Annotated in this window: 47 protein-coding genes; 21 read left to right on the top strand and 26 right to left on the bottom strand. The window is 61.1% G+C overall.

The features are described from left to right. Positions 1-107: 107 nt before the first annotated feature. Complete coding sequence (locus AB7E65_RS01080; RefSeq protein WP_428745108.1) at positions 108-947, top strand: radical SAM protein; 840 nt, start codon at positions 108-110, stop codon at positions 945-947. Positions 948-1,006: 59 nt separating this feature from the next. After that, positions 1,007-1,507: a methylated-DNA--[protein]-cysteine S-methyltransferase gene (locus tag AB7E65_RS01075; RefSeq protein WP_320360564.1), complete on the top strand. Its 501-nt coding sequence runs from the start codon at positions 1,007-1,009 to the stop codon at positions 1,505-1,507. Here the strand turns inward: AB7E65_RS01075 and AB7E65_RS01070 are convergent. From AB7E65_RS01070 to AB7E65_RS01030, 9 genes are all read right to left on the bottom strand, one after another. Further along, positions 1,494-4,565 carry an efflux RND transporter permease subunit gene (locus AB7E65_RS01070; RefSeq protein WP_428745107.1) on the bottom strand — a complete coding sequence of 1,024 codons (3,072 nt, stop codon included), beginning with the start codon at positions 4,563-4,565 and terminating at the stop codon, positions 1,494-1,496. The two genes, AB7E65_RS01075 and AB7E65_RS01070, sit on opposite strands and share 14 nt — an antisense overlap. Further along, positions 4,562-5,665: an efflux RND transporter periplasmic adaptor subunit gene (locus AB7E65_RS01065; RefSeq protein WP_428745106.1), complete on the bottom strand. Its 1,104-nt coding sequence runs from the start codon at positions 5,663-5,665 to the stop codon at positions 4,562-4,564. The genes AB7E65_RS01070 and AB7E65_RS01065 overlap by 4 nt, the downstream gene beginning before the upstream one ends. A 4-nt stretch (positions 5,666-5,669) precedes the next feature. Further along, positions 5,670-8,099, bottom strand: a complete 2,430-nt coding sequence (locus tag AB7E65_RS01060; protein WP_428745105.1) for a TolC family protein — start codon at positions 8,097-8,099, stop codon at positions 5,670-5,672. Positions 8,100-8,145: 46 nt separating this feature from the next. After that, on the bottom strand, positions 8,146-8,565 hold the full coding sequence (locus AB7E65_RS01055; protein WP_072286707.1) for a MarR family winged helix-turn-helix transcriptional regulator: 420 nt from the start codon (positions 8,563-8,565) through the stop codon (positions 8,146-8,148). 135 nt (positions 8,566-8,700) lie between these two features. Continuing rightward, entirely contained in the window at positions 8,701-9,627 is a 927-nt protein-coding gene (locus tag AB7E65_RS01050; RefSeq protein ID WP_072286708.1) for a PLP-dependent cysteine synthase family protein, read from the bottom strand. Positions 9,628-9,769: 142 nt separating this feature from the next. Then, positions 9,770-11,611: a UbiD family decarboxylase gene (locus AB7E65_RS01045; RefSeq protein ID WP_428745104.1), complete on the bottom strand. Its 1,842-nt coding sequence runs from the start codon at positions 11,609-11,611 to the stop codon at positions 9,770-9,772. A 79-nt stretch (positions 11,612-11,690) separates the two neighbouring features. Beyond that, positions 11,691-12,656, bottom strand: a complete 966-nt coding sequence (locus AB7E65_RS01040; RefSeq protein WP_428745103.1) for an SHOCT domain-containing protein — start codon at positions 12,654-12,656, stop codon at positions 11,691-11,693. A 217-nt stretch (positions 12,657-12,873) separates the two neighbouring features. Then, positions 12,874-13,881 carry a hypothetical protein gene (locus tag AB7E65_RS01035; protein ID WP_428745102.1) on the bottom strand — a complete coding sequence of 336 codons (1,008 nt, stop codon included), beginning with the start codon at positions 13,879-13,881 and terminating at the stop codon, positions 12,874-12,876. Between the two features lie 488 nt (positions 13,882-14,369). Then, positions 14,370-15,596 carry a porin gene (locus AB7E65_RS01030; RefSeq protein WP_072286712.1) on the bottom strand — a complete coding sequence of 409 codons (1,227 nt, stop codon included), beginning with the start codon at positions 15,594-15,596 and terminating at the stop codon, positions 14,370-14,372. A gap of 754 nt (positions 15,597-16,350) precedes the next feature. Between AB7E65_RS01030 and AB7E65_RS01025 the strand changes: the two genes are divergently transcribed. Further along, the gene (locus AB7E65_RS01025; RefSeq protein ID WP_327191971.1) at positions 16,351-16,668 is read left to right on the top strand and encodes a dodecin; all 318 of its coding nucleotides are present in this window, start codon (positions 16,351-16,353) and stop codon (positions 16,666-16,668) included. A gap of 122 nt (positions 16,669-16,790) precedes the next feature. On the opposite strand, the gene AB7E65_RS01020 is transcribed toward AB7E65_RS01025, so the two are convergent. Both AB7E65_RS01020 and AB7E65_RS01015 read right to left on the bottom strand, forming a co-directional pair. Next, entirely contained in the window at positions 16,791-17,549 is a 759-nt protein-coding gene (locus tag AB7E65_RS01020) for a tRNA threonylcarbamoyladenosine dehydratase (RefSeq protein ID WP_072286713.1), read from the bottom strand. Positions 17,550-17,582: 33 nt separating this feature from the next. Continuing rightward, a complete protein-coding gene (locus AB7E65_RS01015; protein ID WP_428745101.1) occupies positions 17,583-18,371 on the bottom strand; it encodes a TatD family hydrolase in 789 nt (262 codons plus the stop codon). Positions 18,372-18,420: 49 nt separating this feature from the next. Here AB7E65_RS01015 and AB7E65_RS01010 point away from each other — a divergent pair, with 49 nt between their 5' ends. The 4 genes from AB7E65_RS01010 (at position 18,421) to AB7E65_RS00995 (ending at position 20,610) form a co-directional block, all read left to right on the top strand. Further along, on the top strand, positions 18,421-18,753 hold the full coding sequence (locus AB7E65_RS01010; protein ID WP_072286714.1) for a TRAP transporter large permease subunit: 333 nt from the start codon (positions 18,421-18,423) through the stop codon (positions 18,751-18,753). A 12-nt stretch (positions 18,754-18,765) separates the two neighbouring features. Then, positions 18,766-18,867: a universal stress protein gene (locus AB7E65_RS01005; RefSeq protein ID WP_268807478.1), complete on the top strand. Its 102-nt coding sequence runs from the start codon at positions 18,766-18,768 to the stop codon at positions 18,865-18,867. A 114-nt stretch (positions 18,868-18,981) separates the two neighbouring features. Next, a complete protein-coding gene (locus AB7E65_RS01000; RefSeq protein ID WP_072286716.1) occupies positions 18,982-19,575 on the top strand; it encodes a phospholipid scramblase-related protein in 594 nt (197 codons plus the stop codon). 33 nt (positions 19,576-19,608) lie between these two features. Beyond that, complete coding sequence (locus tag AB7E65_RS00995; protein WP_072286717.1) at positions 19,609-20,610, top strand: hypothetical protein; 1,002 nt, start codon at positions 19,609-19,611, stop codon at positions 20,608-20,610. A gap of 18 nt (positions 20,611-20,628) precedes the next feature. Here AB7E65_RS00995 and AB7E65_RS00990 read toward each other — a convergent pair whose 3' ends face one another. The 4 genes from AB7E65_RS00990 to AB7E65_RS00975 form a co-directional block, all read right to left on the bottom strand. After that, positions 20,629-21,477, bottom strand: coding sequence for a metal ABC transporter permease (locus AB7E65_RS00990; RefSeq protein WP_072286718.1), 849 nt, complete (start codon positions 21,475-21,477; stop codon positions 20,629-20,631). A 10-nt stretch (positions 21,478-21,487) separates the two neighbouring features. Continuing rightward, positions 21,488-22,231 carry a metal ABC transporter ATP-binding protein gene (locus AB7E65_RS00985; RefSeq protein WP_072286719.1) on the bottom strand — a complete coding sequence of 248 codons (744 nt, stop codon included), beginning with the start codon at positions 22,229-22,231 and terminating at the stop codon, positions 21,488-21,490. Next, positions 22,224-23,120, bottom strand: coding sequence for a metal ABC transporter solute-binding protein, Zn/Mn family (locus AB7E65_RS00980; RefSeq protein ID WP_428745100.1), 897 nt, complete (start codon positions 23,118-23,120; stop codon positions 22,224-22,226). Before AB7E65_RS00980 ends, AB7E65_RS00985 begins: the two co-directional genes overlap by 8 nt. A gap of 105 nt (positions 23,121-23,225) precedes the next feature. After that, positions 23,226-23,852: a MarC family protein gene (locus tag AB7E65_RS00975; protein ID WP_072286721.1), complete on the bottom strand. Its 627-nt coding sequence runs from the start codon at positions 23,850-23,852 to the stop codon at positions 23,226-23,228. Between the two features lie 395 nt (positions 23,853-24,247). On the opposite strand from AB7E65_RS00975, the gene AB7E65_RS00970 reads away from it, so the two are divergent. The 5 genes from AB7E65_RS00970 (at position 24,248) to AB7E65_RS00950 (ending at position 28,431) form a co-directional block, all read left to right on the top strand. Further along, positions 24,248-24,712 (top strand): YiiD C-terminal domain-containing protein, encoded by a 465-nt coding sequence (locus AB7E65_RS00970; RefSeq protein ID WP_083558611.1) that lies wholly within the window; start codon positions 24,248-24,250, stop codon positions 24,710-24,712. A gap of 110 nt (positions 24,713-24,822) precedes the next feature. Continuing rightward, positions 24,823-25,407 (top strand): MarC family protein, encoded by a 585-nt coding sequence (locus AB7E65_RS00965; protein ID WP_072286722.1) that lies wholly within the window; start codon positions 24,823-24,825, stop codon positions 25,405-25,407. A 22-nt stretch (positions 25,408-25,429) separates the two neighbouring features. After that, positions 25,430-26,092: an L-fuculose-phosphate aldolase gene (locus AB7E65_RS00960; protein WP_072286723.1), complete on the top strand. Its 663-nt coding sequence runs from the start codon at positions 25,430-25,432 to the stop codon at positions 26,090-26,092. Next, complete coding sequence (locus tag AB7E65_RS00955; protein ID WP_428745099.1) at positions 26,085-27,224, top strand: MalY/PatB family protein; 1,140 nt, start codon at positions 26,085-26,087, stop codon at positions 27,222-27,224. The genes AB7E65_RS00960 and AB7E65_RS00955 overlap by 8 nt, the downstream gene beginning before the upstream one ends. 88 nt (positions 27,225-27,312) lie before the next feature. Beyond that, positions 27,313-28,431 (top strand): hypothetical protein, encoded by a 1,119-nt coding sequence (locus AB7E65_RS00950; RefSeq protein ID WP_428745098.1) that lies wholly within the window; start codon positions 27,313-27,315, stop codon positions 28,429-28,431. 80 nt (positions 28,432-28,511) lie between these two features. Here the strand turns inward: AB7E65_RS00950 and AB7E65_RS00945 are convergent, their stop codons facing one another. From AB7E65_RS00945 to AB7E65_RS00930, 4 genes are all read right to left on the bottom strand, one after another. Continuing rightward, positions 28,512-29,795, bottom strand: a complete 1,284-nt coding sequence (locus AB7E65_RS00945) for a M23 family metallopeptidase (RefSeq protein ID WP_428745097.1) — start codon at positions 29,793-29,795, stop codon at positions 28,512-28,514. 107 nt (positions 29,796-29,902) lie between these two features. Further along, positions 29,903-30,298, bottom strand: coding sequence for a hypothetical protein (locus AB7E65_RS00940; protein ID WP_428745096.1), 396 nt, complete (start codon positions 30,296-30,298; stop codon positions 29,903-29,905). A 24-nt stretch (positions 30,299-30,322) separates the two neighbouring features. Further along, a complete protein-coding gene (locus AB7E65_RS00935) occupies positions 30,323-30,715 on the bottom strand; it encodes a phage holin family protein (RefSeq protein ID WP_072286727.1) in 393 nt (130 codons plus the stop codon). 187 nt (positions 30,716-30,902) lie between these two features. Beyond that, positions 30,903-32,939, bottom strand: coding sequence for an ATP-dependent helicase (locus AB7E65_RS00930; protein WP_072288081.1), 2,037 nt, complete (start codon positions 32,937-32,939; stop codon positions 30,903-30,905). 255 nt (positions 32,940-33,194) lie between these two features. Between AB7E65_RS00930 and AB7E65_RS00925 the strand changes: the two genes are divergently transcribed. Beyond that, complete coding sequence (locus tag AB7E65_RS00925) at positions 33,195-33,320, top strand: hypothetical protein (RefSeq protein WP_268807479.1); 126 nt, start codon at positions 33,195-33,197, stop codon at positions 33,318-33,320. 89 nt (positions 33,321-33,409) lie between these two features. Here the strand turns inward: AB7E65_RS00925 and AB7E65_RS00920 are convergent, their stop codons facing one another. After that, positions 33,410-34,330, bottom strand: a complete 921-nt coding sequence (locus tag AB7E65_RS00920; protein WP_072286728.1) for a TIGR01212 family radical SAM protein — start codon at positions 34,328-34,330, stop codon at positions 33,410-33,412. Positions 34,331-34,516: 186 nt separating this feature from the next. Here AB7E65_RS00920 and AB7E65_RS00915 point away from each other — a divergent pair, with 186 nt between their 5' ends. From AB7E65_RS00915 to glgA, 6 genes are all read left to right on the top strand, one after another. After that, positions 34,517-34,906 (top strand): response regulator, encoded by a 390-nt coding sequence (locus AB7E65_RS00915; protein ID WP_072286729.1) that lies wholly within the window; start codon positions 34,517-34,519, stop codon positions 34,904-34,906. Further along, positions 34,903-37,422: a sugar phosphate nucleotidyltransferase gene (locus AB7E65_RS00910; RefSeq protein ID WP_428745095.1), complete on the top strand. Its 2,520-nt coding sequence runs from the start codon at positions 34,903-34,905 to the stop codon at positions 37,420-37,422. Before AB7E65_RS00915 ends, AB7E65_RS00910 begins: the two co-directional genes overlap by 4 nt. Positions 37,423-37,453: 31 nt before the next feature. Further along, complete coding sequence (locus AB7E65_RS00905) at positions 37,454-39,544, top strand: glycoside hydrolase family 57 protein (RefSeq protein ID WP_072288082.1); 2,091 nt, start codon at positions 37,454-37,456, stop codon at positions 39,542-39,544. A 48-nt stretch (positions 39,545-39,592) separates the two neighbouring features. Next, positions 39,593-40,621: a galactose-1-phosphate uridylyltransferase gene (locus AB7E65_RS00900; RefSeq protein WP_072286731.1), complete on the top strand. Its 1,029-nt coding sequence runs from the start codon at positions 39,593-39,595 to the stop codon at positions 40,619-40,621. Positions 40,622-40,692: 71 nt separating this feature from the next. Further along, positions 40,693-44,004, top strand: coding sequence for an alpha-amylase family glycosyl hydrolase (locus AB7E65_RS00895; protein WP_428745094.1), 3,312 nt, complete (start codon positions 40,693-40,695; stop codon positions 44,002-44,004). A gap of 65 nt (positions 44,005-44,069) precedes the next feature. Then, positions 44,070-45,524: a glycogen synthase GlgA gene (gene glgA / locus AB7E65_RS00890; protein ID WP_072286732.1), complete on the top strand. Its 1,455-nt coding sequence runs from the start codon at positions 44,070-44,072 to the stop codon at positions 45,522-45,524. A 41-nt stretch (positions 45,525-45,565) separates the two neighbouring features. Here the strand turns inward: glgA and AB7E65_RS00885 are convergent, their stop codons facing one another. The 6 genes from AB7E65_RS00885 to AB7E65_RS00860 form a co-directional block, all read right to left on the bottom strand. After that, positions 45,566-45,856, bottom strand: coding sequence for an HNH endonuclease (locus AB7E65_RS00885; RefSeq protein WP_072288084.1), 291 nt, complete (start codon positions 45,854-45,856; stop codon positions 45,566-45,568). Between the two features lie 74 nt (positions 45,857-45,930). After that, positions 45,931-46,722, bottom strand: a complete 792-nt coding sequence (gene pgeF, locus AB7E65_RS00880) for a peptidoglycan editing factor PgeF (RefSeq protein ID WP_072286733.1) — start codon at positions 46,720-46,722, stop codon at positions 45,931-45,933. A 72-nt stretch (positions 46,723-46,794) separates the two neighbouring features. Next, positions 46,795-47,775: an RluA family pseudouridine synthase gene (locus AB7E65_RS00875; protein WP_320360555.1), complete on the bottom strand. Its 981-nt coding sequence runs from the start codon at positions 47,773-47,775 to the stop codon at positions 46,795-46,797. Next, positions 47,776-48,045, bottom strand: coding sequence for a hypothetical protein (locus tag AB7E65_RS00870; protein WP_072286735.1), 270 nt, complete (start codon positions 48,043-48,045; stop codon positions 47,776-47,778). It lies immediately after the preceding gene. 12 nt (positions 48,046-48,057) lie between these two features. Next, positions 48,058-49,575 (bottom strand): DegQ family serine endoprotease, encoded by a 1,518-nt coding sequence (locus AB7E65_RS00865; RefSeq protein WP_083558617.1) that lies wholly within the window; start codon positions 49,573-49,575, stop codon positions 48,058-48,060. Positions 49,576-49,636: 61 nt separating this feature from the next. Continuing rightward, complete coding sequence (locus AB7E65_RS00860; protein ID WP_072286736.1) at positions 49,637-50,380, bottom strand: HAD family hydrolase; 744 nt, start codon at positions 50,378-50,380, stop codon at positions 49,637-49,639. A gap of 200 nt (positions 50,381-50,580) precedes the next feature. Here AB7E65_RS00860 and AB7E65_RS00855 point away from each other — a divergent pair, with 200 nt between their 5' ends. After that, positions 50,581-51,174: a helix-turn-helix domain-containing protein gene (locus tag AB7E65_RS00855; RefSeq protein ID WP_428745093.1), complete on the top strand. Its 594-nt coding sequence runs from the start codon at positions 50,581-50,583 to the stop codon at positions 51,172-51,174. Between the two features lie 93 nt (positions 51,175-51,267). Continuing rightward, positions 51,268-51,924 (top strand): isoprenoid biosynthesis glyoxalase ElbB, encoded by a 657-nt coding sequence (gene elbB, locus AB7E65_RS00850; RefSeq protein WP_428745092.1) that lies wholly within the window; start codon positions 51,268-51,270, stop codon positions 51,922-51,924. Positions 51,925-52,129 lie beyond the last annotated feature (205 nt).

The raw sequence follows: 52,129 nt of genomic DNA, 5'->3' as shown, positions 1-52,129 counted from the left end.
AAGATAGCAGATTGGATCAATTGAACCTGCTCAAATAGCCAGCCGCCTTTAGGCGGCCCAAGGTTTGAGCCAACCGCTTTGAGCGGTTCACCCATAAAGCCCCCGGTTTGACCGGGGGATACTTACAGTCGGTATTTCTGCAGGATGCCGACGGTCTGATCGCCGGCCCGGTGCAGCTGCGGGCGATCCTCGATCATCTGCGCAAAACCTTCCCCTGGCCCTTTCGCGTTACCGCTTACGCGCGCTCCAAAACGGTATTACGTTATCGCCCGGAAGACCTTTTAGCCCTGCGCCAGGCAGGCTTGTCGCGCCTGCACATCGGCCTGGAGTCGGGCTGTGACACCGTGCTGCGGCAGGTATGCAAAGGCGCCAGCCGTGCTGAGCATATCATGGCCGGCCGGCGGGTCCGGCAGGCTGGCATCGAGCTGTCCGCCTATGTCATGCCGGGTCTGGGAGGCAGAAACCTGTCGGAACGCCATGCCCGGGATTCCGCAAGCGCCCTGTGTGCCATCGATCCGGAATTTATCCGTCTGCGCACCCTGGCCATCCCCGGCGGCGTGCCCCTGGCGCAGGAATGGCTTAGCGGCCGCTTTGAACTGTGTGACAGCCGGGAGCTGGCTCGGGAATTGCTGTTGTTTCTGCAGTCGCTCGATGCGGCCCACGGCGAACTGGTCAGCGACCATGCGCTGAACCTGTTCGAAGATCTGTCGGGCCGGTTGCCCAAGGATCTGCCACGGCTGCGGAGCATGGTTGAGGCGTTTCTTGTCCTGCCCGACGAGCGGCGTTGCCTGTATCTTGTCGGCCGCCGCGGCGGCGTGCTGCGTGGCCTGGCGGATCTGCAGGATCCCGGCAGGCAGGCGGCGGCCGCGGCGATCTGCCGGAAACTGGGCGCCACGCCGGACAATGTCGAGGAGATCTGCAGGCTGTTGATGCAGCGTTTGATCTGAATCGTCGCCTGGCCAGGAAGCAGCCGGCGAACTTGTCGTCAAGGAAAGGGTGTCGACTTATGACTCATACCTGTACCATCGATACGCCGTTGGGACCCATGCTGGCGGCTGCCAAAGGCGGCAAGCTAGCGGTGCTGAATTTTCTCGGCCAGAAACACTTTGCAGCCGGCATGAATGATTGGTTGAAGCAGCCCGATGATCCCGTGCTGGTTGCTCTGCGGGCATGGCTCCAGGGCTATTTTTCCGGAGCGGCAACTGTCCCCGATGTTCCCCTCGATCCCGGAGGAACGCCCTTTCAGAAGACGGTATGGAGCATTTTGTTGCGAATACCCCGAGGAGCTACCACCAGTTACGGCGAAATCGCACGGGAAGTTGCCGAAAAAACCGGGATAGCCGCAATGTCGGCACAGGCAGTGGGTGGCGCGGTGGGACGCAATCCGATAGCTATCCTGATTCCCTGTCACCGGGTACTCGGCGCCGACGGCAGCCTCACCGGCTATGCGGGAGGGCTGGACAAAAAGCGGGCACTGCTGGCATTGGAAGGAATCACCGTGCCTTGAAACCCACCCTGAAGAACAGGCTGTAGAGCACCGGCACCACGCCGAGGGTCAGTGCGGTGGCGAACAGCAGGCCGAAAATAATGGCGATCGCCATCGGTTCCCACAAAGGGCCGCCGCCGAGCCACAAAGGCAGCAGGCCGCCGATGGTGGTGGCGGTGGTCAGCAAAATGGGCCGCAGCCGGCGCATGGCCGCTTCGATTACCGCGCGCTCTGGCGGCAGGCCGTTCTGCTCGATTTCAATGTCGATGCGATCGATAAGCACGATGGCGTTGTTGATAACGATGCCTGCCAGTGACACCACTCCCAGCAGGGTCATGAAGCCGAAATAGCTCCCCGTGAGCAGCAGGCCGGCGGTCACGCCGATCATGCCCAGGGGGATGGTCAACAGGATGATCAGCGGGCGGCGCAGGGAGTTGAACTGTCCTACCAGTAAAAGCACCACCAGCAGACCGGTGATGGGCAGATTGACGTTGATCGATTCGTTGGCCTTGCCCGAGGTTTCCAGTTCACCACCCATTTCGTATTTGTAGCCGAAGGGCCAGCCGCGCTGTTCCTTCTTCAGCCAGTGGTCCAGTTGCCGGGCGATGGCGATGGCGTTGCCGTTCGTGTCAAGGCCGGCTTCAACGGTAACGGTACGGCGCCGGTCGCGGCGCAGGATCTTGGCCGGTTGCCAGGCGATTTCGATATCAGCCACCTGTTTCAGGGGCACGGACTGCCCGGTGCGCTGCACGTAGATGTTGTGGGTTTCGAGCTTGCCGAAATCCTGGCGGTCGGCGGCCGTGGAGCGCAGGGTGACCGGGATGACTTCATCTGCTTCGCGGTACTCGGTGGTGGTGATGCCGCTGAGAATGGTCTGCAGCGATACCGCCACATCGCGGCTGGTCAGACCGGCGCGCAGGGCGCGGGGCTGGTTGACGCGCACCACCAGTTTTTTGGTGCGGGCTCCCCAGTCGTCCGTGATGTTGAGGATGCCCGGCATGCCCGCGAGATGCGCCTTGACTTTGTCGGCAATGCCAAACAGTTCTTCGCTGTTTTTGCCGGACAGGCGGATTTCCACCGGGTTGTCCACCGGCGGACCGAGGTTCAGAGGCCGGATGCGCGGATTGAGGTCGGGAAAGCGGCTACGACAGAAGGCTTCCAGACGCGGCATGGCGCTGTCGAGGAGGTGGCGGCGGGAGGTGCCGTTGACAAGTACATAGGCATATTCCGGGCTGGGCGGTTCCGGCTTGTAGGGGAGCATGAAGCGCGGCGCCCCTTCACCGATAAAGGCGACCCAGTCGGTGATCCCTTCACCTCCGTTTCCGGACGCCAGATCGGCGCCCATGAAATCCTCGATCTGTTGCACCACCGCTTCGGTTCGTTTAAGCGGCGTGCCCATGGGCAGGCGCAGTTCGGCACAGAAGATGGCCTTGTCGCTGGGCGGGAAAAAAGTCTTGGGGACCAGCCGCATGCCGAGCATGGCAGCCATGAACAGCACAACAATGCCGGCCACGCTCAGCCACCGGTGGCGCAGCAATGCCAGCAGTACGCCGTGATACCCGCGATAGAAACGGGACTGGAAATCAACGGCGCCGGCCTTGCTGTCGGGATGCAGGAAATGGCTGCACAGCAGCGGGGTCATGGTCAGCGACAGTAGCCATGAGCAGAGCAGGGTGATGGTGACCACTTTGAACAGGGGCGCCGTGTATTCGCCGGTGGAGGATTTGGCCAGAAAAATCGGCAGGAAGGCGGCCGCGGTGGTCAGCGACGAGGTCAGCAGGGGGATCTTGAGTTCCTGGGCCGAATCGATGGCCGCCTGCCGCGCCGGTTTGCCCTCCGCCACCTGCACCATGATCGATTCGCTCATGACGATGGCGTTGTCGACCAGCATGCCCAGGGCGATGATCAGGGATGCCAGTGACATCTGGTCGATGCCGATGTTGAAAAAACCCATCACCATCAGCGACATGATCATGGCCATGGGAATCAGGCTCGATACCACCAGCCCGGTGCGCAGGCCGAGAAACACCAGCATCACCGTCAGCACGATGGCCATGGCCTGCAGCAGGTTGCCGGTAAATTCCGAGACCTTGCGTTCGACGTGTTTTGGCTGGAAGGCCACCACATCGAAGCTGACGCCGATGGGGTAGGCCTCGTGAAAACGGTCGATGGCCTGCCGGACCTCCTCCCCGAGCTTGAGGATATCTCCTCCCTCGCGCAGGTGAAGAGCCAGGGTCAGTGCCGGCTGTCCTCTGTAGCGGACCTTGGCCTTCGGCGGGTCGATGTAGCCGCGGTGTATGCTGACGAGATCCTCCAGGTAGACCACGTCCCGGCTGCCCGGCACGTTGATGACAGTACGCCGCAGGTCTTCGACGGAATCGAAATTGCCCGTCGGTTCCAGCACGATCTGTTCCTTGTCGGTGAAGATTTCACCGCCGGGGATGATGATGTTGCGGGCTTCGAGGATGTTTTTCAGCAGCAGCGGCGACAGCCCCAGTTCGGCCAGCCGGGCATTGTTGTACTCCACGAAAATGCGTTCCTGCTGGATTCCCTGGATGTCGACCTTGGCGATTTCGTCACTGAGCAGCAGTTCGTTGCGGCAGTCTTCGGCGATCTGTTTCAGCTGCGCGTAGCTGAAATCCTGGCCGGTGATGGCGATAATGGTACCGAAAATATCGCCGAATTCGTCATTGACGAAAGGCCCCACCACTTCGTCGGGCAGATCCCCGGTGGCGCGCTGCACCTTCCGACGCAGATTGTCCCATATGGGACGCATGTTCTTGTAGCGTTCCAGGATGTTGACGAAGATGACCGAGACGCCTGGTTTCGATTCGCTGTCAATGTAGTCGATCTCGGGGATTTCCTGGATGACCTTCTCCAGCTTGTCGGTAACCAGCTGCTCCACCCGCTCGGGGCTGGCGCCGGGGAAATAGGTCAGCACCTGCGCGGTGCGCACCACGAACCCGGGATCCTCGTCCCGGGGCAGGGATTTGAAGGAGAACAACCCGGCCAGGGCCACCACCACCAGGGCGACGTAGGTGATGCGGGTTTTGTCGAGTGCCGCGCGCGTGATATTCATGGCGCGGGCTCCGGCTCCGTGAGCAGTTTGACCTGTTGGCCATCCTGAATCAGGGCGACGCCGGCGGTGACGATGCGGTTGCCGTCCTTCAGACCGGAGACGATCTCGAGCCCTTCCGCGGACAGTTCCCCGACCCTTACCGGTTGTCTGCGGACCCGGCCCAGATTCGCCCCCTCGACTTCAAGGATGAACACGAAGCGCCCGGCGCGATCCTCGCCAACCGCCTCGGGGGGGACGAGAAAACGGGTGCCGCCTTCGGTCCTCTGGCCGAAGCTGAAAGCGACTTCCGCTGCCATGCCCGGCCGAATGGCCGGGTCGGCGCCGCTCAGGCGCACCGTGACGGGATAAGTGGTGGCGTAACTGGTGGCCGCCACGCCGACCTCGGTCACCTGCCCCTCGAAGACACGCTGCGGCAGGGCATCGAAGCGGATGGCTACCGCGTCGCCGCGCTCGATGCCGGCGATCAGGCTCTCCGGGATGGCGACACCGACCTCCGGTATGGCCCCGGCGGTGAGCAGCGCCACGATCTGGCCTGCCGCGACATTCTCACCGGCCTCGATCGGAACACTGGCGATGGCCCCGTTGACCGGCGCGGTGAGACGGGTATAGCGCAGCTGCGAGCGGGCCAGTTCCAGACGGGTCTCGCTTGCGCGTACCGCCGCGGCGGCCGATTCGCTGGCGGCACGGGCCGCATCGAGGTCGTTGCGGGAAGCATTGCGGTTTTCGTACAGGGCCCGCACCCGGGCATAGTTGGCTTCGGCGTTGCGTGCCTGGGCCAGGGTTCTGGCGAGAGCCGCCTGTGCCTCCTGTTTCTGCAGCTCGTAGTCGGTGGCGTCGAGGCGGGCGATGAGTTGTCCGGCCTGCACCCGGTCTCCGACTTTGACAAACAGGCCCTCGATGGCGCCGGGCACCCGGAAGGAAAGCCTGGACTCCTGGCCCGCTTTGGAAATGCCGGAAAACGAGCGCTGAATCTGTCCGCTGAAAGCCCTTACCGTCGCGCTGCGGACCGGACGCAGCGGGGGCGGCTGAGGCGGACCGTTGTCGTTGCAGGCCATGAGGCTGAGGATGATCGACAGAAAGGCAAGGTATCGGACGGGCATGGCGTCACTCCGGCAAGGTGGCCTGTTGCAGAAATTGTTCGAGGTGCCTGAACCAGTTTTCCCGGTCGTCGGCCCCGAGAAAAAAATCGAACTGGCCGATGGCGCGCTGTACGGCCATCAAATCGAGAAGAAAATCGTAAACGGCATTGGCGGCGGCCTGCTCGGCGACCAGGTCGGCATTCTGGGCGTCAAGCAGTTCAAGGATGGAGACCACCCCGCGCGAGTAGGCATCGGTCACCAGTTCCAGGTTTCGGGCCGCCGCTTCGGACCCCTCGCGGGACAGCCGGATACCGGTGTAGGAGGCCCGGCTGTTGTGCAGGGCGCTACGGATACGTTGCTCCGTGCGGGCGGCGAGCGCCTTGCGTTCCAGTTCCAGCCCCTCGACCTGGCGTTCAGCCTGCACCAGGTCGGCAAAGCGGGTGCCGCCGGAAAACAGGGGCAGCGACAGGCGAATGCCGACGTTCCAGGAGGTGTCATCGGCTTCCGGGATGTTAACGGGAAGCAAACCCTTGAGGCGACTGAAGGGCGATTCAACGCCTTCGCCGGTTTCATCAAGCATGTGCGTGATTCCGGCCTGCAGGGACAGGTCCGGAACCCAGAACGATCGCCGGGCCGCAAGGCGGGCTCGTCTGCGGGCCGCTATGGCCGCATCCAGGCGTTGCAGCTCCGGGGAGGCTTTCAGGCCTTGCGCCACCATAAAATCGCGAAATCTGGCGAATGCCGCCGGAGTGGCAAGCTGGGCGAACAGGCGCGGGTCGCTGACCAACAGCACCGGATCGTCCAGGCCCTGTTCGGATGTCGTGAAATTTTCTTCCAGGGGGCGCTGCAGGATGCGGTTGAGGGCGAGTTTCGCTCGGGTACGCGCCACGTCGGCGTCGATGAGAGCCCTGCGGTCCCGTGCCAGCTGGCTTTCCCAGCGATAGACTTCGGCGGGACTGGAAAATCCGATTTCCCGTCGGGTACGGGCCAGTTCCAGGTTGGACCGCGTCACGCGCAGATTGTTTCTCTGTACCGTCTGCAGGGTTTTGGTCCGCAGTACATCGAGGTATGCGGAGGCCGCCTCCTGGATGACATCGAGGCGCAACTGGCGCCGTTCTTCCTGCCGCGCCTGCTGCTGCTGTTTCTGGATATCGAGATTGGCCCAGGTGGATTCGGAGTAAAGATTCTGCCGCAGTTCCAGGGAAGCGCTCAGACTCTGCTCGGCCTGGGTGCCGAAGCTGGCGGCGGCGCGGTCCTGATCGATAAGGCTCCCGGTCGCCGATAGTTCCAGGTGCGGCAACAGTCCGGCGCGAGCCTTGCGGATGTCTTCACGGCCGGCGGCGACCTTGCGGTCGGCGGCGGCCAGGTCGAGGTTCACCGCTTCCGCTTCTTTTACCACCGTGTCCAGGGACCAGCGCCGCGTCGCTGTCAGCGGCTCGGCGAATAACTGTTCGGCTTCATTGAGTATGTTCCAGGCGGGGGAGAAGCCGATGGCGCGGGCCGTGGCCATATTGATGGCGAGGCGGTCCTCCAGGGAGGTGGTGGCCGGCAGGCTGGCAGCGTTCTCACCCAGCAAAATGCGCTGCATGTTCAGCGCGGTGCGGCGTGCCAGTCGCGCAAAATCGGTGGCCGGAGCCGCTCCCGCCAGTACCCCTTTGCAGACTTCTTCGTAACCCAGGTAGGAAAAGCTGGGCAGTCCGCGGGCGGAAAGCCCGGCGATCAGTTGGCGGAAGGATTCCTCCGCAAGCAGCAGAGGGGTGATGTAGACGGCCTCCGTTTCTTCAGGAAGGGCTGCCAGGGCAGCTTCCACCGCGCCGTTTACCGGGATGACGCTCAGGGAGACGCTGGTTTCGGCCAGTTGCCGTTTGAGGTTGCGGGTGATCTCGGGAATAGCTTCATGGTAGGGACGATGAACAAGGATGGCCAGGTGCTGGAACGGCACCAGTTCGCGAAACAGGCGCAGGTCGCGTAACAGGGGGCTTGTGGTGGCGATGTAGTTGAAGTTGAAAACGCCGCTGCTGCCGTTGCTGGCCGGCAGTTGCTGGGCAGCGCGATCGACGGTCAGCGGCGCAAGGCAGGGTTTGGGCAACGGTCCGCGACGCGCCAGGTCCTGTCCCGCCAGAAGCCCGAGGGCGAGGATCATGTCGATGCTGTCGTCGGCCAGCAGTCGGTCGATGTTACGGTGCACGCCCTGCTGGCTCCAGTCGGCGGTCAACAGGGCGGTTTGCGGAAACCGGGTATGAAATTCGGCGCCGAGCAGATCGTTGATTTCGGCCTGAAACATTTCCAGAATGGCCTGGTTGCCTTGCCAGGGGCCATCCATGACCACCCCGATGTTCACGGGCCGGGCGGTGCTGGTCACCGGTGAGGCCAGCAGGCATGTCAGAAGCAGCAGCAGGCCGGCAAGCCGGCGGCGAAGGTGCGGAAGCAGCGGCAAAAGATGGCGGCACATCATAAAGAGGCATCCTCGAAACAAAGCATCCGGTTCTGATCGGCCATGCTCAATGCAAAGCTTTTTCCATCAATAATACGAGTTGATCGAGTTCCGTTTCCGTCAGGGCTCTGGCCATGCCCCGGATGTATTCGCGGCAGGCTTCCTCATAGGCATTGGCCACCTGTTCTCCGGTGCGGGTAAGCTGGATGAAATAGACGCGGCGGTCGCTGGCGGACCGGGTCTTGGTGACGTAGCCCTGTTCGATGAGTTTGTTGACGATGCCGGTTACCGCCGGTTTGCTCAGACCCAGCGTTTTGGCCAGGCCGCTGCATGTCAGATCGTCGCTGTGGTTGATGGCATTGATATACTGGAACTGGGTCAGGTTGATTTCCCGCGCGCCGATTTTGCGCAGTTTCTGCACCTTGGCATTGACCAGCGCCCGGGAGACGACTTCGAAAATTTCCATGATGCGGTTCTGATGGTTCATGCGGGTATGTCATCCGGCCTGATGGTTAGTTCGGTTAACAAAATATATGGTCTGCAACATTTCTGTCAATTTCGTATACGCGAAAAAAGGGTCAGGCGGCGAAGCTTGTGGTCGCGAAGGTGGGAATGCGTCCGATCAGGGCGGGCAGCAGGCGCAGGTGGACCGGAACAGGGTCGTGCTCAGGTAACGGTCACCGCGATCGGGCAGCAGGGTCACGATGGTGCCGCCGTGCATGGCCCGGGCGATCTCCAGCGCGCCGGCAACCGCCGCACCGCTGGACATGCCCGCGAAGATGCCTTCAAGGATAGCCAGCCGGCGGGCGGTTTCAAAGGCCGTATCGTCATCGATGGTGAGCTTGGCATCAAGTTGTTGCGGATTGTAGATGGCCGGCACAATGGCTTCCTGCATGTTTTTCAGTCCCTGCACCTTGTGCCCCATGACCGGCTCGATGCCGATGATGGAAACGGACGGTTTCTGCTGCTTGAGGTAGGCGCCGGTGCCCATGAGGGTGCCGGAGGTTCCCATGCCGGCCACAAAGACATCGATCTGCCCATCCGTCTGGGCGAAAATTTCCGGGCCGGTAGTGTGATAGTGGGCCAGGGGGTTGTTGGGGTTGGCGTACTGGTTGGGCATGTAATAGGTTTCCGGATCCTGTTCCAGAACGCGATGCGCCATGCGGATGGCCCCGTCGGTGGCTTCAGTGGGGGGCGACAGGATCACCTCGGCGCCGTAGGCTTCCAGCACCGCGCGGCGCTCCAGGCTGACGCAGCCGGGCATCACCAGCTTGACCCGGTAACCGCGTGCGGCGCCAATCATGGCCAAAGCAATGCCGGTGTTGCCGGAGGTCGGTTCCAGAATCGTTTTTCCCCTGGTCAGTTCCCCCGATTCCTCGGCTTTGCGGATCATATGCCAGGCCGGCCGATCCTTGACGGAGCCGCCGGGGTTGTTGCCTTCGAGTTTGGCGAATATGCGCACCCGCGGGTTGGGATTGAGTTTGGTCAGTTCCACCAGGGGGGTGTTGCCAATGGTGCTGCACAGATCGATAGGGCGGTCGATTTTCATGAAGTTGTCAGCCTTGTCGGGTCGATTTTTTAGAAACACAAAGCCTTGCGGGCAGGGCGTTGCGTCACAGCGGTTACTCAAGTGTCATGCATCTTACAAAAGACTGCTCCCCGAAGACAACGCCGTTTTTTATCGATGGCGTTTACAGGATGCCGTGCAACGGTCTGCCGCGGGCCGCCAGGTCCTCGATGCGCCGCAGGGTGGCCGGATCTTCCTGCAGCGGTTCAGGATGGTGCGGCTTGAGGCGGGCGTCGAGGACCAGGGGGCCTGCACAGCCCCAATGTTTAAGCTGCGTCTTTGCCTCGATGCCGTACAGGTCGATGGCCGGATCGGAACGGGTGAAGGCGGTCCAGAGGAAATTTTCCAGGCTCCGGGCGCAAAAATCGCTGTTGTCGACCAGTACGATCCAGGGAAAACGCAGGATCGGATGCCCGGCATCGAAGCCTGCACAAAAAGCTTCGATGCGCGCATCCGCCTCGCCACGGGGCGAGGTTGCCGGCGGTGCCTGGATGGCCAGCAGCCCCGGGAGAATCAGGCGCGGGGCGGTATAGCCGGATGGCAGCGGCATGTCGGACGGCAACCCGGTGGGCAGGGTACGGATCGGGGGCCCGCAGGCGGCGATCACGACCTTCGATCCCTGGTGCAGGGCCGGGCCACTGTAGTCGAGGGTGTCGATGCTGGTGCGGGTCTGAAAATGCAGATCCCGCCGCCAGTCGACGCGTTCCAGAAGGTGGCGCAGAAAGCCTGCCACGTTACCGACATCCAGGTCATTGGCATCCTCGGCGGCGGCGATCAACAGAAATTTGGCCAGAGAGAGCTGGCCGGTGCCAAGCAGGGCCTGGGCCTGCGTAAGGAGTTCCCGCGGCTGGCGGCGTGGCTCGTAGGGGGTGTAGCGTTCGCTGCCGATAGCCAGCAGCAGGGGGTGTACGCCGGCGGCGTCCACGGCATTCACGGCCCGCACCCCGTTGACCAGCCGGGGGATCAGCGGCGCGGTCAACTGGTGGATGAAGGCACCGAAAATACTGTCTTCCTGCGGGGGACGGCCAACGCTGGTGAAGGGCCAGATGGCGTCAGGACGGTGATAGACGGCCTTTACCTCCAGTACCGGAAAATCATGCTGAAGGCTGTAATAGCCGAGGTGATCCCCGAAGGGACCCTCCGGCAGCGTTTTGCCCGGAAGGACAGTGCCGCAGATGCAGAAGTCGGCCTGGGCGGCAATGGCGGGCCGGCCGGTCTGCGGCCGCATCTCCATACGGCGGCCGCCAAGCAGACCGGCGAAGCATATCTCGGGCATATCCTCCGGTAAAGGCATGATGGCGGCCAGGGTCAGGGCCGGCGGCCCGCCGACAAAGATGTTGACGGGCAAGGGCTGCCGTTGCCGCAGGGCTTGGGCATGGTGTACGCCCAGTCCGCGGTGCAGCTGATAGTGCAGTCCGACTTCGCGATTGACACGGTAGCGGTTGCCGGCCAGTTGTACGCGGTACATGCCGAGATTGGCATGCCGGAATCCGGGAGCGTCAGGACTTTCCGAGTAAACCAGCGGCAGGGTGATGAACGGGCCGCCGTCCTTGGGCCAGCAGACCAGTTGCGGGAGCTGATCGATGCTGGTGCGGTATGCCAGCACCGGTGCCTTGCGAACGGTTCGGGGCGGCAAGTGGCCCGCGCTGAGCAACACGCCTGGCCACAGTCGAGGGTTTTTCAGCAGCGCGACAGGGTCGCTGCCGAATCGCAGCATGCGCTCTACGGTCTCCAGGGTGTCGCGGAACAGAAAACGTGTTCGTTGCAGGGTGCCGAACAGGTTGGCCAGCATCGGGAACCGGCACCCCCTGACACGGGTGAACAACAAAGCCGGCCCTTTGGCCTGGCACACCCGGCGCTGGATGGCGGCTACCTCGAGGCGGGAGTCGACTTCAGCCTCGATGCGCACCAGTTGCCCGGTGCGTTCAAGATCGCGGACACATGCGGACAGGTTGCGATAGCCCATGGTTGGCGTTTCCCTGTATAGGTCAAAAGGAAAGGGGGCTTTCGCCCCCCTTCTCACGTCTTGTCGCGGTTACCCTGATTTAAAAACGGTCGAGAATCTCCTGCTTTTTGGTACGGAATTCTGCGTCGTCGATCAGGCCCTTGTTTTTCAGTTGCTGTAAAAATTGCAGGCGCTGCTCGATGTTATCCAGTTCCATCGGCCCGGCGGCGGTGGCAGGCGCGCCGCTTGCCGGCGTCTGTTTTATCTGCTCGATGGACTGCTCGATCTCCTCGATTTTCTGATGCATTTTTTGCTGTTCTGACTGGTATTGAGCACTTTCTTCCCACATTTTGGTCGCTTCACGGAAGGTATCCGGGGTGGGGTTGAGGATCAGCCAGTCAGGCCGTGTGACAACATCGCTGGCAATGGCGCCGCCGGTTTTGTGTTGCATGCCTATTTTGCCCATGATCGCCCAGCCGGCGTTGGTTTTGCCCTGGTCGGGCGCGGTGTATTTGCGGCTGCCCGGCGCAAACAGCGGTCCGCTTGGGTCCGCGCTTTCCGGATAGGGTTCGTGCAAGGCGCCGATGATCAGGTTGAGCCTGTCATTTTCGACAAACAGCCGCCCGGTGGAGATCACCCGGGAACCGCTTCGCGGGTGGATGCCGGCGATGGCAAAGGTGACATCTTCCCTGGGACCGGCCTGGGCCAGGCCGCGGCTGACGGCAGCACCGAGGATTTCCAGTTCTTCGGGGCTGAACATCGCCACCGGCTTTGCTTCGCCCTCGAACTGAACCTCAAGGGAGTCGAGCATCTTGCGGATCAGGTTGGCGGAAAAATTGGCGGGATGGTCGTTGGCCGGCACCAGTATGCTGTCGCGGTCCTGACTTTCGATACGCACGAACTGGTGCTGATGCTGCCAGATGGCCGGCCGGGCATGGGTTTCTGCGTTTTCCTTGTTGTTAAGCAGGTTGCTGCCACAGCCGGCAAGGCTCAAAGCCAGACTCGCCGCGAGGATCACGCGCCGGTTCAGCGTCACCATTCTGCCGAAAACAGTCATGCGCTCCATTGAAATCTCCTTGAATCGAATTGGAAACAATCTGTTCGGTAATGTGGCGATGATAGGATTGAATCCATAAGAGGTCAAACAGTTTTTGACGCTCTGCGTCGTTGGCGTGGCGGCGGCATGCAAGGAGCGGCAGTTCTGGCGGGATTCATGCTGCACAAATAAAAAAGGGGAAGGAGCCTTGCCCCTTCCCCGATGGTGCGCCAATATTTACGACAGCTTACAGGCTGTCGAGGATTTCCTGTCGCTTGGCCTGGTATTCGTCTTCAGAGATGAGCTTTTCGTTACGCAGATCCTGCAGCTGGCGCAGGCGGTTTTTGATGGAATCCGTCGGCTCGGCCTGATGCGGCGGGCTCACCACGGGAACGGCTGCCGGAGTCTGCCTGATGGTATGCAGTTCCTGTTTGAGGGCTTCCATCTCGGCGCGAAGGCGCTCCTGTTCGGCGCTCATCTGGGCGCTCTCCTGGCGGACCTGGCTGGCTTCCTGCAGGGCGGCCTTGGCTGCTTCGCCGGCTTCCGTCTTGCGGGCGATGGCCGCTTTCCAGAGTTGCGGATCGGGGGTCATGACCAGCCAGTCCTGACGATTGGCGCCGGCTACCTGCTTGGTCTCCAGTCCGGGTATCGACACCACCTGCCATGGCTTGCTCAATACCGGCAGCGGGCGGCTTTTGGCGCGGCTGCCGGGCAGCCAGGGATCGACACGGCGATCTTTTTCCTCATCATACTCTTCGTGCAGCCTGCCGATGATCAGGTTGAGTTTGCCATCCTGTACGAACAGCCGGCCCGTGAGTATCGAACGGTCGTGGGTGAAGGAGACCAGCCCCCGATGAATGCCGAGGATGGCGAAGGTTACGTCCTCCCGGGGGGTTGCCTGTGCCAGGCCCTGGCTGATGGCCGGTGTCAGTATCTCGAGTTCTTTGAAGGTGAAAACCGGCACGGGTTTTTCCTGGCCCTCGAAATGAACCTCGAGTGCGCCCAGTATGTTCGTCAGCTGGTCTGCCGGAATGTTGGCCGGATGGTTGTTGGGCGGCGTGGGTTTAACACCGCGGTCCTGGGATTCGATCTGGACATACTGGTCGCGATGTTTCCAGATGACGGAGGATATTTCGGGTGTTCCGCCGCCGAGCAGGGTGGTCCCGCAACCGCCAAGGGTAAGTGTTAGAAGCGTCGCCACAAGCAGACTGCCGCACAGCGTTGCATATTTATCGAGAACACCCTTGCGCACCATTTGCGATCTCCTTTGATTGAATCGAAAAAAAACAGGTTTTACTGTATCGAGTGGATGATAGGGTTGAATCGGTTGAAGGTCAAACAAAATTTGATTTCGCATGCAGGCAGAAAAAGCGGGTCAGCGAAGCCGACCCGCTTTCATGGGAAGAGACGAGAGCCAGCAAAAAGCTAGCGGTTTGTCTCGTAAGCTTCCAATCCTTCATGTACCGTCATTTGCGCGCCGCAGGCGCTGCATTTGATGAGCGTTTTTTCGCTGATTTTGGGTTTTGAAGAACTGCAACCCACGGTTGCCGCGGTCATGAGTATCAGTGCGGTGAATATCGACTTGCGCATTTTGCTATCCTTTCGGTTCCGACCGGAGAATGTTTCCCGGAAAAAATCCGGAAGCTGTTTCTGGCCTCCGACTATAGCACGTTGCGCCGATGCACTGAATAGCCTATCTGATCCGCGGCCCCCGTTTTGCGCGGTGCGCCTTTTGGCCAGTGCTTACCAGAGGAAGAAGGCGCCGACGTTGAATTGCTCGACTTTCCATTCCTCGCCGTTGAACCACTCCAGTTCGATGTGGCTGATCTCGGTCACCAGCTTGAGGTGCGCATTGATGTCGTGGGTCCACATGGCGGTCAGCTGGTACTGGGATTCGATTTCGCCCGTGCCGGTGGCATCACGAACATCTTTTTCGTAGGAGGTTTCCTCGAACTCGTTGCCGCCGTAGCTGATGCCGAGCTTGTTCTGGCCGAAGGTGTAGATGCCCTGCACGATCCAGCCCCAGGTTTCGCGTTCTTCGCCGGTGGCGTCGAGGGCTTCGGTGTCGAGCATGATGCTGCGGCCGAGGGCTTCGCCGGTGAAACCGGAGGCACTCAGCTCAAAAGGTCCCATGCCGACGATGGCGCCGCCGCCGACACCCCAGGCGGTAACGTCTTTGCCATCATCCTTGTTTTTGGCTTCCTGCCACAGGTTATTCATGTACAGTTTGAGGGTGTTGCCGTCGCCGAAGGTGCCGGCATAGGAGATTTCGCTCTCGAAACGGGGCAGCTTGGTCTCTTCGGCCGTATAGTCGCCGCCACCAAGCACGCCGGAAGCGATGACGCTGGGGTCATACACGCCGACCGCCACCTTGAAGCCGTTCATGTCGGGCGTGGTGTAGCGCACCTGGGCGTTGAACTGGGGATAGACATAGCCGAAGCCGATGCGGCCGAGGGTCGGGCCGACGTTGGCGTTGAGGTTGCCGGCCATACGGCCGGCGCCCAGCAGGGTCTGCTCCGCCAGCAGGTTGGTGCCGAGGAACAGGCTCAGGCCTTTACCTACCATAACCTGGCCGAAGTTGCCGTCGACGGTGAAGAAGACTTCACGCAGGTCGATCTGGGCGTCGAAGGTGTTCTTGAGGTTGGCGTTGGCCGGTTCCGGGTAGAAGCCGATGCGAGCCGCCATGTCGAGACCGCCGATGGTCGGGGCCTTGATGTTGAAGGCGAAGCAGGCGGGCAGAAAGCCGCTTTTGAGGCGGAAGCCTTCGTCGTCGGTGTAGCCGAGGAAAGGATTGACGACGTTATCCGGAGTGCTGTCGCCGGTCTGATAGACGCCGAACAGGTTGACCTGGCCGTCGGTACTGAAGGACCAGCCGTCGGCGCCGCCGATAACCACGGCGGCCTGGGCGCTGGAGGCCAGGAAGAACAGGGCGGCCACGACGGCCAGAATGTTGAATCTGCGAGATTTCATGCGGTCTTACCTCCTGAATTCAAGAATGAAAAAAGTTTTTTCCCCACACGCAAGCGGGCACTTGCGGGCGGGTCGGGCGCCGGGCGCCCCGGTGTGCAGGTAACCGCGGTTTTCCGATGTTGCGGGATGCCGGCCCCGGCCGGATTCGGGCAGTTCCGGAGCGGGAAGGCCTGCATGCCTGTCCTGCCGGCGTTGATCGGAAGTCCTTGGTTGGTAATCCTCCCATAGAAATAGCTTGCTGCGTCGAGCGCGGGCTTGGCGTTCTGCGTTTTCACCTCCCTTCAGTGTCCCGCCTCAAGAAAATAAACAGCTGTTTTACTGTGCGCAATTTCGGTGCCAGAATAGCGGTTGGCATTCGAGTTTTAAAAACAGGCACAAAAACGCCAGGTTAGGTAGGCATGTAATAATGTAAACGGCTGGCTATTGTGCTGAAACGATACATCGTGATCCAAAAAATAACGCTCTGTTACATCTCGGACATGGTTTGTGCCGTTACGGATGCATCGGAAGGTGCCTGCTGCCGTCCTGGATAGCCGTCAATGCCCAGCAACGGCACAAAACGGATCGAAGGTACTTATAGCGGATCTGCTACGATTTGCAACCCTTTGTGGCGCATTGTCGTGGTTGAGGCAGCGATCCAGACGGATAGAGGCTGGTCGGCCCCCAAATAGAGGCTTACGGCATCGACCAAAAAATGTTTGATTTATCAAGTGGATGCTTTGCTCGAAAGGAAGATTTTTCGGGGAGGTCTGCTATGCTTTTTGTGAGCGATGGTTTGGGCGAAGGCTTTTGCGCGGCGAGACGGGCGTCTGCAGCCGCTGTCCGGGAACAGCCCCGGGGAAAGGACAGGGTTATGACCTACGGCAAGGAACGCGTCTACAAAAAGGTGGAAGTGATCGGCGTATCCCCGAACAGCATCGATGAGGCCATCAAGGTGGCTCTGCACCGGGCCCACCACAGCCTCGAGCGGATTTCCTGGTTCGAGGTCGAGGAAGTGCGCGGTCATGTCAACGAAGCCGGAGAAGTCGGAGAATATCAGGTGGTTCTCAAGGTGGCCTTCAACCTCAAATAAGGAGTCGAAGGAGCTGCTTTATCCGAGCGGCAGCACGATGGCGAACAGCACCCTTGCAAGGGGCACGAGCTTTTTCATCCCGGCGTGTCCCTTTTTTAATGGCCCGCGGCGTCCCGCCACCATCACGGCCGTTCGCCCAGCAGGGTACGGATGACTTCGCCGGCCATGGTCAGGCCGAACATCGGAGGAATATAGGATGTGCTTCCGAGGGTGACGCGCTGGCGGGTCGCATTGGCCCCGGTTGTGGAGGGCGTGGCGCTATCGAAGTCGTGACAATCCTCGGCAAGAGGACGGAATTCCTCCAGCGAATAGACCACTTTGACGCCGCTGCGGATGCCGCGCCGCCCCAGTTCCCTGCGGATGATGCGCGCCATGCGGCATTTCTGGGTATGCGCCAGGTCTCCGACCCGGATCAGGGTCGGATCGAGCTTGTTGGCGGCGCCCATGGCGGATATGACGGGGATGCTTCGTTGCCTGCAGCTCTGGATCAGGTGCAGCTTGGCGCTGATGCTGTCAATGCAGTCCAGCAGGTAGTCATAACCCTCGCCAAGCAACTCCTGGTCGGTATCCGCGCTATAGAAGGCGTTGCGGGAGCGCACCGCAATTTCGGGGTTGATGGCCAGGCAGCGCTCCGCCATGACCGCTACCTTGGCTTTTCCCACGGTGTACTCCAGGGCGTGAATCTGGCGGTTGATGTTGCTCGCGGCGATATTGTCGAAGTCGATCAGGGTCAAATGCCCCACGCCGGAACGGGCCAGCGCCTCGGCGGCGTAGCTGCCGACGCCGCCGATGCCGACCACGGCGACGGACCTGCCGGCCAGATTCTGAAGCGCGTCGCGGCCGATCAGCTGTTCCAGCCGGGAGAAACGGTGTTCGTGCATAACGGCGAGGATTCCTTTCCGGGCGCTGGGCGGTCAGGCAGCCCTGATTCGCAGCAGGCGCAGAGCATTGCCGGTAGTGATGCAAGCGGTTGTGTCCAGCGACCATTGTCGCAGTGCGGCCATCCGCTCGGCGACCAGGCGCAGGTAGCAGGGGCGGTTGCTTTCTCCCCGGTGGGGGGCGGGCGGCAGATCCGGCGCGTCGCTTTCCAGTACGATCCAGGCCTGCGGCAAAGCTTGCAGCACCTGTGGTCCCCGCCGTGCGTCGGGCCAGGTCAGGGGACCGCCGAAGGCCAGGCCGAACCCCAGATCGATGGCGGCGCGGGCGGTTTCCGAGCTGCCGGAAAAACCGTGCCAGATTCCGCCGACGCGGGATGCCGCTTCATCGTGCAGGATCTGAAGCAGGCGGCCGGTGGCCCGGCGGCAATGCAGCACCAGCGGCAGCCCGGCGCTGACGGCGATGCGAATCTGCTGCCGCAGAGCCTGTTCCTGCACCTCTGCCGGAGGCATGCCGGAAGTGCCGTCCAGGCCGATTTCGCCGAGCGCCACCACCTTCCGTCGGGTCAGCAGGGTTTCCAGGCGCCGCGCCGCGTCACGGTCCCATTGGCGGGCGGCAACCGGGTGTGTTCCCAAAGCCGCCAGGGCGCCCGGCACGCTGTTCGCCACCTCCAGCAGCTGGTGCCAGTCACGCGGCTGCACGCCCGGTATCAAAAAGCGGTCGATGCCCGCCCGGTTGGCCCGTGCCACCTCCTGCACGGGATCCAGCTGACTGGGCAGGAGGTCGAGATGTACATGCGTGTCGAACAGCGTCGTGCAGGTTTCCATAGCGGGATATGCTAGCACAGGCGCCCGCAGCGCGGAAGTCCGGGATTTCATGAGGCGTAAAGACCCGATTTTGCCCTTGATTTCCCCTGGCCTGGCGGATAGACTCCCGAAATCCCGAAAAATACAGGGTTTGATTTTTGAATGGAGCGGTGTAAGGCGGGGGCGGCAGACCCGGCAGCGTCCCATGCCGCGGGAACTACTCGCGGTGCTGCGCGAAAGCGTGTGGGCGCTGCTGCTGCCCCTGCTGATTTTCGGCGGTAATTACTCAGGCGTTTTTACCGCCAACGAGGCGGTAGTGGCGGCCTTTTCCTATGTCTTTATCGTCGAGATTTCCATCCACGGGGACATGCAGAAGATTGTTGTTTCCTTGGCCACCATCTAGGCGAAACTGCTGGTGCTGGGCCGCCGCACCGCCGGGGAAGTGCGCGATGTGCTGTTCGGCAGCGTGACCAATCATGCGCTGCACCGGGTACGTTGCCCCGTGCTGCTGTTCTGAGCCTGCGCGCCGCATGGCGGCATGCTTGCTGGCCGTCTGCCGTTGCTGCGGACGGCCTTCGTGTCTGAACCCCGGCCACTCGCGTTCCGGGTTGCCCTGTAGGAGAGACTGCGCATGGAGACATTGAGTCAGGTCGCCGGACTGGTGATCAGCCAGAAAAAGGAATGGGGTGAGATTCTTACCGGATTCGAAACCCGAAATCGCTACAAAATTTTCGATGCCGAAGGGCGGGAGCTGTTTCTGGCCAGGGAGGAGCCGGGCAATATTCTTTTGCGCTGGTTTCTGAAGGCCATGCGTCCTTTCCGACTGAAAATCGTGACCGCTGACGGGGCATGCAAGCTTGCCGTTCGGCGTCCTTTCCGTTTCTACTTTCACGAAGCGGCAGTGACCGATGCCGAGGGCCGGGATCTGGGGACCATCCGTCGGCGTTTTGCACTGCTGCGGCGCATTTACACGGTGACGGACTGCCAGCAACAGGAGCTCTGTCAATTGTACGGACCGTTGCTGCATCCCTGGACCTTCGAGATCCGCAAGGGTGGCATGCCGCAGGGCAAAATATGCAAAAAATGGAGCGGCCTGCTGAAGGAAGGATTTACCGACGCGGATAATTTTGGCGTGACCTTCCCTCCCGGCTGGTGCGATGCGCACAAAAGCCTGCTGCTTGCCGCGGTGTTCCTGATTGATTTCGTCCATTTCGAAAAACGCTGACATCCAGGATGACCTTTGGGATGGAGGGGCACGGTGAAAAGCTGGCATGTACTGGTCATGGCGGGATGGTTGGGATTGTGCTGTTGCGCCGCTCCGGCATCACCCCGGGGTTGTCCCGGCGAAGGGCAGCCTGCGGGATACCGTGCCGCGCGTGGGGTTGGGCGGATTTGCGCCGCCGACCTGCATGAAATTTCAGGGTTGGCCGCTTCCCGCAGGATGGACGGAGTATTGTGGGCCGTGAATGACAGCGGCAACGCCCCGCATTTGTTCGCCCTGGGGCTGCAGGGTCAGGCTCTCGGCGAACTGCGTATCAAAGGTGTGGAAAATATCGATTGGGAGGATCTGGCCAGCTTCACCTGGCGCAATCAGCCTTATCTGCTGATCGCGGATGTTGGCGATAACCGGGGGCTGCGCCCGGAAGTGCTGCTGCATGCCGTGCCTGAGCCGGTACCCGGCGCGGATGGCCGCTTCACCGGCGAGGTGTCACCGGCCTGGAGTATACGTCTGCGGTATGAGGACGGTCCGCGGGATTGCGAGGGGGTGGCGGTCGATTCGCAGGTCGGTCTGGTGTTGCTGCTGAGCAAGCGGACCGATCCGCCGGTTTTTTACCAGGTGCCCTTGCTGCCATCAGAACCTGGCCGGTTGCAGGTTGCCCGCCGCCTTGTGGAAATGGGCAGCCTGCGTCTGACTGGCGACGCAGGCCGGCAAACGTCTTTTATCCCTCGCCCCTGGCCCACGGCGCTTGATATCCGGGCAGACGGCGGAGCCATGGTGATTCTGACCTACAGGGAGGCCCTGCTTTATCGGAAAGACAGCCGCCAATCCTGGGCTGACGCCATGGCCCGCGCGCCACAGGTTCTCGCGCTGCCATCGCTCGATCTTCTGCCTCAGCCCGAAGCTATCGCCTTCGACAGGGATAACGCCCTGTATCTGACTTCGGAGGGCCGGGGCTCCACCCTGTTCAGGATGGATGCTGAAAAGCCCTGCCAGAGGGCGCCGGCAGCCGTCGGAGAAAAGGCGTCAGGACTTCCGTGATGCTGCGCAACGCAGCCATCATTTCCGGCCGCTCCGTCCAAGCTGCCAGCGCCGCCAGACACTGATGCCCACCGACGAAACCAGGTAGGCCAGGCCGGTGAGCAGCACGGTGGTGGCGCCGGAGGGCAGATCGTACTGGTAGGATACCGCTAGCCCGCCGGTGATGAACAGCCCCCCCAGCAGGGTGGCGATAAGCATCATGCGGCTCAGGGACTGGACATAATGGCCGGCGATGGCGGCCGGCAGGGCCAGCAGGGCGATGACCAGGATAAGTCCGACCACCTGGATCAGGATGACGACGGTCAGAGCTACCAGGCAAAGCAGCAGCAACGAAAAAATATTGACCGAAACCTGCCGCAGTTCGGCGAATTCCTCATCGAAGGATACCGCCAGCAGCTGTTTGAAAAACAATATGACCAGCAGCACGATCCCCATATCCAGCCAGAAAATCAGCCAAAGATGCTCCCGTGATATCATCAGGATGTTGCCGAACAGATAACTCATCAGATCCACGTTGTAACCGGGGCTGCGGGCGATGAGCAGCACCCCCAGCGCCATGCCGACCGCCCACAGGGCGCTGATGGTGGTGTCTTCCTGTTTTTTCCAGCGGATGCTGACCAGCCCGATAATCAGAGCGGCCACCAGGGCGGCGCAGATGGCGCCGCCTACCGGACTGCGGCCCAGGAAGTAGGCCAGTCCCATGCCGCCGAGAACCGCGTGGGCGATACCCCCGGCGATATAACCGATACGTCGCACCACGACGTAGGAACCGGCCACGCCGCAGGCGATGCTGGCCAGCAGTCCGCCGATCAGAGCGTGCTGCATGAACGGCTGGGAGATCAGGGCTTCGAGAAATGTAGACAGCATATCGCGACCTTCAGTGGGTGTGCAGCAGGGTGTCGTGGTGCACCGCCCGTAGCGGCCCGCCATACAGTTGCTCGATCATGCTGCCGGTAAGTTCCGACGTGGCATGGCAAACCAGTGTGCGGTTGAGGCAGGCAACGCGGGTAATGTAACGGGTGATGAAGCCGATGTCATGGGATACGACCAGGACCGTGAGGCGTTGGTTGAGGCGTTTCAGCAAATCGAAAACCCCTTCTTCGATCTTGGGGTCGATATGCGCCGTCGGCTCATCCAGGATCAGGACTTCCGGCTGACAGGCGAGGGCTCGCGCGATGAGAACCCGCTGCAGCTGGCCTCCGGACAGGGCGGTGAGGGGGCGTTTGCCGAGGTCGCCAAGCTCCACTTCCTCCAAAGCCTGCCGCGCGATGCGGTGATCTTCGCGCCGGTAGCCGCCGACCAGGCGGGTTTTCCCGAGTCGTCCCTGCAGGACGGTTTCCTGAACGTTGATCGGAAAGTTACGATCGAAGGTAATGAATTGGGGCACATAGCCGACCCGCAGCCGCGCTTCGACGGGAGGTACGCCGAAAATGCGGACTTGTCCTTTCTGCGGTGTCAGCAACCCGAGCATGATTTTGAGCAGGGTGCTTTTGCCGCTGCCGTTGGGGCCGACGATGCCGAGAAACTCTTGAGCGTGGACCGTCAGGTTGATATCCAGCAGTACGGCATGTTCTTCGTAGCGGAAAGAAACGTCTTCCAGGGTAATGACAGGTTCATTCATGACGATCGTCCAGGGCGAGAAAGAAGGCATCGGCCGCTCTGCGCAGATTTTCAATATAATTTTCCGCCAGCGGATCGACGACCACAACCTTGCCGCCGATGGCGCGGGCGACGGTGCTGGCGGTGGTTCGGCTGAACTGCTGCTGCACAAAAATGATCCGGATATTTTCCTGCCGGGCCAGGGCGATGACCCTTGCCAGGGCGCGCGGACCCGGCTCCTTGCCGGCGTTCTCGATGGCGATCTGCTCCAGCCCGTAGGCATCGGCGAAATAACCCCAGGAGGGGTGGAACACCAGAAACTTGCGGTTTTTGATGGCGGCCAGACGGTTGCGCAGCCGGCTGTCGAGGTTTTTCAGGTCCGCGGCCAGGGTCTCGTACCCGGACTGGTAGTCCGGGGCATGCCGCGGATCCCGTGCCGAGAGTGCCTCGCAAATATGCCGGGCCATGTCGGATGCCAGCGTGGGGCTGGTCCAGACGTGCGGATCGAGGGCGCTTTCCTGGTGGGGCTCCCGATGAGCTCCGCCGTCATCTTCATGATGGTGGTCTTCAAGGCGGCGCAACGGCAGGTCGTCGCGCAGGTCGATAATGCTCATGTTGCGGTTGAGATCGGCCAGACGCCGTATCCAGACGCGCTCAAAAGGAACGCCGACCCTGAAGTAAAGGTCCGTTTTCCCCAGGCGGCTCATCTGCCGGGGAGTCGGTTCGTAAGTGGCCGGACTCTGCCCCGGCCCGACCATCACGTCGGTATCCACATGGGTACCGCCTACCCGGTCGACCAGGTATTTCAGCGGCAGAACGCTGACAAATACGCGGAGCGGGGGCGGTTCGGCGGCCAGGGACCAGGACGGCACGATCAGCAGGCCGATTAACGGCAGGATCCATCGATGCATGATATTGGGCTCCCAAAAAGAAACGAGATCCTAAAGAAACGTCCGCAACAAATACCGTGCGCCAATTATAACATGGTAGCCCGGAATCGGATGGTGGAGGGTGGTTCAGGCCGCATGCTGCAGTATCTCCCGGAGAAACCCCGTCAGCCCCTGCATGATCAGGGCGACAGCCTTGGCCGCGAGGAATATATACAGCAGCCGCGGGATGATCATGGCCGCATAACCGCCGATCAGCCGCATAAGGCAGTGGGAGCTGATGCCGATGAGGTAGACCATAAGGCAACTGGCGATGGATACCAGCAGCATGTGCAGCGGCCCGCTGTTCTGCGCCAGAATGATGGTGACGGCCAGGGTCCCCGGGCCGACGATGATGGGAAAAGCCAGAGGGAAAATGGCGCGGGTACGGAAATCCTCGGACAGCAGGTTTTCCGCCAGGGACCCGCGCATGACGCCCCGCACCGCCACGATAAACAGAAGAATGCCGCCGGCAACGCGAAACTCGTCGAGCGTTACCTCGAACAGATATTGGAGGCTCCAGTCGCCGACAAGGGCAAAACCGAGGATCATGATCCAGGCGGTTCCGACTCCCAGGCGGAGAATGGTGCGGCGCCTGGCGGTGTCCATGCCGCTGGTGAGGTCGCGATATACCGGGATGTTGCCCAGAGGATTGATTACCGCCAGCAGCAGCAGAACGTCGTGCAGGATGTTGGTGGACGAAATGAAATTTGACATGCCGCAGACCTGTTGTGAAAAGGCGGTGCAACAGCACCCTGCCGGATGGACACAGCGTGGTTTTCATCCGGGAAACGGGCAATCTTTCAGTGTGACAAGCAAGCCTGCGGATTGATACCGCCAAGGCGGTAAAAAACCGTTTCCCGATGCAAACGAGTCTAGCATAGGGTGATTTTCATGACAGCAACTTATTTGCCCATGTTTCGCAGCGTGTCTTCCCGGAAAGGCGTATCGGGACAAGGCGCTTGACATGCGCCAGGTAAAAGACTAGAAAAAAGTGTCCGGGCGCAGCTGTTTTCCCCGGCGACAAGCGGGACCGCTGCAAAGCATGATGATCCGGGGGCCGGTCTGAGAGACCTGGCCCTCTGTTGTTTTCGCAGAGACAGGAGAGCAGGGTGAAGACCGATATTCCCCGGCAAATGAATGAGCGTTTCTGGCTGCAGATCCCCGTGACGCGCCATATGGGGCTGCGCATTACGGCATGGGACGGCAGGACCCTGCGCATGGACGCGCCTCTGGCGCCCAATCTCAACGACAAGGGGACCGGATTTGCCGGTTCGCTGGCGACCCTGGTGACCTTTGCCGGGTGGGCTCTGGCGACGCTGCTGGCTGAAGATGCCGCATCATGTCCTTGCGAGGTGGCGGTGTTCGAAAGCGACATGCAATATATCGCACCGGTCACCGGCGACTTTTACGCTCTGGTACCGGTCCCTGATGAGGATGGCCGCTGTTCGTTCGAAAGGTCCCTGCTGCAGAGGGGGCGGGCCCGAATCGCTTTGACGGCGTCCATTTTTCAGGAGGGGGAGGAAAAAGTCCGCTATCGCGGAAAATACGCCGTGCGCCGCAAGGGCGCTGGATGATATATGTTCATGACGGGCGTCATGGCAGAAGGCTACGAAAAGGTTTTTTTATGTCCTGCAGCGGTTGAGCCGCCGGGCGGAACGTTCAACCATCGGTCGCAAGGGATGCCATGTTTCTGAATGTTTACCTCAAACTGTTTGTAATCCTGACACCGTTTTTCGTCATCTCTGCCTTTCTGTCCCTGACCCGCGGTTTTTCCTCCGCCGAGCGGCAGAAGGCGGCGGGCAAGGTGACGGTGGCCATCGTGCTGGCGGTGTTTGTGCTTTATCTGTTCGGCCGGCATATCTTCGCCCTGTTCGGCATTACCCTCGATGCCTTCCGCATCGGTGCCGGCGCGGTATTGTTCCTTTCGGCGGTCAACATGGTGCGCGGCCCGACCGCCGTGACGCCGCCCGCGCCCGGCGAGGACGTGGCGGTCGTGCCCCTGGCGATTCCCATCGCTGTGGGGCCGGGGACCATCGGTGCCCTGCTGGTCATGGCGGCGGAGCCCAAAAACCTCGCGGCGCGTCTGGTGACGGCCGGCGCCATGCTGGCCGCCATCGCGACCGTCGGCCTGTTGCTGATCATGTCCGGAAGGCTGGAGCGACTGGTGGGGCAGCAGGGCTTGACGATTCTGACCAAGCTGACCGGCCTGTTCGTATCGGCCATTGCCGCGCAGATCTTTTTCACCGGCCTGAAAAATTTTCTTGCCTGAACCCCGTTCAAGGACAGCGAACATGATGATGCAGCAACAACGCGAAGCCATCGTCCGCTACGGATGCAAGATGCTCACCTCGCAGCTCACCACCGGGTCGGGCGGGAATCTGAGTATCTGCGACCGCGCCGCGGGGCGGGTCGCCATCAGCCCCAGCGGTATCGAATATTCCGATCTGCAGGCGCGGGATGTGGTGATCACCGATTTCGACGGACAGTTTGTCGAAGGCCGTTGCAAACCGTCCAGCGAACTGGGATTCCATCTTGCCCTCTATCGCAAACGTCCGGATGTCCAGGCCGTGCTGCACACCCACTCGGTGTATGCCACCACCATGGCCTGTCTCGGCTGGGAGATCCCGGCCGTGCATTACCTGGTGGGGTTTTCCGGGCATAAGGTGCCGCTGGCGCCCTACGCTACCTTCGGTACCGCCGAGCTGGCCCGCAATGTAGCCGAGGGGATCGGCGCCTGCAATGCTGTGCTGCTCGCCAACCATGGGCTGGTCGCCGTCGGCGCCGATCTGGGACGGGCTTTTAATACCGCCGAGGAGATCGAACTGGTGGCGCGCATCTATTATCAGGCGCGATCGGTCGGCAACCCGGTGATCCTGCCGGAGGAGGAGATGAACCGCGTGCTGGAGCGGTTTGCGACCTATGGGCAACCCGCCAGGGAAGATGACGATGTTTGACTTCGACCGCATTATCGATCGGCGCGGCACCGGTTCCCTCAAGTGGGATCGCTATGCCGACCGCGATGTGTTGCCGCTGTGGGTGGCGGACATGGACTTCACCGCGCCGCCGGCGGTGCTGGAGGCCCTGGGGAAACGTGCCGCTCACGGCATCTTCGGCTATACCCATGCGCCTCCGGAACTGGTGGAGGGGATTTTGATCCGGATGTGGGAGCGTTACCGCTGGCGGGTGGCGGCGGAAGACCTGGTCTGGCTGCCCGGCCTGGTGGTCGGCCTGAACGTCGCCTGCCGGGCGGTGGGCGACGGCGGCAGCGAAGTGCTGACCATGACCCCCATTTATCCACCATTTTTGTCCGCGCCGGCCCTGTCGGGCCGCAAACTGGCGACGGTGCCCATGGTGCGGGAACGGCAAGGCTGGCGGATCGATTTCGAAGCACTGGAAGCGGCCGTCACTCCGGCGACGCGGCTGCTGTTGCTGTGCAGTCCGCAGAATCCCACCGGCAGGGTTTTCACCCCCGGTGAACTGGGGCGGCTGGCAGAACTCTGCCAGCGTCACGATCTGGTGCTGTGTTCCGACGAGATTCACTGCGACCTGGTGCTGGAGCCGGGCTGCGCGCATCTTCCCGCGGCAAGCCTGGGCGGCGATATCGCGGCCCGCACCATAACCCTCATGGCCCCGAGCAAAACCTTCAATCTGCCGGGGTTGAACTGCGCTTTCGCGCTGATCACCGATGCCGGCCTGCGGCAACGCTTCCAGCGTGCCATGGCCGGCATCGTGCCCTACGTCAACCTGTTCGGTTACATCGGCGCCCTGGCCGCCTACCGGGACAGCGGCGCCTGGCATGCCGCGCTTCTGGACTATCTGCGCGGCAACCGCGCCCTGGTTGCCGGGGCGGTGAAGGCCATGCCGGGACTGGTCTGCATTCCGGGGGAAGCGACCTATCTGGCCTGGATCGATGCGCGCGATAGCGGGATCGACGACCCGGCGGGTTTTTTCGAGCAGGCCGGCGTGGGGCTGTCCGACGGTCGTGAATTCGGCGCGCCGGGATTCGTGCGTCTCAATTTCGGCTGTCCGCGGTCTTTGCTTGAGCAGGGCCTGGAGCGGATGCGCAAAGCCTTGACATGCCGATAGACACAGGTCAGCTCGCTAGGTCCCGGCACGAAATTACAAGTATTGGGTACAGGGACGCTTCGGAATCTGTACAGAGAGAAAATATGACATGCCTTTATACCGAGAAGCCATCAGCGATCTGACCGTTCATCTGCCGCGCCGCGATTTGCGTGCCATGATCCTTGCCGTGCGCACCCTGTATCGCCTCGGCCGCCTGCCCGCCTACCGCAAGGCGGTCCTGCCGCGGCTGCCGGAAGTGGCCCGCTTCGACCCGGGCCACGATGCGGTGATGATGGGCTACGATTTTCACCTGACCGAAGACGGACCGCGTCTCATCGAGGTCAATACCAATGCCGGTGGCGCTCTGCTGTCTTTACTGGCGCAACATGCGGACGAGGTATCGGCGCTTGCCGGGCTCAACAACAAGTTCAAAGCTGCTTTTCTCGGGCCTTTCGCGGAAGAGATACGGGCATTTTCCGGCGGGCGACGGACACGCCCGCAGCGCATTGCCATCCTTGACGAAAATCCTTCGCAGCAATTTCTTTACCGGGAGATGCAGGTCTTTGCGGATCTGTTCCGCGCCTGGGGTGTTGATGCCGACGTCGTGGATCCATGTCGGTTGCAGGCCGGGGCTGACGGCGTGTGGCTGGACAACCGACCGGTAGACATGATCTATAATCGCCATTGCGATTTTTATCTTGAGGAGGATGCCATGACCGGCATCCGTGCTGCTTACCTGGCCGGCAGTGTCTGTCTGTCGCCCAACCCTTTTGCTTACGGCCTGCTGGGGGATAAAAGGCGCATGGTGCTCTGGTCCGATCCGCAGGCGCTTGGCGCGTTGGGTGTGGCGGAAGAAGATGCCGCTTTGCTGCTGCGCCTGGTGCCGAAGAGCCGCCTGCTGGCCACCGAAAAGGCCGACGTCCTTTGGCAAGAGCGTCGCGCACTGGTGTTCAAGCCGGTTGACCGGTTCGGCAGCCGCGGGGTGCTGGTCGGTGAAAAAATTTCCCGCAAACGTTTCGAGCAACTCGACCCCGCCACTACCCTGGCGCAACAGCTGGTGCCTCCATCGCTGACCCATGGTGCGGACGATGACCCGCCGATGAAAACCGATCTGCGGCTGTTTGTCTACCGGGACCGCATTCTTGGCATCGGTGCCCGCCTGTATCGTGGACAGGTGACCAATCTGCGCACCGAAAAAGGGGGCTTTGCCCGGGTGCGTGTCGTCTGAGCTGCCGCGGTAACGGTACGGATGTAAAAAAGGCTGCCTGGAGAGGCAGCCTTTTTTACATCCGCATGGCGGTTGAAGGTTTACGGCTGGGCCATGACCTGGTCCCACTTGCCGGTGAAATTGTCCTTGATCCAGTGACCGTCCAGCCATTCGCGGGGGTTGATCTCCAGGCCGCTCAGAACGATGCCGAAATGCAGGTGGTCGCCGCCGGCCATGCCGGTGGCGCCGGTGCGGCCGATAACCTGCCCCTTGCTGATCTGGTCGCCAACGGCAACGTCGATGCTGCTCAGATGTGAGTAGAGGCTCTGCAGTCCCAGCCCGTGATCGATGATGATGCATTGGCCGTAGATGCCGAAATCCTCGGCAAGCACCACGGTACCGCTGTTGCTGGCCGGAATCGGTGACGCCGCCAGGGACGCGAGGTCGATGCCGAGATGGGTCTGGCTGTCGACTTTCTGGCCGTTGAACAGATAATCCCGCCTGTCGTTGAAGTCCGCCCGGGGGGCGGCATTGGGCAGGCGCAGAAACGCGCCTTCCCACAGGGGGCGGTCGGCGGTTTTGGCGGCGAGTTCGTTGAGTCGGGCCACGTTTTTGGCGCGCAGTTCGCGATTTATGCGCAAAAACAGTTGCAGCGGATCGGTGGTGTCCGGAAAATAATGCTGGAAATCCGGCATCTTGCTGTCAAGAAAGGCCTGGCTGATGTTGATCCGGTCGGCATGGGGAGGTCGGGCAATGGGGTTGTAGTAGATTCCTGCGGTACGCTGATTGCCCGCCGGATCCTCGACCACCACCCGCGGCGTAAAGGCGCCGCGCTGCACGTTGTGAGGCCAGGCGAACAGACAGGCGTAAACGCCGTTGTCCTGGCGATAGGCGGGAAAGAAGCGTTCAGCCACTTTTACGCCAGCGTATTTGACGTCTTCGTTGACGCGGAACATGGTGAGACCGGCGCCGCCCTCATAGACGTTATGGGCGGTGGTCAGCACCGAAATGACGGGGGGCTTGGTGTCGATGGCAAGCTCGAAACTCCGCTCGACCCGATTGGCCAGGGTGGCGCTGTCGCTGACCTGGACGGTCAGGCGCAGCGGTCCGTTTTTAAGGGGAAGTTTATCCAGGGGCAGAGGGATTTCTTCCAGGGAAACGCCGCCTTGCCAGGTTTTGCTGATCAATTCGGCGGTCTTGCCGTCCTGGGAAACGCTGACCTTCAGCGATTTGAGACCGGCGCCGTCGTCCTGGATCTTGAGCACCGGCGGTTTTTTGGCCGAAACGGCGCCGCTTTCCGGGGTCAGGGTCAGGTCGGGAGCCTGGCTGTCACGCAGCATGAAGTAGCCTGCGGCGGTGCCGACAACAAGCAGCAGAATGATCATGATGGCATGGTTTTTCAATGTCGTGTACCTCGCGAATTTTTCCGGATTTTTAAAAAAGCAGCGAACAAAGCCGCTTTGTGGTGAATAAAGGTCCCGGCAGGCCGCGCTCAGCGGCTTGCGGCGCGGTGCCACAGGGCCGCGCTAACCCCCCAGACAGCATAAATCAAGAGAATCAGAGCGGGAGTCAGCGCGCCATAGCCGAGGCCGAGCAGGCCCTTGCCGGCCCGGGGCATCAGATGCAACAGTACATAGGCCGATGGCGCCAGGCTCCAGAGCAGGCCGCGGCTGGCCGGGCGGCCCGGCAGCAGGGGCAGTATCAGCAGCAGCCCCCACAAACCGCCGACGATCAGTCGGGGGTAGAGCCACGCCAGGCTAAGAGCGGGGCGCAGGGCAATGCCCATCCAGGACAGAACGCCGTCCCGGCCCAGTTCCCAGAACAGCAGGCTGGAAAGCAGCCCGCCGATAACGCCGCCGGTAAACGCGGCACTCAGATTTCGCAGCATGAATCCTCCCGGGGGTGTCCCGTGTTATTCCCAGCGTCCGTGACGTTGACGCAGGGAGATGACCTCGACACGACCGCGCTCGTTGATCAACGAGGTCGACAGCCAGCTGACGCTGCTGATGATAAGCGAGCCGAGCACCGCCCACCAGAAACCGGCCACCTGCAGGCCGCCGATGATTCCCGATGCCATCATCAGCATCAGGGCGTTGATGACGAAAGTGAAAAGGCCGAGGGTCAGGATGTTGAGCGGCAGGGTGAGCAGCAGCAGGATGGGCCGGAACAGCGCATTGAGAATGCCCAGGGCCGCGGCGGCGAAAAACGCCGACACCGGGCCTCCCACCGTGATGCCGGGCAACAGCCAGGCGGCCAGCAATATGGCAACGGTCAACATAATCCAGCGGATCAGCAGGCCTCGCATGGTTACCTCCGGAGTCGGGTGAAGTTGCGGCCGGGGGGCCGCCGGGATCATAAAACGTCCTAAGGATAGCCTAAATCCCATCCGGATAAAAGGGGGTAGCTCGGCTTCGCTGCCGGCATGTCACGGCGGCAGCTACTGTCCCGCCAGGGAAACAGCGTGAAGTCATATTGTGCGGCCTGTTTACGTGTCAGTCGCCAAGCATTGACTTGATGTTGGCGAATGCGGTCCGGGCCAGCTGATCTTTTTCTTCCTCGGTGGATGTACTCGGGGCGTCGCCGATCGATCTGCGCAGGACCTCGCCGGGGATCTCTTCAAGAAACCGGCTCGCAGCACGTGTTTGCATGACGCCGTATTTCTTGCGCCGGGAAGTGCCGAGCAGGGACAGCTTCTGTTGCGCGCGGGTGATGCCGACGTAGCACAGCCGGCGTTCTTCCTCGATATCGAAGCTTTCCTCCACCGATTTTTTATGGGGCAGCAGGTCTTCTTCCATGCCGACCAGAAACACACAGGGGAATTCGAGACCCTTGCTGGCATGCAGGCTCATGAGCACCACCGCATCGCGTTGCAGCTTGGCGTCCTTGTCCTGGCGCGGTGGCTCGTCGCGGTCGAGCAGCGACACCTTTTCCAGAAAACCTTCCAGGGTCGGCTGGGCTTCACGCTGCTCGTAGGAGGCCATGGCATTGACGACCTCGGCGACGTTGGCCATGCGCCGCCGCGCCCGCTCCGGATCCTGGGCGGTGCGCAGCAGATCGTCTTCGAAACGCAGTTCTTCGAGCAGTTCGCGGCCTGTTTCGCTGAGCCGGCCGACCCGGAACCGTCGCCGGTAGCTGTCCATCAGCTGCACGAACCGCCCGATCGCTTCGAGGGTTTTTTCGCCGAGTCCGTCGACCTGCGCGGCGTCCTGCAGCACCTGCCACATAGGGAGTTCATGCTCGGCGGAAAAGCGGATCAGACGGTCGGCGCTGGTGTCGCCGATGCCCCGCCTGGGCGTGTTGAGGATGCGCAGCAGGTTGACCTCGTCACGGGGGTTGAGCAGCACCCGGAAATAGGCCAGCACATCCTTGACTTCCTTGCGGTCGAAAAACTGCTGACCGCCGATCAGCACGTAGGGTACGTTCTGGTAGCGCAGCTGTTCCTCGAAGGCCCGTGACTGGACGTTGGTACGGAACAGGATGGCAAAATCCCGGTAGTTCAGGCTGGCCCGGAACTTCTCGGCCATGATGCGTTCCACCACTGTTCGGGCTTCGTCTTCGTCATCATCGCACAGCAGATAGTCGATCATGTCTCCCGGGCCGCCGGCGGTCCACAGGGCTTTGGCCTTGCGCTTGCGATTGTTGCGGATAACGGCATTGGCGGCGGCGAGGATATTACCTGTGGACCGGTAGTTCTGTTCCAGCCGGATAACCATGGTGCCGGGGAAATCCTTTTCGAAATCGAGGATGTTGCCCAGATCCGCGCCCCGCCAGCCGTAGATGGACTGATCGTCGTCGCCGACCACGCACAGGTTGTTGTGCCCCCTGGCCAGCAGCCGCAACAGCCGGTATTGCGCGGCATTGGTGTCCTGGTATTCATCCACCATCAGATACCGGAAGCGCTGTTGATATTTTTCCAGAACGGCGGGCTTGTCCTGCAGCAGGCGCACCGTCAACATGATCAGATCGTCGAAATCGACCGCATTGAAGGCTTTGAGGGCACGTTGGTAGCGTGGGTAGATAGCGGCCACCACCCCGCTGTATTCATCGCCGTGGCGAGGCTGAAAGGTGTCGGGTGCAATCAGGCGGTTCTTGGCGTCGGAGATCAGGTACAGTACGCGGTCGGCATCGTATTTGCGCAGGCCGGTATTGATTTCCTGCAGCAGGTCGCGGATCAGCCGCAACTGATCGGCGCCGCCGTAAATGGAAAAGTTCTTTTTGTAGCCGAGCTGTTCGATATCCTCCTTGAGGATGCGCACGCACAGGGCGTGAAACGTACTGATGACCATGCCCTTGGCCTGCCTGCGGTCGACCATGCTTTCGACCCGCTCACGCATCTCGCGCGCCGCCTTGTTGGTGAAAGTGACGGCAAGGATCGCTTCCGAGGTCACCCCCCTGTTTTTCAGCAGGTAGGCGATGCGGCTGGTGATGACGCGGGTTTTCCCCGAGCCGGCCCCTGCCAGTAGCAGCAGCGGACCTTCCGTGTGGCGGACGGCGGCGCGTTGTTGATCGTTGAGAGAGGACAGGTTCATAAATACTTCACGACGGCGGAGGGTATGCAAGGCGCAGGCGGCAGGCACAGACATCGGGCGGCCAGGAAGATACCACAGCACCGGGCGCCCGGCAAGGGGGGCTTGTAAGCGTGACAGCGTATGGCCATGGTTTACCGTTGTGCAAAAACGATGGTGGAAAAACGCGAAAGCGTCTTGCATTTCCTGCGCATTTCAGCTATGTTGCGCCGCAGTTTACGTCAGTTGCTTTTTATCTTTCGTTATTAGGGTGCTCCCATGTTTAAAACCGTTGTTGTCCTTTTCAGTCTTGTCTGGGCTTCCCTGATTCTTGTTTCCTGGAGTGGCGGCGAGCAGATTGACCGGCCGTCGCGGCCGGTTGTTGCGGAAAAAGCCGGTTTTTAAGCTGTTTCAGCGTCTCATGTGTTTTTGATCCGGCAACTTTCCGGTGGCTGTCCCGGCGATGGCCCGCAACGCTGGCGCCGTCTCTTTTTTCAGCTTTCCCCGTCCCGGTACCCCTGGCATGTTCCGCGCCGCAACAATTCCTGTTCGATAGCGTTGAGTACTTCCCATTTGTTCAGCGACCAGAGCGGTGCCAGCAGCGTCTCGCGCGGACCGTCTCCCGTCAGCCGGTGGATCAGGGTTGACGCCGGCAGACGTTCGATCACATCCGCCACCAGCGAAACATATTCCTCCTGTTCCAGCACGGCGATACCGCCCTGCTGGTAAAGATTCCCCAATGGCGTGCCGCGCAGGATATGCAGCAGGTGCAGTTTGATACCGTCAATGCGCAGGCGGGCCATGGCATCGGCGGTGGCCAGCATATCGTCGCGGCTTTCTCCCGGCAATCCCAGAATGATATGCACGCAGACCCTCAGGCCTCTGGCTCTGGCGGCTGCATAGGCTTTTGTGAAGCAGGCATAATCGTGCCCGCGGCGTAAAAAATCGAGGGTACGGTCATGCCTGCTCTGCAGGCCGAGTTCCAGCCAGAAGTAGGTGCGCCGGTGGTATTCCCCCAAAAGATCCAGAACTTCTTCCGGTACACAGTCCGGCCGCGTGCCGACCGCCAGCCCCACCACGCCTTCAACGCCGAGGGCCTGGTCGTACAGGGCGCGCAGGCGCGCCACCGGAGCGTAGGTATTGGAGAACGGCTGGAAGTAGGCCAGAAACTGCCCGGCCTTGTATTTGCGGGTCATGATTTCCTTGCCGCGCTCGATCTGCTCGGCCACCGGAAAACCGCGGTCGATGCCGACGGCACCGGAGCCTTGCGGATCGCAGAACAGGCATCCCGGCCGGTCGCGGGTAGCGCCACGGTTGGGACAGGAGAAGCCTGCATCGACGGATATTTTATGGACGCGGCCGCCGAAGCGTTGTTTCAGATGTGCGGAAAAGCTGCGGTATGGTTTCTCTTGCATGGCGCGACTATGCCACCGGTAGCCCCTGAGAGCAAGGGGTTTGGAAGAAGCGGCCGGATTTTCCGGGCGCGATTGAAATAGCCCCCCTGCCTGATATAATCCACTCGGCTTTCATGACGAGCCGCCATGCCCGCATTCTCGGCGGACTTGGCATCGGGTCCGGATAATCATCAAGGGAGGGGCTTTGTGACGCGTTTGCTGGTGGTTGATGACGAACAGGACATCCGCTACCTGTTCCAATGTGAACTGGAGGAAGAGGGGTATCAGGTCGACGCGGTCGGTTCCGCGGTTGAAGCCGATGCCGCTTTGCGGAAGCACGTCTATGATCTGGTGGTGCTCGATATCCAGGTCGGTGGGGACAGCGGTCTTGCCATGCTGCAGGATATTATCGGCCGCCGGAAGGACCTGCCGGTGATTCTCTGTACCGCCTTCAGTTGCTACAAAGAGGATTTTTCCTCCTGGCTGGCGGACGGTTACGTGGTGAAAAGTTCGGATCTCACTGAACTTAAAAACGAGATCCGACGCGTGTTGATCAAACGGGGCAAGCTGCTCCAGGGCGAGGGGGCGAACCGATGAAAGCTGTGATCATGGCAGGCGGGTTCGGAACCCGCATGCAGCCTTTGACCATCAATCAGCCCAAACCGATGGTGCCTCTGGTCAACCAGCCAATCATGAGTCATATCATTGCGCTTTTGAAACAGCATGGTATCTCGGATGTCATCATGCTGTTGTTTCACCAGCCCGAGATCATCAAGAACTATTTCGGCGACGGCAGCGAACTGGGGGTTCGCATCACCTATGTCACGCCCCTGGAGGATTTTGGAACTGCCGGCGCGGTCAGGGCCGCGGCGCCTTATCTGGACGAACGTTTTCTGGTAATCAGCGGTGACCTGCTGACCGATTTCGATCTGGGCGAGGTTTTGAAGTTTCACGAGGAAAAGCAGGCCCTGGCCACGATCACCCTGACATCCGTGGAGGATCCTCTGCAGTTCGGGGTGGTGATTACCGATCAGCAGGGCGCCATCACCAAGTTTCTTGAAAAACCGGGCTGGGGCGAGGTGTTCTCCGATACCATCAACACCGGCATCTATGTCTTCGAGCCCGCGGTACTCGATATGATCCCGGAAAAGACCAACCGGGACTGGTCCAAGGATATCTTCCCGCGTATGCTGGCCGAGGGGCGCCCGCTGTACGGATGCCGGCAGCGCGGCTACTGGGCAGATATCGGCAATACCGACGCCTACCTGGAAACCTTCCGGGACCTGTTTCGCGACAGAGTGGCGGTATCGCTGCCCGAACCGGTCCTGTGTGAGGCAGGCCGCAGGATTTATCTCGGCACCGATACCCAGGTGGCGGAGGCCGACCTGTCGCGCCTTGAAGGGATGGTGGTGATCGGCGACAACAGTCAGGTGCAGGGAGGATCGCGGCTGAAGAATTGCGTCATCGGCCGCAACTGCGTGATCGAGGACGATGTTGAACTGGAGGATGTCATCCTCTGGGACAATGTGTTTGTCAAGCGCGGATGCCGTCTGTTCGGCACCGTGGCCGGACATCGCACCCGCCTCGGGCGCGGCGTGGTGTCGGAGGAAGGCGTGGTCATCGGCGACGAGACCGATGTCGGCGACGAGGCCTATCTGCGCAAGGACGTTAAAATCTGGCCGCGCAAATCGATAGAGAGCGGCTCCATTGTCAGCACCAATCTGATCTGGGGCGACAAGTGGCGCAAGAGCCTGTTCGAAGGCGCCTCGGTTCGCGGCTTGAGCAATGTGGAGCTGTCGCCCGAGTTCTGTGCCAAGCTTGGCGCCGCTTACGGATCGGTGTTGCCGCGCGACAGTTATGTGATCACCAGCCGCGACGGCCAGCGTTCGTCGCGCATGCTCAAGCGCGCGTTTCTCGGGGGGGTACTGTCCACCGGCGTGAATGTGCGCGATATCAAGCAGATGCCGCTGCCGGTTATGAGTTACAAGCTCGGCACCTTCGGCGAGGTCGGCGGGGTTCATTTCCGGCAATTCGGCGAGGATTCCGCGGCCACTGAGATCCTGTTTTACGATGCGGAAGGGTTTGAAATCCCCTCCGGCACCGCCAAGGCCGTCGAACGGATCTTCTTCAAGGAAAATTTTCGCCGCGTGCATTACGCCGAGCCGGGGGAGATCAGGGAACTGCCGCAATTGACCGCTTTTTACAGGGAAGGCTTTTTGCGCGCCCTCGATGGCGGCCTGTTGCGGTCGTTTGCGCCGAAAGTGGTCATCGACCTCAATCATTCCCCTGCCGGCGAGCTGCTTCCCGGCCTGTTGACGGATCTCGGTTGCGAGGTTGTCGAACTCAACTCCCGCTTTGAAGAAGGGCGCAGTGCAACGGCCCCGGATCAGACTGCCCGCGCCATGCAGCAGCTGTCCCGTATCGTCGTATCCCTCGAAGCTGCCGCTGGCTTCTGGCTCGATCCGTCGGGGGAGCGGGTGCGGATCATCGACGAAAGCGGCAGTCTGCTGACGGAAATCGAAGCCCTTGGCGTGGTGGTTTCCCTGGTGAGTCGCTGCGGAATGGCCGGGATCCTGGCGCTGCCGGTGTCAGCGCCGATGGCGCTTGAGAAGGTCGCCCAGGAGAGCGGCCTGACCTGCCGTATCGTCAAAAACGATGCGCGCGCCCTGCTGGAGGCGGTGTCCGAGCGTGGCGGCCTGCTGGCCGCCACGTTGGACGGCCGTTTCGCCGTGCCGGGTTTTCAGGGGCATTTTGACGGCATGTTCGCGGTGGCCAAGATTCTCGAAATGCTCGGTCACGCGGGCATGAGTCTCGGCAGTCTGCGTCGCAGTCTTCCCGACCGCGCTTACCGGCAGGCGCAAATCCCCTGCAGTCGGCAATTCAAGGGCGGCGTGATGCGCAAGATGAGCGAGCATACCGTGAATCTCGATGCTTCCTTCGTCGACGGCGTCAAGATCCGCTTCGAAGACGACTGGGTACTGGTATTGCCTGATCAGTATCGGCCGCTGATGCATATCGTGGCGGATTCCCCCGATATCCGGCGCGCCGAAAGCCTGCTGGAGAATTACCGGAACAAGGTTGAAACCTGGAAAAAGGAACTTCTCAACCCCTGAACGGGGCACTGGGTTGCGTATCGCGAAATCGATGAAACCTCTGGATGTTGTCCTGATCTGGCATATGCATCAACCCGATTACCGGGATCCGCTGCAGGACGAAGTGCTGCTGCCTTGGGTGTTTTTGCATGCGGTCAAGGATTACGGCGATATGTTGCAAACGGCCGTTGATCATGGTATCCGGGTGACCTTCAATCTGGTGCCGACCCTGTTGGAGCAGCTCCGGGAATACGCCTCCAAAAGCCTCAGGGACCGCTGGCTCGAACTGGCGCGTCGTGATCCGCAGGCCATGTCCGACGGCGAGCGTGCCAGTCTGGTGCAGTGTTTTTTTTCGGTTCACGCTGAACGGCATATCCGGCCCCATGCCCGCTACCGCGAACTGGCGGAGCAGCGCGCCTTGTGGAAATCTTCGGCCTGGCAGCGGTTCTCGGAAGCGGATCTGCGGGATCTGCAGGTATGGTTTCTGCTGTCATGGTCCGGATATTACCTGCGTCGGGAGCCGGGCGTCGTGGCCGACCTGCTGGCCAAGGGGCGGAACTTCGATGAGCAGGACAAGCACCGGCTGTTACAGGCTTACCAGGAGGTTGTGGAGGGCATCCTGGCGCGGTTCCGGCAGGCCGAGGACGAGGGTGCCGTAGAACTGTCGGTAACGCCCTATGCCCATCCCATACTGCCGCTGCTGTGCGATAGCGGTGAAGCCGCCCGCGCCCGCGAGGGAGTTTTGTTGCCAAAAACGCCCTTCCGTTTTCCGGAGGATGCCCGTCGGCAGGTTCGCCTGGGACTGGCGAGCGCGGGGGATTTTTTCGGAGTCCGTTCGCGCGGCATCTGGCCGTCCGAAGGCGGACTGAGCGAATCCGTGGTGCGCATCATGGCCGATGAAGGTGCCGTCTGGACTGCCGGCGATGAAGCCCTGCTGGAAAAATCCCTGCCCGGAGGGCTCGGCGACCGCACGTCACTTTATCGCCCGTACAGTTATCTGGGATTGCCGCTGCTGTTTCGGGACCGGGAGCTGTCGGACCGCATTGGTTTTGTGTATGCGACCTGGCCTTCGCAGACGGCGGCGGCGGATCTTCTTGACCGCCTGCGGGCACTGGCTCAGCAAGTGCCGGGCGGGGTGGTGACCCTGATTCTGGATGGAGAAAATTGCTGGGAAGGTTATGAAGAAAACGGCTTTGCTTTTTTGCAGGCTGTTTATCGGGGTCTGGCCGATTCGCCGGTTCTGCGGGCGGTCACCTTCAGCGAAGCCTTGGCCAGCCGCAAGCCTGAGCCGTTGAAGGTTTTGGCACCGGGATCCTGGATCAATGGGGATTTCGATATCTGGATCGGGCACCCCGAGGAAAATTGCGCCTGGGAATGGCTGGGCGAAGCGCGCCGCGCCCTGCAGTCCGCAGATGCGGACTGCCAGGGTGAAGGCTGGCCGCATCTGCTGCGTGCGGAAGGCAGCGATTGGTTCTGGTGGTTTGGCGAGCACCATCGCAGCGAGCAGGCGGAAACTTTCGATCAGCTTTTCCGGCATCATCTGCAGGCTTTCTACCGCGCCATCAGAAAGCCGGTGCCGCCCTGCCTGCACTATCCGTTGAGGGGGGCGCGCCGCAGCAGTCGCGTTTATCCTCCCACCGAATCGGTAAGCCCCGTCATCGATGGACGGCTGACCGATTATTTTGAATGGCACGGCGCCGGCACCGTGGAACTGGGCGGCGGCGGTGCCATGCATAATGCCAGCTTTGATCTTCTGGGTTTTTTTTATGGCTACGATGAAAATTTTTTCTATCTGCGGTTCGATTTTCGCCAGCCCGTGGAACAAATAGCCGGGCCGGACGGAGAACTGCTGGTGCGCTTGCAGGCCGAGGGTGTCTGGGAAGCCCGCCTGGCGGCCAGGGCCAACCGCGTGCTGGTGCAAAGTGTCGATGGGGCCGGCGGCGGGGAGGGACCAGGGGCTGCGGGAACCATCGCGGAAATGGGCTTGCCGCTGAAGCTGCTGGACCTTAAGCCGGGCGGTGCACTGAACGTGTCCTTGACGGTGCTCGATTCCGGAAGGGAGTTGGCCCGTTGGCCCGCCGGGGGGGAGCTGGCCCTGATTTACCCGGGGCCCGATGCGGAAGCCCCGCAGTGGCCCCTTTGAACTCGCGGGCCGTAATGACGGCAGTGATGCCGGAAAGGAGTGTTGCGTTTGTCCGAATTGCGTTGGGACCCCTTTATTGATAGCTGGGTGGCGATTATCGAAGCGCGGGGGCGCCGCCCCGTCGATTTTATCACCGAGCGCAAGCGCATCGAAACCAGCGTCTGTCCGTTCTGCTACGGGCAGGAAGACAAAACGCCGGCGGAAGTCTATGCCCTGCGGCCGGATGCCGGTCTTCCCAACCAGCCCGGATGGAAAGTGCGTGTCATTCCGAACAAGTTTCCCATTCTGCGCATCGAAGGGCAACTCGAAGCAAGAGGGGAAGGGGTATACGATGTCAAAAACGGTATCGGCGCCCATGAGGTGATTATCGAAACCCCGGAACACGAGCGCCAACCTGCCGATCTGCGGGCGGCGGAGCTGGCCGATGTGTTTCGCGCGTTTCGCTCGCGGCTGGTCGACCTGCGGCGCGACAAACGCTTCCGGCATATTGTTATTTACAAAAATCACGGGCTGGAAGCCGGCGCCACGATCCCCCATACCCATTCGCAGCTGCTGGCCCTGCCCGTCATTCCGCCTCATCTGCGGATTGCATTGCGGGCCAGTCGCGACTATTTCCGCCGCAAGGAACGCTGCCTGATGTGCGACATGCTCGCCCAGGAACTGTCCGACGGACGGCGTCTGGTGCGAGTCGATGGGGAATTCGCGGTTTTTGCACCGTTTGCTTCGCGCCATCCCTTTACTCTGCGTATCGTGCCGCGCAGTCATCTTCATGATTTTGCCCAATTGACCGACCATATGCTGCTCGCGCTGGGGGAAACCCTGCATGATGTGTTACGGCGCCTGCGTGCGGTGCTGCGCGATCCCCCCTTCAATCTGGTACTGCACAATGCGCCACTGGCCGTGCCGCGGCCGGGGCGTCCGGAGTTCTGGCATTCGCTGCCTGCCGATTATCACTGGTATTTTGAGCTTACCCCCAGAATCATGGATCCGGCAGGATTCGAAGGGGGGACCGGATTTTTCATCAACCCGACTTCACCTGAAGATGCGGCACGCTATCTGGTTGAAGCGGTGCAATGACACCGTTCCAGTCAGGTTTGCCATCACCTGTTTTGCAAGCGTTTTCCAGAAAGGTTGCTCAGCCCATTGCCATGACTGCTCCCCTTGATCCCCTGTCGGCATCGGTTCCCGGTTTTGAACCCTATTTTTCCCTGTCTTTTCAGATCAGTGCCGGGGCGCGGCGTCAATTGGCCGAGCTGCCGGCTCCGGCCGGTGTTTCGCGGATATACCGGCTGCGCCAGGTGACGGATCACCTGGGGGAACGTTACGCGAATCCCGCCTGCAGCGCCGGAAGGCTGGAACTGCTGGCGATGCTCAGCAACGCACTGCGCTGGACGGCGTACCGGTATCTGCAGACACGCAATTGCATGGTCGGCAGGGATGACGTGGTAATCGCGGGCCGGGCCGTGGCCCTTGCCGGCCTGCAACGCAGCCTGGCGTCCTTTGTCGCGCTTTATCCTCCGGATGTGGTTTGGAAAGGTATGACGCCGCATCGGTTTTTGATGGGTCCCGACGGCGATCCAGGCCGTGGCGCGGCGCTGCTTGAATTGCTGGTACTGTCGGTGCAGAGCGCCAACCCGGCAGCCGCGGCCTTTCGTCCTCTGTTCGATGACGATGAACTGTCCCGCATGATCCCCTACCGGGTCACCTTGCAGGCGCTGGACAAGCTGCTGTGTCGCCCCGACGGGGGCGGGCTTTTTAGTGATGTGCCTTTGTTGCAGCTGCTGCAGGCACCGGTACAGGCCTCTCCCGACAGTCTCGAGGGGCAACTGGCCTTTGTGCGCGAGCACTGGAAGGGGATCCTGCCGGAGCATGTGTTGCTGGCTATCGATGCCGGATTTGCGCTGCGGACCGAGGAGACGCGCATGCGGGGTTTCGGTCCCGGCCCTCAGGCCGTGCCGGATTATGGCAGGCTGCCGGTCGTGGAGGAAGAACGGTTTTCGCCGGACCGAGACTGGATGTCCGATCTGGTGTTGCTGGCCAAGTCGGTGCATGTCTGGTTTTATCAGCTGTCCCGCCATTACGGGCGTGCCGTGAACCGCCTGCGGGACATCCCCGACGCCGAGCTGGATCAGCTGGCGGCGCGCGGGTTTTCAGGATTGTGGCTGATCGGCATCTGGGAGCGTTCTCCGGCATCCCGACAGATCAAGCGGCTGCGCGGCAATCCCGAAGCCGAGGCTTCGGCCTATGCCCTCTACGATTACCGGGTTGCCGATGAACTTGGCGGGCAGGCGGACCTGGACGATCTCGACCGGCGCTGTCGGCAGCGCGGCATCCGGCTGGCCTGCGACGTGGTGCCGAACCATACCGGCATCGATTCGCGCTGGATGCGGGAGCATCCCGACTGGTTCGTGCAGACATCCCATCCGCCTTACCCGGGCTACCGCTTTACGGGCCCCGACCTGTCGACCAACAACGGCATGAGCCTTTATCTGGAAGACGGCTACTGGGACCACAGCGATGCCGCCGTGGTTTTCAAGCGGGTCGATCATTACAGTGGCGAAGAGCGTTACATCTATCATGGCAATGACGGCACCCACTTGCCCTGGAATGACACCGCCCAGCTGAATTTTCTGCTGCCGCAGGTGCGCGAAGCGATGATCCGCACCATCCTCGAGGTTGCACGCACCTTTCGCGTGATCCGCTTCGACGCGGCCATGACTCTGGCCAAAAAACATTATCAGCGGCTGTGGTTTCCGCTGCCCGGCGGCGGTGCGGGTGTGCCGTCGCGTTCGGAATTCAGCCTCGCCAGCGCTCAATTCGAGGAACTGTTCCCGATGGAATTCTGGCGCGAGGTGGTCGACCGGGTGGCTGCCGAGGCTCCCGATACACTGCTGCTGGCGGAAGCCTTCTGGCTGATGGAGAGTTATTTTGTCCGCACCCTCGGCATGCACCGGGTGTACAACAGCGCCTTCATGCACATGATGAAGCAGGAAGACAACGCCAGGTACCGTCAGCTGCTCAAAAACACGCTGGCTTTCAATCCCCAAATCCTCAAGCGCTTCGTCAATTTCATGAGCAATCCGGACGAAGCCACCGCCGTCGAGCAGTTCGGCAAGGGTGACAAATATTTCGGGGTGGCTGTGCTGTTGGCAACCCTGCCGGGGCTGCCCATGTTCGGCCATGGCCAGGTGGAGGGGTTCCGGGAAAAATACGGCATGGAATACCGGCGCGCCTATCTGCACGAGGAGGTCGACGAAGGGTTCGTGGCGCATCATGAAAAGGTGATCTTTCCGCTGCTGCACCGTCGCTCCCTGTTCAGTGGCGCCGAACATTTCGCGTTGTACGATTGTGTCAGCGACGGCGCGGTGCTGGAGGATGTTCTGGCTTACAGCAATCGCCGGGGTGAACAGCGGGCCCTGGTGGTGTTTCATAACCGATCGTTGCAGGTTGGCGGGTGGATCCGCAATGCCTGTCCCCGCGCCGGAGAATCCGGAACCGGGTTTGGGCCGACCCTGGCCGATGCACTGGCCTTACGGTCAGAGCCGGAGATTCTTTACCGGTTTCGCGATCATTGCACCGGGTTGCAGTATCTGCGTTTTTCGCAGGAACTGGCGCAGCAGGGGTTGTTTGTCTCCCCTGGCCCCTATCAATGCCATGTGTTCCTCGATTTTGTCGAAGTGAGCGACGCCGACGGCCATTGGCGGCATTTGTGGCAGGCTCTGGAAGGGCGGCCGGTAGCTGATCTCGATCGGGAATATCGGCGGATTGTACATGGGGAGCTGCTGCGGTCTCTGCGGCAGGTGCTGGAAAGCTGTGACGCTGTCCTTTTTGACAACGGTGCCGACCAGGGTCCGGTTCTGGAAGGCTACGCCGCCTTTCTGGACGCACTGCAGCGCGATCTGCGCCTGGAGGTCAACCGGAGTCCCCTGCTGGAGCGGTTGCACGGACAGTTGCGGCGGGTAGTCGAGCTGGACGCTATTGCGGCGCGGCAGGCGGTTCGCGATGTGCTTGGCCCCTGGCTGATTGTGCATCCCCTGACGCTGCTTTCGGAGTCCCTTGCCGAACCTGCCGCCTTCATCCGGTGGCTGGAGCACCAGTTGCTGACCGATGTTGTCACGGCGCGCTGGCCCGAGGATGCGGCCGCGGAAAATCTGCAGCTGCTGCAGCTGCTGCTTCGCTGGCGCGGCTGCGGCTGCCTGCAGGAGGAGCACTGGCTTGGACCTTTGCTCGACGATGTCGCCGTGCGGGAGTTTCTGCTGGTGCATCGCTACCAGGATTGCGACTGGTTCAATCGTGAACGTTTCGAAAGGTTACTGGCCGGCCTGATCCTGACCGCGGCTCTGGAAGACACTTCTGATGACGAGGAATCCGCCGCAGGCTTGCCGCAGCAACTGGCGCTGATGCTGCACCGGGCCGAGCTGGCCGGATATCGTCTGGATAAATTCCGCGCCCTCGTATAAGCCGGGCCGCTGCAGTTTTTCTCAGGTTGCCCGTAAACATGGCGGCAAGCCGCAGGAGTTTTGCAATGAACATAGTGTTGATGGCTTCCGAAGTGGCCCCTTTTGCCAAAACCGGCGGGTTGGCCGATGTGGCCGGTTCGCTGCCCGGCGAACTGCACCGCCTGGGACATGATGTCCGCATTTTCATGCCGTTGTATCGCAGCGTCAAACAGGGCGACTTCCAGCTGTCCCCTCTGGCGCCGTTGCCGTCCATCGAAATCGCCGGCACGGCCGTTGCCGGGCGGTTGTGGCAAGGGAGCCTTGGAGAGGTGCCGGTTTATTTTCTGGAACAGGACAGGTTTTATGATCGCGACGGCCTTTACGGCACATCGCGCGGCGACCACGCCGACAATGCCTTGCGTTTCGGCTATTTTGCCCGGGCCCTGCTGGCGGCCTTGCCACAGATCGGTTTCAGACCGGACGTGCTGCATCTCAACGACTGGCAGACCGGGCTGGTGCCGGCGCTTTTACGCACCGATTGGCGCGACAGCGCGTTTTATACCGGCACGGCGACCGTCGCCACCATACACAATCTCGGTTACCAGGGTTTGTTTCCGGCGGAGGTGGTCGCTGCCCTGAACCTGGATCCCGCGCTGTTCGCCATGGAAGGATTCGAGTATTACGGCCAGGTATCGTTTTTGAAAAGCGCTCTGGTTTACGCCGATCTGCTTACCACCGTTTCCGAAACCTACTGTACTGAAATCCAGACCCCGGAAATGGGGCATGGTTTTGACGGCATCCTGCGTTCAAGGGCCGATCGCCTGTTCGGAGTATTGAACGGCATCGACGACCAGCTCTGGGATCCCAGCCACGATGCGGCGTTGGCGGCTGTTTACCATGTCGACGATGTCGACGGGAAGCACGCCAACAAGCGCCGCCTGCAAAGCCGTCTCGGCCTGGCATGCGAGGCTGAAACGCCGCTGCTGGCGATGGTGACGCGGCTGGCGTCCCAGAAGGGTCTCGATCTGGTCGAACAGGCCTGGCCGGCATTGCTGGAGCGGGGGGTGCAGATTGCGATACTGGGATCGGGGGATCAGGATTACATGGACCGTTTTGCGCGCCTGGGTGCCCAAAGCAAGGGACAAGCGGCGGTGCGTCTGGGATTTGACGATCGTCTCGCCCGTTTGATTTACGCCGGCAGCGACATGTTTCTGATGCCAAGCCGTTACGAACCCTGCGGGCTGGGGCAGCTTATCGCCTTGCGTTACGGCAGCGTGCCGGTGGTGCGCAGTACCGGCGGGCTTGCCGATACGGTTTTTGACCCGCGGGACGGCGTGGCGCAGGCCAACGGTTTTACCTTCGAGGAAATTTCGTCGCCCGCCATGCTGCGCGCGATGGATCGCGCCCTTGCACTTTATCGGCAGCCCGGCGATTGGCTGCGGTTGATGCGCAACGGCATGGCGGGGGATTTTTCCTGGCGGCGGTCGGCGCTGCGCTACCTCGATTTGTACCGCAAGGCCGGGCAGTTGCACCATGCGTGATGGGCAGGGCCATGCTGTGGAGGATGACGCCGGTTCCGGCATCATCCCTGCCTGAGTTTTTCCAGATAAGCTTCCCATTCGACCGGCAACAGGTGCTGTTTCTGACTGTTGCATTCCTTGCAGGCCGGCACGCAATTGCCTTTGCTGCTGCGCCCGCCCCGAACCAGGGGCACGATATGGTCGAGGGTCAGATCCCGCGGTGCGACTTTTTTCCCGCAGTAGTGGCAGATACCGCTGGCGATACGGTTTTTCCACCACTGGCTGTTACGCAGTTCCCGGGCTTTCTGCCGTTCCCGACGCATCTGTTCTTCTGAAGCTTCCATCCAATCCATGTGGGCCCTGTTCGAAAAAATGCCTGGCGATTCGTGGCTGGGATTGGCGTTTTTCCAATCACCGATCATTGCTTTTAAAGGACCATGAAGCCGATCTGACGGCCAGTTATCCCCTTATCGCGGCGATAGGAGAAGAACATTTCGCGGTGACAACAGGTGCATTCCTCCACCACGCCGATGCTTGCTGCGGGGATGCCGACCTCCTGCAGTTGCAGCAGGCAGCTGCGCTGCAGATCCAGCTGCCACTTGCCGAGGGAGGTTTCCTGGGCGATCTGCTGCCAGTGCCCGCTGCCCTGGCGAAAAGCGTCCCGCACCGCGCGATCGACCTCGTATTCATGGGCCGCGATGCCCGGTCCTATGGCGGCCAGCAGGTTCTCGGGCCGGCAGCCGAAGTTGGTCTGCATCGCCTCCACGGTTTTTCCCAGCAGGCCGCTGGCGGCGCCGCGCCAGCCGGCATGAACGGCGGCTCCGACCCGTTTGGCCGGATCGTGAAGCAGGATGGGGAAGCAGTCCGCCACCAGCACCCCGAACATGAACCCGGGTTGATTGGTAATGATGGCGTCGCTGGCCACCGTCAGAAAATGTGAAAGATCGTGATTCGGCTGGTCGATGACCAAAATGTCGGTGCCGTGCACCTGCTTCACCGTCAGCAGCTGATGGGGGTGCAAATCAAAGGCCCGGGTCAGGGTCGAGCGGTTGCCCTCGACATTGTGTCGTGCGTCCTCGGTATTATAGGCGAGGTTGAGGGAGTTGTAAGGCGGGCGGCTGACGCCGCCGTTGCGGGTGGTAAATCCGGCCTGGACCGCCGTTTCGGCGGCCCAGTCGGGTTGCATATAGCTGATCTTGCCTTTACGTACCAGTTTCATAAACCGTGGGTTCTCCTGTTGAACGCACCGCCTTAAAGGGGGTGCGGAAAAGTTGTCGAGGCAACGCGGCTGTCAGGCTGGCGGCCCTGTCTTGTATTTTTCGTTGAGATAATCGATGACCGCCCGCAGATCCGGCGGCAGCGGGCTGTCGAACTCCAGGTAATCCCCGGTTTCCGGATGCCTGAATCCGAGCAGGCGGGCATGCAGGGCCTGCCGGTCAAGGGCCCTGACAAGGGCGAGAAGCCGCGGGTCGGCGATGGTTTTCATGCGACTTTTGCCGCCGTAGGTGGCATCGCCCACCAGGGGATGGCGCGACTCCGATAAATGTACCCGGATCTGGTGGGTGCGTCCCGTTTCGAGGGCCAATTCGACCAGGGTCATGCGGTCGGCGTCAAAACGCTGCAGGACGCGCCAGTGGGTTACCGCGCGGCGACCGCCGCGGCAGGCACTGCTCATCTTTTTGCGCTGGGTAGGGTGGCGCCCTATGGGGCGATCGATGCTGCCGGCATCGCCGGTCAGCAGACCGTGAACCAGAGCGACATAACGCCGGGTGATGGAATGCTCCTTGAACTGGGCGGCGAGGTGCTGATGGGCCGCGTCGGTTTTGGTGGCCACCATCACCCCCGAAGTGTCCTTGTCGAGGCGGTGGACGATGCCGGGTCGCAAGGTGCCGCCGATGCCGGAAAGGTCCTGGCAGCAATGCAGCAAGGCGTTGACCAGCGTTCCCTGTTGATGCCCAGGCGCCGGATGTACCACCATGCCGGGCGGCTTGTCGACGACGATCAGGCAACGGTCCTCGTAGAGAACCGTCAGCGGGATATCCTCGGAAACAGCTTCGGCGGGGCCGGGATCCGGCAAGGTGACGGTCAGGGCTTCGCCGCCCTTGAGTTTGCTGGCAGCCTTGGCGGGTGCACCGTTGAGCAGTACCAGTCCGTCATCGATGAGCTTTTTCAGCTGGGACCGGCTCAACTCCGGCAACTGTTCGGCCAGGAAGCGGTCCAGTCTTTCCGGCGGCTGTCCCCGGTCAAAACAAAATGCACGCTGCCGAAACATTTACCAGATAGAGCTCTTGATGCGGCCAGCCTGCTTGATCATGACATCGACGACCGCACGATCGAACATGTGCTCGCGATCGGGGATGTCTTCCGAAATCCGTGCCAGGAAGTGCTCGCGACCTTCCTGAAGCTCATCGTTGAGCACGTCGAAGAGGGTGTCCTTTTCAATGCCTTCCTGCACTTTGTTCTGGTTGTACAGAGCGATATCCGAAACGATGGCGCGAGCCAGCCGGAAGGCGAGCTTGGGGTTGTCGACAATCCTTGCCATGGGTTCCTCCCATTACGAAAAGGGTATGCGGGCGGTGCGGTCCGCCGGCAGGGCCGCGGAAGTCAGGGCGCCCCGGCCATAAAACGGATGATGATCGCGGCGGGACATTTTTTCTCCGCGCTTGAGCGGAAAAGCCAGGTACAAGGTGGCGTTCCCCCGCTTGATCAGCAGCCGTATGATTTTGCCCTTGCGGGCTTCCTTCAGGGCTTTGTCCCAGGATTTCAGATTGGTCAGCCGGGTTTTGTTGAGGGCCAGAATGATGTCCTGGGGCAGAATCCCCGCCGCGGCGCCGTCGCCTTCCGGATCGACCTGGCGCACCATGATGCCCTGCCCCTGGGGTATGTTGGTCAGAACCAGCCCAAGACTGTGGCGCTCATCCGCACTCTGTGCCGCAACGGTCTGGCCGCGGGGGTGAATGGTGACCTGCAGAGTCATCTCCTGACCGTCGCGCAGAATTTTGAGCGGCACGGTGGTGCCGGCCGGCATGCTTGCGATGCGAAGCTGCAGGTCGCTGGCGTTGCGGATGGCATGGCCGTTTACCTCCAGCAGAATATCGCCGCGACGCAGTCCGGCCTGCTGGGCCGGGGATTCCGGCAGCACCTGATTGATCAGGGCGCCTCTGCTGCGGTCCAGGCCGAAGGTCTCCGCCAGTTCGGGGGACAGGTCCTGGATGCCGACGCCCAGCCAGCCGCGAATCACCTGCCCGGTCGTCATGAGCTGCTCGGCGATGGCCCGCGCCATGTTAACGGGGATGGCAAAGCCGATGCCCTGGCCGCTGGCGACGATTGCGGTGTTGATGCCGATCACTTCGCCGTAGATGTTGAGTAGCGGGCCGCCGGAATTGCCGGGATTGATGGAGGCGTCGGTCTGGATAAAATCCTCGAAATCCTCGATGCCGATGTTGGTGCGACCGGTGGCCGACACGACTCCTACCGTCAAGGTGCGATCGAGGCCGAAAGGATTTCCGATCGCCAGCGCCCACTGCCCGACTTTCAGGGCGTCGGAATCGCCGAGTACCGCCGATGGCAGTGCTTCGTCCGTTTCGATTTTGAGCACGGCGATATCGGTTCGGGGATCGGAGCCGACCAGTTTGCCTTCGTAAATCCGGTCATCCGACAGCTTGATTTTGATTTCCTCGGCGCCCCGGATGACGTGTTCATTGGTCAGGATGTAGCCGTCACCGCTGATGATTACCCCGGATCCGAGGCTGCGGGATTTCTGTTCCGGGATGGTGCGGCCCTTGAACATCTCGTTGAAGAATTCTTCGAACAGAGGTCCCAGGTCCGGTCCGCGGCTCACGGTGGCGGCCTGGATGTTGACGACCGAAGGCGTAACTTTTTCGGAGACCTCGATAAACGCGGATTGGGCGACAAGCAGTTCCTGGGCCGGCCGGGGCACCGGCGGCGCTTTGGTCGCCTGTTCCGAAAACGGGCTTGAAGGCGTTTGTTTGTCGTCCTGACAGCCCGACACGGCTGCCAGGAGTATTCCGCTGATGATGCATGTCAGAAAAACGCGTCGGAAATGACTCATTTTAATGGTTCCTTTGCCAAGGGATAAATCATCGGCAGCGTAGCGGAAAATGCAGAAACTGTCAATCGTTGCGGCGTTTTTGCAGGCTCTTGATAAATTGCAGGAGCACGTCATGACCGCCTCTCCAGGTGGCCTGTGCGGCCCGCTGATCATGATCGATCAGGCAGGTGTCGACGAGAAAGGTAGGAATACCGGCCCGGCTGGCCGGCAAATCGTAGGCGGTATCGTTGCCGACCATGAGGACCTGGGCGGCGGGCAGACTCAGGCGGTGGAGGACGTCGCGGAAAAATTCCGGATGCGGTTTGCAGCAATGGCTGTTTTCGTAACTGCTGATATGATGGTAGGCAAAGTCGTCCAGCCCGGCGGCGCGCAGCCGGGCCTTGATGGCGGGCCGCGGAAAAACCGGATTGGTGGCGAGGGCGACCTTCAACCCGCGATCAAAGCAGCTTTGCACGATGGCGCGGGATTCCGGGAACGGTTTTACCAGATGAGACAGGGCGGCGAGCCCCTCCCGGTAAAAACGCTGCAGGCGTTTGCGCAACTGGGGGATGCCGATGCCGAGCTGCCGGGCTATCATGGACAAAAAAAGCTGTTCGTTGGTCATTTGGTCGCTGCGCGCGTTCAGCAGCGCATAGGCCGAACTTATCAGGACTTCCGCAAAGACCATGGGGTCCGTCAGGTCTTCGAAACAGCGCGCCAGGCCCTCGATATAGCCATCTATATAGGCTTTCATTTCAATATCCAGCAACGTGCCGTCGAGATCGAACAGGATGCCGTGTATGTTTTCGGGAGGATAAAAGTCCATAGTGTTCCTGCAGGGCTTTCAAAAGTCTTACGGGCTTTTGGGGGTCGCTTGTCTCATCCATGGAGCTCTTTCTGTCAAGCATAACACGGCAGCAGCCGTTTTTGGACATCCCCGATCCTTCATGCCGGCGACAAAGCCCTTGACTTGGTTGCCTGTCCAATGTAGAAAATTTAACAAAAACAGCGAGGTAACCAAAATCCATGTCGGATATACGCGAAGAAGTCAAGGATCTGCAGATCGGCCTCAAGATACGCCGCCTGCGACAGGAACGGCGCATGACCCTGCAGAACCTTTCGGAAGCCACGGGGCTTTCCAAGCCGTTGTTGTCCCAGGTGGAGAACGAACAGGTGATTCCGCCGCTGGCGACGCTGCTGCGCATCGCCAAGGCGCTCAAGGTAGGGCTGCATACCTTTTTCCAGGAGGAAGGCAGCGTTGAAAAGTGTATTCTGGTAAGGGCTGGCGAAGGTGGCCGGCAGGATGCGCACAGCAGTCGCAGCCGCAGGCGCACGCCCTACGAATACCAGTCTCTGGGTTACGGAAAGAAACAGCGCAGCCTTGAACCGTTTCTGATAGAATTCGACGTACAGCCCTGGCGGGACGAATTGCTGGTAAGCCACGAAGGCGAGGAATTCCTGTATATTCTCGAAGGGCGGCTGGAATTTCATTACGGCGCTGAGATCATGACCGTCGGGCCGGGCGATTCACTTTATTACGACTCCAACGAACCCCACGGCTATGTCGCTGTCGGCACCGGTCCCGCGCGGGCGGTGGCGGTCATTTATTCCATGGAGTAGCACCAGGGGGTTGACAAGCGCGGCAGGGTTTTTATGTTGGACAGATGATCCCGGTTATAGGAACGCAACCCGGCGAGGACAGGAGGTGACGACATGAAACGAATAGGCGTGATGCTTTCCGGCAGCGGCGTGTATGACGGCAGCGAGATTCACGAAGCGGTACTTGCCCTGCTGGCTATCGAACGTGGTCGCGCAGAGGCCGTCTGCATGGCCCCCGACATGCAGCAGATGCATGTCATCAACCATTTTACCGGCCAGGTCGAGGCGGGACAGGCACGAGCGGTGCTGGCCGAGTCGGCGCGCATTGCACGGGGCAAGGTCGTGGATGCCGCCACCGTTAGCGTGGAGGATATCGATGCACTGGTGATCCCCGGCGGTTATGGCGCAGCCAAGAACCTGTGCGATTTTGCCGTCAAGGGCGCCGACTGCACGGTGCATCCCGAGGTGCGGCGCCTGGTGCGGGCCCTGGTTGACAGGGGCAAACCGGTGGCGGGCATCTGCATCGCGCCGGCGGTTCTGGCCAAGGCGCTTGACGGGTATGCACCGCAACTGACCATAGGCAACGATGCGGACACCGCCGCCGCTCTCGAAGCCATGGGGGCGCGGCATGTGGCCTGTCCGGTCGATGATATCGTCGTGGACGAGAAAAACCGGCTTGTTACCACCCCGGCCTACATGCTGGCGGAGAATATCGCCGAAGCCGCGGCGGGGATCGAAAAGGCGGTCAAACAACTGCTGGCCATGTGCTGAACGGTTACGGTGTGCTGAATCTCAAAGGCGAGCACTTCAGAGCCGATGACCTGTGCAAACAAAAGAGCCTCTCTTGAACAAGAGAGGCTCATTTGTTTGCACAGGTCCGCTAAGTAAACAAAGTAAACACCTTGCCTGAAGTGTTGTAGGGCTTTATTGATCGGGTATGCTTGTTAGAAGATCGTGTGCGGGAAAAAAGACTCAT

It is taken from the genome of Syntrophotalea sp. (genome assembly GCF_050253115.1).
Taxonomy (GTDB): Bacteria; Desulfobacterota; Desulfuromonadia; order Desulfuromonadales; family Syntrophotaleaceae; genus Syntrophotalea; species Syntrophotalea acetylenica.
Note: the sequence above shows the minus strand (reverse complement) of the source record. Positions and strands in the feature narration are given on the sequence as shown.

What these genes read in the sequence shown, in the direction of transcription:
- AB7E65_RS01035 (WP_428745102.1), bottom strand. Translation starts at nt 13,881, where the DNA reads ATGGTGCGCAAGGGTGTTCTCGATAAATATGCAACGCTGTGCGGCAGT.
- AB7E65_RS00955 (WP_428745099.1), top strand. Translation starts at nt 26,085, where the DNA reads ATGTTTGACTTCGACCGCATTATCGATCGGCGCGGCACCGGTTCCCTC.
- AB7E65_RS01010 (WP_072286714.1), top strand. Translation starts at nt 18,421, where the DNA reads ATGAGGCGTAAAGACCCGATTTTGCCCTTGATTTCCCCTGGCCTGGCG.
- AB7E65_RS01065 (WP_428745106.1), bottom strand. Translation starts at nt 5,665, where the DNA reads ATGCCCGTCCGATACCTTGCCTTTCTGTCGATCATCCTCAGCCTCATG.
- AB7E65_RS01060 (WP_428745105.1), bottom strand. Translation starts at nt 8,099, where the DNA reads ATGATGTGCCGCCATCTTTTGCCGCTGCTTCCGCACCTTCGCCGCCGG.
- pgeF (WP_072286733.1), bottom strand. Translation starts at nt 46,722, where the DNA reads ATGAAACTGGTACGTAAAGGCAAGATCAGCTATATGCAACCCGACTGG.
- AB7E65_RS01055 (WP_072286707.1), bottom strand. Translation starts at nt 8,565, where the DNA reads ATGAACCATCAGAACCGCATCATGGAAATTTTCGAAGTCGTCTCCCGG.
- AB7E65_RS00940 (WP_428745096.1), bottom strand. Translation starts at nt 30,298, where the DNA reads ATGCTGCGAAATCTGAGTGCCGCGTTTACCGGCGGCGTTATCGGCGGG.
- AB7E65_RS00960 (WP_072286723.1), top strand. Translation starts at nt 25,430, where the DNA reads ATGATGATGCAGCAACAACGCGAAGCCATCGTCCGCTACGGATGCAAG.
- AB7E65_RS00860 (WP_072286736.1), bottom strand. Translation starts at nt 50,380, where the DNA reads ATGGACTTTTATCCTCCCGAAAACATACACGGCATCCTGTTCGATCTC.
- AB7E65_RS01045 (WP_428745104.1), bottom strand. Translation starts at nt 11,611, where the DNA reads ATGGGCTATCGCAACCTGTCCGCATGTGTCCGCGATCTTGAACGCACC.
- AB7E65_RS00865 (WP_083558617.1), bottom strand. Translation starts at nt 49,575, where the DNA reads ATGAGTCATTTCCGACGCGTTTTTCTGACATGCATCATCAGCGGAATA.
- AB7E65_RS01070 (WP_428745107.1), bottom strand. Translation starts at nt 4,565, where the DNA reads ATGAATATCACGCGCGCGGCACTCGACAAAACCCGCATCACCTACGTC.
- AB7E65_RS00935 (WP_072286727.1), bottom strand. Translation starts at nt 30,715, where the DNA reads ATGCGAGGCCTGCTGATCCGCTGGATTATGTTGACCGTTGCCATATTG.
- AB7E65_RS00990 (WP_072286718.1), bottom strand. Translation starts at nt 21,477, where the DNA reads ATGCTGTCTACATTTCTCGAAGCCCTGATCTCCCAGCCGTTCATGCAG.
- AB7E65_RS01020 (WP_072286713.1), bottom strand. Translation starts at nt 17,549, where the DNA reads ATGCACGAACACCGTTTCTCCCGGCTGGAACAGCTGATCGGCCGCGAC.
- AB7E65_RS00920 (WP_072286728.1), bottom strand. Translation starts at nt 34,330, where the DNA reads ATGCAAGAGAAACCATACCGCAGCTTTTCCGCACATCTGAAACAACGC.
- AB7E65_RS01050 (WP_072286708.1), bottom strand. Translation starts at nt 9,627, where the DNA reads ATGAAAATCGACCGCCCTATCGATCTGTGCAGCACCATTGGCAACACC.
- AB7E65_RS00930 (WP_072288081.1), bottom strand. Translation starts at nt 32,939, where the DNA reads ATGAACCTGTCCTCTCTCAACGATCAACAACGCGCCGCCGTCCGCCAC.
- AB7E65_RS00950 (WP_428745098.1), top strand. Translation starts at nt 27,313, where the DNA reads ATGCCTTTATACCGAGAAGCCATCAGCGATCTGACCGTTCATCTGCCG.
- AB7E65_RS00985 (WP_072286719.1), bottom strand. Translation starts at nt 22,231, where the DNA reads ATGAATGAACCTGTCATTACCCTGGAAGACGTTTCTTTCCGCTACGAA.
- AB7E65_RS01040 (WP_428745103.1), bottom strand. Translation starts at nt 12,656, where the DNA reads ATGGAGCGCATGACTGTTTTCGGCAGAATGGTGACGCTGAACCGGCGC.
- AB7E65_RS01025 (WP_327191971.1), top strand. Translation starts at nt 16,351, where the DNA reads ATGCTTTTTGTGAGCGATGGTTTGGGCGAAGGCTTTTGCGCGGCGAGA.
- AB7E65_RS00975 (WP_072286721.1), bottom strand. Translation starts at nt 23,852, where the DNA reads ATGTCAAATTTCATTTCGTCCACCAACATCCTGCACGACGTTCTGCTG.
- AB7E65_RS01030 (WP_072286712.1), bottom strand. Translation starts at nt 15,596, where the DNA reads ATGAAATCTCGCAGATTCAACATTCTGGCCGTCGTGGCCGCCCTGTTC.
- AB7E65_RS00875 (WP_320360555.1), bottom strand. Translation starts at nt 47,775, where the DNA reads ATGTTTCGGCAGCGTGCATTTTGTTTTGACCGGGGACAGCCGCCGGAA.
- AB7E65_RS01075 (WP_320360564.1), top strand. Translation starts at nt 1,007, where the DNA reads ATGACTCATACCTGTACCATCGATACGCCGTTGGGACCCATGCTGGCG.
- AB7E65_RS01000 (WP_072286716.1), top strand. Translation starts at nt 18,982, where the DNA reads ATGGAGACATTGAGTCAGGTCGCCGGACTGGTGATCAGCCAGAAAAAG.
- elbB (WP_428745092.1), top strand. Translation starts at nt 51,268, where the DNA reads ATGAAACGAATAGGCGTGATGCTTTCCGGCAGCGGCGTGTATGACGGC.
- AB7E65_RS00895 (WP_428745094.1), top strand. Translation starts at nt 40,693, where the DNA reads ATGACTGCTCCCCTTGATCCCCTGTCGGCATCGGTTCCCGGTTTTGAA.
- AB7E65_RS00885 (WP_072288084.1), bottom strand. Translation starts at nt 45,856, where the DNA reads ATGGATTGGATGGAAGCTTCAGAAGAACAGATGCGTCGGGAACGGCAG.
- AB7E65_RS01015 (WP_428745101.1), bottom strand. Translation starts at nt 18,371, where the DNA reads ATGGAAACCTGCACGACGCTGTTCGACACGCATGTACATCTCGACCTC.
- glgA (WP_072286732.1), top strand. Translation starts at nt 44,070, where the DNA reads ATGAACATAGTGTTGATGGCTTCCGAAGTGGCCCCTTTTGCCAAAACC.
- AB7E65_RS00870 (WP_072286735.1), bottom strand. Translation starts at nt 48,045, where the DNA reads ATGGCAAGGATTGTCGACAACCCCAAGCTCGCCTTCCGGCTGGCTCGC.
- AB7E65_RS00965 (WP_072286722.1), top strand. Translation starts at nt 24,823, where the DNA reads ATGTTTCTGAATGTTTACCTCAAACTGTTTGTAATCCTGACACCGTTT.
- AB7E65_RS00905 (WP_072288082.1), top strand. Translation starts at nt 37,454, where the DNA reads ATGAAACCTCTGGATGTTGTCCTGATCTGGCATATGCATCAACCCGAT.
- AB7E65_RS00980 (WP_428745100.1), bottom strand. Translation starts at nt 23,120, where the DNA reads ATGCATCGATGGATCCTGCCGTTAATCGGCCTGCTGATCGTGCCGTCC.
- AB7E65_RS00925 (WP_268807479.1), top strand. Translation starts at nt 33,195, where the DNA reads ATGTTTAAAACCGTTGTTGTCCTTTTCAGTCTTGTCTGGGCTTCCCTG.
- AB7E65_RS00910 (WP_428745095.1), top strand. Translation starts at nt 34,903, where the DNA reads ATGAAAGCTGTGATCATGGCAGGCGGGTTCGGAACCCGCATGCAGCCT.
- AB7E65_RS00855 (WP_428745093.1), top strand. Translation starts at nt 50,581, where the DNA reads ATGTCGGATATACGCGAAGAAGTCAAGGATCTGCAGATCGGCCTCAAG.
- AB7E65_RS00945 (WP_428745097.1), bottom strand. Translation starts at nt 29,795, where the DNA reads ATGATCATTCTGCTGCTTGTTGTCGGCACCGCCGCAGGCTACTTCATG.